General features: G+C 42.5%; 54 protein-coding genes (1 of these 54 running past the window's edge). 11 read left to right on the top strand and 43 right to left on the bottom strand.

The annotated features are described in order from the left end of the window. The 3 genes from N8M93_RS15745 to N8M93_RS15735 form a co-directional block, all read right to left on the bottom strand. On the bottom strand, positions 1-194 hold the beginning of the coding sequence (locus N8M93_RS15745; protein WP_261133425.1) for a GntR family transcriptional regulator. Its footprint begins 475 nt before the window's first position; 194 of the gene's 669 nt are visible here — the first part of the coding sequence; its start codon is at positions 192-194; its stop codon lies off the left edge, out of view. Positions 195-340: 146 nt separating this feature from the next. Continuing rightward, positions 341-982, bottom strand: a complete 642-nt coding sequence (locus tag N8M93_RS15740) for a YitT family protein (RefSeq protein ID WP_261133423.1) — start codon at positions 980-982, stop codon at positions 341-343. A gap of 130 nt (positions 983-1112) precedes the next feature. Continuing rightward, positions 1113-1580: a hypothetical protein gene (locus N8M93_RS15735; protein ID WP_261133421.1), complete on the bottom strand. Its 468-nt coding sequence runs from the start codon at positions 1578-1580 to the stop codon at positions 1113-1115. A 171-nt stretch (positions 1581-1751) separates the two neighbouring features. Here N8M93_RS15735 and N8M93_RS15730 point away from each other — a divergent pair, with 171 nt between their 5' ends. Then, positions 1752-2204, top strand: coding sequence for a CHRD domain-containing protein (locus N8M93_RS15730; protein WP_261133420.1), 453 nt, complete (start codon positions 1752-1754; stop codon positions 2202-2204). A gap of 240 nt (positions 2205-2444) precedes the next feature. Here the strand turns inward: N8M93_RS15730 and N8M93_RS15725 are convergent, their stop codons facing one another. The 7 genes from N8M93_RS15725 to N8M93_RS15695 all read right to left on the bottom strand — a co-directional run bounded on the left by N8M93_RS15725 (position 2445) and on the right by N8M93_RS15695 (position 11315). After that, the gene (locus N8M93_RS15725) at positions 2445-3677 is read right to left on the bottom strand and encodes a dicarboxylate/amino acid:cation symporter (RefSeq protein ID WP_261133418.1); all 1233 of its coding nucleotides are present in this window, start codon (positions 3675-3677) and stop codon (positions 2445-2447) included. 98 nt (positions 3678-3775) lie between these two features. After that, positions 3776-4294 carry a hypothetical protein gene (locus N8M93_RS15720; protein ID WP_314728294.1) on the bottom strand — a complete coding sequence of 173 codons (519 nt, stop codon included), beginning with the start codon at positions 4292-4294 and terminating at the stop codon, positions 3776-3778. Positions 4295-5174: 880 nt separating this feature from the next. Beyond that, positions 5175-6539, bottom strand: coding sequence for an SLC13 family permease (locus N8M93_RS15715; RefSeq protein ID WP_261133416.1), 1365 nt, complete (start codon positions 6537-6539; stop codon positions 5175-5177). A 74-nt stretch (positions 6540-6613) separates the two neighbouring features. Continuing rightward, a complete protein-coding gene (gene tcuA, locus N8M93_RS15710; protein ID WP_261133414.1) occupies positions 6614-8128 on the bottom strand; it encodes an FAD-dependent tricarballylate dehydrogenase TcuA in 1515 nt (504 codons plus the stop codon). Between the two features lie 28 nt (positions 8129-8156). Beyond that, positions 8157-9638 (bottom strand): tripartite tricarboxylate transporter permease, encoded by a 1482-nt coding sequence (locus N8M93_RS15705; RefSeq protein ID WP_396125634.1) that lies wholly within the window; start codon positions 9636-9638, stop codon positions 8157-8159. Positions 9639-9679: 41 nt separating this feature from the next. Continuing rightward, positions 9680-10129 (bottom strand): tripartite tricarboxylate transporter TctB family protein, encoded by a 450-nt coding sequence (locus N8M93_RS15700; RefSeq protein ID WP_261133413.1) that lies wholly within the window; start codon positions 10127-10129, stop codon positions 9680-9682. A 211-nt stretch (positions 10130-10340) separates the two neighbouring features. Then, on the bottom strand, positions 10341-11315 hold the full coding sequence (locus N8M93_RS15695) for a tripartite tricarboxylate transporter substrate binding protein (protein ID WP_261133412.1): 975 nt from the start codon (positions 11313-11315) through the stop codon (positions 10341-10343). Positions 11316-11552: 237 nt separating this feature from the next. On the opposite strand from N8M93_RS15695, the gene N8M93_RS15690 reads away from it, so the two are divergent. Continuing rightward, the gene (locus N8M93_RS15690; RefSeq protein ID WP_261133411.1) at positions 11553-12425 is read left to right on the top strand and encodes an AraC family transcriptional regulator; all 873 of its coding nucleotides are present in this window, start codon (positions 11553-11555) and stop codon (positions 12423-12425) included. A gap of 276 nt (positions 12426-12701) precedes the next feature. Here the strand turns inward: N8M93_RS15690 and N8M93_RS15685 are convergent, their stop codons facing one another. The 4 genes from N8M93_RS15685 to N8M93_RS15670 all read right to left on the bottom strand — a co-directional run bounded on the left by N8M93_RS15685 (position 12702) and on the right by N8M93_RS15670 (position 16389). Next, on the bottom strand, positions 12702-13103 hold the full coding sequence (locus N8M93_RS15685; RefSeq protein ID WP_261133408.1) for a PepSY domain-containing protein: 402 nt from the start codon (positions 13101-13103) through the stop codon (positions 12702-12704). A 104-nt stretch (positions 13104-13207) separates the two neighbouring features. Next, entirely contained in the window at positions 13208-13882 is a 675-nt protein-coding gene (locus N8M93_RS15680) for a response regulator (RefSeq protein WP_261133406.1), read from the bottom strand. 27 nt (positions 13883-13909) lie between these two features. Continuing rightward, positions 13910-15523 carry a sensor histidine kinase gene (locus tag N8M93_RS15675; protein ID WP_261133404.1) on the bottom strand — a complete coding sequence of 538 codons (1614 nt, stop codon included), beginning with the start codon at positions 15521-15523 and terminating at the stop codon, positions 13910-13912. A 362-nt stretch (positions 15524-15885) separates the two neighbouring features. After that, entirely contained in the window at positions 15886-16389 is a 504-nt protein-coding gene (locus tag N8M93_RS15670) for a hypothetical protein (protein ID WP_261133402.1), read from the bottom strand. A 190-nt stretch (positions 16390-16579) separates the two neighbouring features. Here N8M93_RS15670 and N8M93_RS15665 point away from each other — a divergent pair, with 190 nt between their 5' ends. Then, positions 16580-16819 (top strand): hypothetical protein, encoded by a 240-nt coding sequence (locus tag N8M93_RS15665; protein WP_261133400.1) that lies wholly within the window; start codon positions 16580-16582, stop codon positions 16817-16819. 148 nt (positions 16820-16967) lie between these two features. After that, positions 16968-17420 (top strand): nucleoside deaminase, encoded by a 453-nt coding sequence (locus tag N8M93_RS15660; protein WP_314728297.1) that lies wholly within the window; start codon positions 16968-16970, stop codon positions 17418-17420. 83 nt (positions 17421-17503) lie between these two features. On the opposite strand, the gene N8M93_RS15655 is transcribed toward N8M93_RS15660, so the two are convergent. The 14 genes from N8M93_RS15655 to N8M93_RS15585 form a co-directional block, all read right to left on the bottom strand. Continuing rightward, on the bottom strand, positions 17504-18292 hold the full coding sequence (locus N8M93_RS15655; RefSeq protein ID WP_261133397.1) for a hypothetical protein: 789 nt from the start codon (positions 18290-18292) through the stop codon (positions 17504-17506). Between the two features lie 30 nt (positions 18293-18322). Then, on the bottom strand, positions 18323-19411 hold the full coding sequence (locus N8M93_RS15650) for a low specificity L-threonine aldolase (protein WP_261133395.1): 1089 nt from the start codon (positions 19409-19411) through the stop codon (positions 18323-18325). Positions 19412-19583: 172 nt separating this feature from the next. Beyond that, the gene (locus N8M93_RS15645; RefSeq protein ID WP_261133393.1) at positions 19584-20942 is read right to left on the bottom strand and encodes a tripartite tricarboxylate transporter permease; all 1359 of its coding nucleotides are present in this window, start codon (positions 20940-20942) and stop codon (positions 19584-19586) included. A 2-nt stretch (positions 20943-20944) separates the two neighbouring features. Beyond that, positions 20945-21214, bottom strand: coding sequence for a hypothetical protein (locus tag N8M93_RS15640; protein ID WP_261133391.1), 270 nt, complete (start codon positions 21212-21214; stop codon positions 20945-20947). Between the two features lie 5 nt (positions 21215-21219). Continuing rightward, a complete protein-coding gene (locus N8M93_RS15635; protein ID WP_261133389.1) occupies positions 21220-22491 on the bottom strand; it encodes a hydroxymethylglutaryl-CoA reductase, degradative in 1272 nt (423 codons plus the stop codon). A 166-nt stretch (positions 22492-22657) separates the two neighbouring features. Then, on the bottom strand, positions 22658-24025 hold the full coding sequence (locus N8M93_RS15630; protein WP_261133387.1) for a sigma-54-dependent Fis family transcriptional regulator: 1368 nt from the start codon (positions 24023-24025) through the stop codon (positions 22658-22660). Between the two features lie 217 nt (positions 24026-24242). Next, positions 24243-25529, bottom strand: coding sequence for a Zn-dependent hydrolase (locus N8M93_RS15625; protein WP_261133384.1), 1287 nt, complete (start codon positions 25527-25529; stop codon positions 24243-24245). A gap of 198 nt (positions 25530-25727) precedes the next feature. Continuing rightward, positions 25728-26936: a M20 family metallopeptidase gene (locus N8M93_RS15620; protein WP_261133382.1), complete on the bottom strand. Its 1209-nt coding sequence runs from the start codon at positions 26934-26936 to the stop codon at positions 25728-25730. A gap of 27 nt (positions 26937-26963) precedes the next feature. Continuing rightward, positions 26964-28169, bottom strand: a complete 1206-nt coding sequence (locus tag N8M93_RS15615; protein ID WP_261133380.1) for an amidohydrolase family protein — start codon at positions 28167-28169, stop codon at positions 26964-26966. A gap of 90 nt (positions 28170-28259) precedes the next feature. Beyond that, positions 28260-29813: an AbgT family transporter gene (locus N8M93_RS15610; protein WP_261133379.1), complete on the bottom strand. Its 1554-nt coding sequence runs from the start codon at positions 29811-29813 to the stop codon at positions 28260-28262. 24 nt (positions 29814-29837) lie between these two features. After that, positions 29838-30473, bottom strand: coding sequence for a transcriptional regulator (locus tag N8M93_RS15605; protein ID WP_261133377.1), 636 nt, complete (start codon positions 30471-30473; stop codon positions 29838-29840). 327 nt (positions 30474-30800) lie between these two features. Beyond that, entirely contained in the window at positions 30801-31637 is an 837-nt protein-coding gene (locus N8M93_RS15600) for a nuclease-related domain-containing protein (RefSeq protein WP_261133376.1), read from the bottom strand. Between the two features lie 322 nt (positions 31638-31959). After that, complete coding sequence (locus tag N8M93_RS15595) at positions 31960-32103, bottom strand: hypothetical protein (protein WP_261133374.1); 144 nt, start codon at positions 32101-32103, stop codon at positions 31960-31962. Positions 32104-32258: 155 nt separating this feature from the next. Further along, the gene (locus tag N8M93_RS15585; protein ID WP_261133373.1) at positions 32259-32696 is read right to left on the bottom strand and encodes a carboxymuconolactone decarboxylase family protein; all 438 of its coding nucleotides are present in this window, start codon (positions 32694-32696) and stop codon (positions 32259-32261) included. A 628-nt stretch (positions 32697-33324) separates the two neighbouring features. Here N8M93_RS15585 and N8M93_RS15580 point away from each other — a divergent pair. The 4 genes from N8M93_RS15580 to N8M93_RS15565 all read left to right on the top strand — a co-directional run bounded on the left by N8M93_RS15580 (position 33325) and on the right by N8M93_RS15565 (position 37902). Continuing rightward, on the top strand, positions 33325-34821 hold the full coding sequence (locus N8M93_RS15580; protein ID WP_261133371.1) for a spore germination protein: 1497 nt from the start codon (positions 33325-33327) through the stop codon (positions 34819-34821). A 29-nt stretch (positions 34822-34850) separates the two neighbouring features. Beyond that, a complete protein-coding gene (locus N8M93_RS15575) occupies positions 34851-35909 on the top strand; it encodes a Ger(x)C family spore germination protein (RefSeq protein WP_261133369.1) in 1059 nt (352 codons plus the stop codon). A 3-nt stretch (positions 35910-35912) separates the two neighbouring features. Continuing rightward, on the top strand, positions 35913-37010 hold the full coding sequence (locus tag N8M93_RS15570) for a spore germination protein (RefSeq protein ID WP_261133367.1): 1098 nt from the start codon (positions 35913-35915) through the stop codon (positions 37008-37010). Between the two features lie 133 nt (positions 37011-37143). Continuing rightward, positions 37144-37902 (top strand): DUF3231 family protein, encoded by a 759-nt coding sequence (locus tag N8M93_RS15565; protein ID WP_261133364.1) that lies wholly within the window; start codon positions 37144-37146, stop codon positions 37900-37902. 713 nt (positions 37903-38615) lie between these two features. Here N8M93_RS15565 and N8M93_RS15560 read toward each other — a convergent pair. Further along, positions 38616-39533 (bottom strand): aldo/keto reductase family oxidoreductase, encoded by a 918-nt coding sequence (locus N8M93_RS15560; protein ID WP_261133362.1) that lies wholly within the window; start codon positions 39531-39533, stop codon positions 38616-38618. A gap of 162 nt (positions 39534-39695) precedes the next feature. Here N8M93_RS15560 and N8M93_RS15555 point away from each other — a divergent pair, with 162 nt between their 5' ends. Beyond that, positions 39696-40439: a class I SAM-dependent methyltransferase gene (locus N8M93_RS15555; RefSeq protein WP_261133360.1), complete on the top strand. Its 744-nt coding sequence runs from the start codon at positions 39696-39698 to the stop codon at positions 40437-40439. A gap of 23 nt (positions 40440-40462) precedes the next feature. Here N8M93_RS15555 and N8M93_RS15550 read toward each other — a convergent pair whose 3' ends face one another. The 3 genes from N8M93_RS15550 to N8M93_RS15540 all read right to left on the bottom strand — a co-directional run bounded on the left by N8M93_RS15550 (position 40463) and on the right by N8M93_RS15540 (position 44400). Beyond that, the gene (locus N8M93_RS15550; protein WP_261133358.1) at positions 40463-41623 is read right to left on the bottom strand and encodes an MFS transporter; all 1161 of its coding nucleotides are present in this window, start codon (positions 41621-41623) and stop codon (positions 40463-40465) included. Positions 41624-41714: 91 nt separating this feature from the next. Further along, the gene (locus N8M93_RS15545) at positions 41715-43646 is read right to left on the bottom strand and encodes an ABC transporter permease (RefSeq protein ID WP_261133356.1); all 1932 of its coding nucleotides are present in this window, start codon (positions 43644-43646) and stop codon (positions 41715-41717) included. After that, positions 43633-44400 (bottom strand): ABC transporter ATP-binding protein, encoded by a 768-nt coding sequence (locus tag N8M93_RS15540; RefSeq protein WP_261133354.1) that lies wholly within the window; start codon positions 44398-44400, stop codon positions 43633-43635. The genes N8M93_RS15545 and N8M93_RS15540 overlap by 14 nt, the downstream gene beginning before the upstream one ends. Before the next feature lie 184 nt (positions 44401-44584). Between N8M93_RS15540 and N8M93_RS15535 the strand changes: the two genes are divergently transcribed. Then, positions 44585-45253 carry a response regulator transcription factor gene (locus tag N8M93_RS15535; RefSeq protein ID WP_261133352.1) on the top strand — a complete coding sequence of 223 codons (669 nt, stop codon included), beginning with the start codon at positions 44585-44587 and terminating at the stop codon, positions 45251-45253. Then, positions 45253-46275 (top strand): sensor histidine kinase, encoded by a 1023-nt coding sequence (locus tag N8M93_RS15530; RefSeq protein ID WP_261133350.1) that lies wholly within the window; start codon positions 45253-45255, stop codon positions 46273-46275. Before N8M93_RS15535 ends, N8M93_RS15530 begins: the two co-directional genes overlap by 1 nt. 225 nt (positions 46276-46500) lie before the next feature. Here the strand turns inward: N8M93_RS15530 and N8M93_RS15525 are convergent, their stop codons facing one another. The 11 genes from N8M93_RS15525 to N8M93_RS15475 all read right to left on the bottom strand — a co-directional run. After that, positions 46501-47250 (bottom strand): ABC transporter permease, encoded by a 750-nt coding sequence (locus N8M93_RS15525; protein WP_261133348.1) that lies wholly within the window; start codon positions 47248-47250, stop codon positions 46501-46503. Then, the gene (locus tag N8M93_RS15520; protein ID WP_261133346.1) at positions 47247-48011 is read right to left on the bottom strand and encodes an ABC transporter ATP-binding protein; all 765 of its coding nucleotides are present in this window, start codon (positions 48009-48011) and stop codon (positions 47247-47249) included. Before N8M93_RS15520 ends, N8M93_RS15525 begins: the two co-directional genes overlap by 4 nt. 271 nt (positions 48012-48282) lie before the next feature. Next, on the bottom strand, positions 48283-48621 hold the full coding sequence (locus N8M93_RS15515; RefSeq protein ID WP_261133344.1) for a DUF1048 domain-containing protein: 339 nt from the start codon (positions 48619-48621) through the stop codon (positions 48283-48285). Further along, positions 48618-48962: a PadR family transcriptional regulator gene (locus N8M93_RS15510; RefSeq protein WP_261133342.1), complete on the bottom strand. Its 345-nt coding sequence runs from the start codon at positions 48960-48962 to the stop codon at positions 48618-48620. Before N8M93_RS15510 ends, N8M93_RS15515 begins: the two co-directional genes overlap by 4 nt. A gap of 349 nt (positions 48963-49311) precedes the next feature. Next, the gene (locus tag N8M93_RS15505; RefSeq protein WP_261133566.1) at positions 49312-49584 is read right to left on the bottom strand and encodes a DUF2277 domain-containing protein; all 273 of its coding nucleotides are present in this window, start codon (positions 49582-49584) and stop codon (positions 49312-49314) included. A gap of 173 nt (positions 49585-49757) precedes the next feature. After that, positions 49758-50345 carry a cupin domain-containing protein gene (locus N8M93_RS15500; protein WP_261133340.1) on the bottom strand — a complete coding sequence of 196 codons (588 nt, stop codon included), beginning with the start codon at positions 50343-50345 and terminating at the stop codon, positions 49758-49760. 118 nt (positions 50346-50463) lie between these two features. Further along, complete coding sequence (gene mngB, locus N8M93_RS15495) at positions 50464-53070, bottom strand: mannosylglycerate hydrolase (RefSeq protein WP_261133338.1); 2607 nt, start codon at positions 53068-53070, stop codon at positions 50464-50466. 19 nt (positions 53071-53089) lie between these two features. Beyond that, positions 53090-55054 (bottom strand): PTS 2-O-a-mannosyl-D-glycerate transporter subunit IIABC, encoded by a 1965-nt coding sequence (mngA, locus tag N8M93_RS15490; protein ID WP_261133336.1) that lies wholly within the window; start codon positions 55052-55054, stop codon positions 53090-53092. Between the two features lie 136 nt (positions 55055-55190). Continuing rightward, on the bottom strand, positions 55191-55919 hold the full coding sequence (locus tag N8M93_RS15485; protein ID WP_261133334.1) for a MurR/RpiR family transcriptional regulator: 729 nt from the start codon (positions 55917-55919) through the stop codon (positions 55191-55193). A 474-nt stretch (positions 55920-56393) separates the two neighbouring features. Next, complete coding sequence (locus N8M93_RS15480; RefSeq protein ID WP_261133332.1) at positions 56394-56777, bottom strand: Swt1 family HEPN domain-containing protein; 384 nt, start codon at positions 56775-56777, stop codon at positions 56394-56396. 7 nt (positions 56778-56784) lie between these two features. Beyond that, positions 56785-57671: HpaII family restriction endonuclease (locus N8M93_RS15475; protein ID WP_261133330.1), on the bottom strand; the 887-nt coding region annotated here is incomplete at its 5' end.

Below are 57671 nucleotides of genomic sequence, written 5' to 3'. Positions count from 1 at the left end.
CCTTCTTTAAGCAACTCAGAAACAGCTTCTCTTATAGGTGTCCTTGATGTTTCTAACGTTTCGGCAAGTGAAGTTTCCGTTAGCATTTCATGCTTTGGAATCATACCTGTCAAAATCGCATTTTTAATCTGATCATAAACAATTTCTTTTGTTGTTTTTTTCTTTTTAACCGGTTTCATTTTAAAGTTTTCCATAAAAAACCTCTCTAAATGTATAATGTATACATTGTACATAATACCGTATAATTTTCAGAAATGTCAATATTGACAGTAATCTTTCTATTCGGTAATTTTAACCAAAAGAAAAACTGCCGATAAAATCGACAGTTTTTGAAGAGAATTTAAGCAGAACGCACATCCTTCTTCGGTTTCAACGGTTCAGATAGTTTCACCACCCACCTGCTCGTTTGCAGGTATGCCCGTTGGTAGATCGGGCTCTGGATGAAGGTGATGACGAAGGTGAAAATGAAAATAGGCCCCCCAAGCAGCCATCCCAATAAGAGCACGATGCTCTCCACTATGATCCGAACACGGCTGATCGACATACCAAGTTTATCTGAGATCGATAGCATGAAGCCATCCCTTGGTCCAGCCCCGATTCTCGCTCCAGAATACATCCCGCCGCCGATCCCCATCAGCACAATACCTAAAAACAAAACGAGGACATCTGTAAAAGTTGAAGAAGATTTCGGAAAAATCTCGAGATAGAGGAACAGATCGACCAGCGGACCAACAGCCAACGCGTTCAGGAACGTCCCGATATTGATGTAGCTCTTGTCTAAGAAATAGGACACGACAACCAGGAACATACCGACAAGGACAGCCCAGGTCCCGATCGTAAGGCCGAATTTTTCAAATAACGCGATGTTTAATACATCCCATGGATGGATTCCCAAATGCTGCACCTGGATCGCTACAGAAATCCCATAACTGAAAATGATCAGCCCGAGTGTAAAAAAAGGAAATTGGACTTGGAGCTTCATAAGTTGCGCCTTCTTTCAAAATATTAAGTCTTTTCATTTTAGTGCACCACAGCACCGAATTCAATAAAAAAGCTCTACCCACTATAGTAGAACTTTTTCCCAATATTCATCGTTAACTGCATTGCATTTCTTATTCTTTCAAAAGCTGTTCCACCCTGTTTTGCATGGAGAGGATTACGGTACGTTTGTATCTCGCGCCTAGAAGGAGGACTTTGATTTGCTGATAGCGTGAAAGCTTGTGGAAGCGGGGCTCTTTTCTCAAAAAAGTACGGACGATCGCCCAGCTTTTCGGTGTCAACGGAAAATCGTCCAGAGGCTGTTTGTTCCTGATCCGCAAAAAGATCGCCTTTACTTTCGGAGGATCACTGTCATCGACAATACACGGTGCATAGACATTTCGCGTTTCATTACGCAAGTGATCATAGCGTTCGCGGCCGCTTAAAAGGGTATACGTTCCGTCAGCCCGGTTCTTTTTCACGACTAAAATATACATACAATCCCACATCAGGTTTTGCAGCTTCTTGATTTGTTCAGTAATTTTCACTGACAGATCCGGTTTGATCTTGTTCAGCGGGATATATTGTACCGTAAATTTCATCCATACCCTCTCCCTCTACCTGGGCTCATTCCTTTTATAATTATATGAAGGAATCTGGGCGGATGTGACTGTGTCCAATCTTCGACAAACATTTGGACAATCGGTACGTTCGACCATACAACCTGTCTACCCCCTGAATACGATAATATAGTTTCTCTTGCAATTCAGGAGGTGGTAAATTTGCAAAAGTATAACGTTAGGTTGAACGGTAACAATCATGTCCCTTCAGTAGATACCGAAGCTTACGGGATGGCTAAACTCGTCGCAAATGGTTCACAAACCAAAATCAAGTTCATTTTCAAGGTGGACGACATCCGTAATTTCGTACAAGCACATATCCATTTCGGCGCAATCGGGCAAAATGGTCAAGCAACTGTATTATTAAAAGGTGATGAACTGACTTCTTTTGAAGAACAAGCCAGTACAGGTATCCAGAACGGCCTTATAGCAGGCACCATTACAGATAAAAACATCATCAGCAATGATGAAGGGGTGGAAAATGTAAGTGACTTGATCCTTCTCATGGATGAAGGGCTCATGTATATCAATGTAAGTACGGACCAACATCCAGAAGGTGAAATAAGAGGACAAATCATCCCCGTCCGAAAACGACCGTCATTTTAAAGATATAGAAAGGAACCAGGGAAAAACACCTCCGCAAACAGAGGTGTTCTTTATTTTAGTATAAAAAATCAGACGATAGCTGACATCTTGAGCAAATTCGGGGTGATCTTGAACAATTTCAAGGCTATCTTGTACAATTTCATGTGTATCTTGAACAATTTCAGGGACATCTTGTACAATTTGGTACGATTTTACTACGTCAAAATCCTTTCCATCTAATTAACCTAACAACACTACATCTTAAACCGAAATTTCTTCAGTTTTATGTTTCTCTGTTTTATCAATAAGTGTTGTACCGACAAGGTCTCCAGTTACATTCAATGCCGTACAGCCCATACCGACCAGTGCATCGACAGCTGTCAATAGCGCTACGACTTCCATCGGGAGGCCCACTTGTGCAAATACGGTTGCAATCATGATGATGCCTGCACCCGGAACGCCTGCAGTACCGATGGAAGCCAACGTTCCAACAATCACAATCGCAAGCATATCCGTAAAGCTAAGGGCCGTACCCGTGTAATTCGCTGCAAAAACAGCTGAAATGGCGATGCGGATTGCCGCTCCGTCCATGTTGATCGTCGCTCCTAACGGCAGGCTGAAGCTGTAAAGGCTCTTCGATAAACCTAAATTTTCCCCCGCATCCATTGTCAAAGGGAGTGTTCCAGAACTACTCTGTGTTGCAAAAGCGGTAATGACCGGGGTACGAGCATGTCTGAAAAAGTGCAAAGGGTTCTTTTTGAAGACGAGCAGCAGAATCATATAGATCCCCACCTGCACGAACAAAGCGATATAAAGGACAAAAATCATGTTCCCCAGGGACAAAATCGTATCCAAGCCTTGCTTCCCAAGCGTTTCGGCTACAATCGCAAAAATACCGATCGGAACGTAGTGAAGAATGACGTTCAATATCTTAAACGTCGCTTCATTCAATGCTTCGACCCCTTTATATATATGCTCTCCAAGATCGGCATGATGCTCGGAATTCCTTAAAGCGGATATCGCTAACCCGAATGCCAGGGCAGTAAAAATGATTCCGAGCAAATTCATCTCATTGAATGCTTCAATGATATTCGTTGGTACGATATTCAACAAAACATTGACCACACCAGGGTCTTCTGGAACTTCCACTGATTTATCGGTTTCAAGAGACACTCCCGCTCCAGGATCGAAAAGTCCGCCGACAGCAAGGCCAACCATGATTGCTAAGGCAGACGTGAGAACATAATAAATGACTACCTTCGATCCCATCCGCCCTAGATGATCAAGGCGAGTCATATTCACTCCGACAATCAACGTGAACAATACGAGTGGAATGATCAAGAATTGCAGCAAACGAAGCAACAGCTCGCCGAATGGTGCTAGAACCGCCGTTTGTTCTCCAAAAATGATACCTGTAAAAATACCTAATATGAGTGCTACTGTGATTTTTATGATCAACGATGATTTCAAATACCCACTCATGATTCGTTTCATACTAAAAATCCTCCTCCCTATAAAATATATTAATCTTATAGTAATAGTGGGGATTAAATTTACACGACCTTCCCGGATCTGTCAATCAAGACGTGTTGTCAGTACATGCTATTCAGTTGCTCGAGGGTTTCCAGGATATGATCGACTAATGCCGGGATATCTTCAATCTGATCTTCATTGATTTTACGATTGAATCCGACCTCGATCGTATTCATGAATACAGGTTGGTCTGGACCATAAACAAAGGAAATTGTCTGAGTAAGCGGCCGCTGGCTCCAGATCGTTTGCATACCTGCTTCAATCTGGCTGCATTCAGCCTCGACGTCCTCTACCTGCTTATAAAATCGGACCAACAACGTGCAACCCGGCTTTTCACCTGAGGTTTCCAGGATTTCCGCAGCTAGATCCTGCAGAGACGCTCCTAACAAAATTTCTGCCGTGACATCTTTTTGATCCGCCAGGGTGAACTGGAGGCTGAACGCCCTCGACATCGTTGCCATCTCAAGCTTATCTTTTCGATTGCTGATCGATACTTCACCACTCACATTATCAAGGTCGTATACATAGTTTTCAAACGCAACTTTCAAATTATCGAATATCGTAGGGTCATACATCATGCTCATCTACCTTTTTTAGATTCCAATTGGTTTATTTCATCGTATCATGACTGGATTCGACTCTTAAAGAAACGATACTTCTATTAAAAGTATCGCCAAATTCTGTGGGATTTAATTCAATTTTCTTACTCACTCATAAAGAAAACTTGGAAAGCCGAGTCTTAGCGTAGCTGTGCCTTAGTTACCCTTATATTGAAGATTAAATGAAAAAAACCCCTGATTCATAAATTGAATCAGGGAGATACTTTTTACATTACCGATACGGAATTGCCTCCTTGGCCGATAAAACTTACTTTACGGCAATCGAAGGTGACGATACTCCCTGTAGAGGTGTCTTGACCAGTAACACAACACGTCTTAGGGTCAAAACACAAAAACAGTAACGTAAGTGTTGTTCCACCGAAAAAGACTGTGATCGTACGTCCTACTCTCAAATCTTTGAATATTTTACAAGAACAAAAGTCAAAGCAAGATTTAGAACAAGATTTAGAGCATTTAGAACGAGAATGTGAATGTGAATGAGAGCGGGAGCAAGAACAGGAATGCTTGGAGGAGCAACAAGAAAAAGACTGAGAACATGAACAACTCATATTCGTATTCCCTCCCTTCTATGGGGGAATACTATATTCTATTAAACTGCTACCCCAAAGGTATAGACCCATTTACTAGATTTGAAACATTTTAATAGAGTTGCACTTCTGCTCCGCTTCTGTACCAGGCACGACAATTTCCCCCTTCTCCCCCAAGGGTTCCGCGAAGGTGCCTGGCACCGAAGCGGAACCCTTGGGGCAGTTGAGGTTTGAAAGTGTGCCAGGCACCGATCAGAAGTCCTTGCGGCGCAAGGGGTTTGAGATGGTGCCTGGCACGCTTATCACGCTCATCACCAGTAGAACATCACGGAGAGCATGATGACGATGAACCATAGCAGGGCTGACGGGATGCCGACTTTGAGCAGATCCGTTTCTGAAAAATACCCGTATGAATGACTGATCAGATGGACTGGCGATTGAGTGATCAGCATGAACCCGGGGACACCGGTAAGGAAGACGGCCATCGCGACAACCAAAGGTGAGAAATCCGGAATGTCCTGACCGATCGTGATTGCAAGTGGAATCATGATCGCCAGGAACCCTAGGATATTTACAAAAATAATCCGCAATAAAGCGGTACAAATCACCAGGACGAAGACGATCAACCACGATGATTCACTCGCCAACACGCTTAAGAGATAGTCCGAAATCCACTTGATCGCACCGGTCTTGATCAGCATGCCCGACACCATCAAGGTACTTGCGAAAAACAGCATCATATCCCAATCAATCGCCTTCTTCGCTGTTTCCCAATTCCATACCCCGATCCCCGGCAGCACCGTGAGCGCAGCACTCAATAAACCGACGAGCGATATGGAAAGTCCGTGCCAGTTATGGGTCGCCCATAAAAGGATCGTCATCGCCATGATTCCCATCACTTTTTTCTCAGGAAGACTCAGTTTCCCAAGCTCGCTGATCTTATCATCCAACAATCCCATCAAATGTTTCCGGTCGATATTTTCCGGCGGAAACACATATAAGAACAATAACCATAACAGCATCACAAACAACAAAATCGGCGGCACGAAATACCCAAGCCACTTCACATAATTCAGATCAGGAGAGATTTCCGAGAAAAGTCCGAATGTATAGATCGTCGAGCTTGCTCCGGTCGCCACGACTGCACCCGAAATCGCTACTAAATAAGCGATCCCGATGAATAACGATTTCCCCAGATTTTCGACTCCGCGGATCTTTTTCAAGCTGTCCATCAAACGATCAAGAACCGAGGAAACAAGGCTTCCCTTTCCGACATTCGAAGGGATCAGCATTGACAGGACAAACATCAATATGAAAGAAAACAAGATCAATAGCCTGCCCGACCCACCTGATAATTTAAGCATCTTCAAAGACACCCTGCTTGCAAGCCCGGTACTGATGAACGCCCGTGATATGATGAATGTGGAAAAAAGCAGCCAGACGATATCCGTACTTATATAACCGAGCGTCTCTTCATAACTGAAAAAATGGAAGGAGAGAATCAAAATCAATAGAATCGAGCTGAACGCTAGCGGAAAGACCCTTCCGATCCATAGCATTTGGATGATGACCAATGTAACGGCTGCCTGCACTTTGATATCCCAATCCAAAAAAGGCAGAAAAAAGACCACATATAAAATGAGCGAAAGTAAACCGACTACTACCTTCTTATCCATGACAAACTCCTAGTTTATGTGTAAAAAAGGGTGTCCCTTAGTGTCTGACACTTTTTTTGGGACAACCCTTCCATTCATTTTGCAACTTCTGAATTTTTCTTTTTACTGTAATCTGCGGCAGCCGCTCCTGCCAATTTACCGAAAACCGCTCCCGACATCAGGCCGGATCCACCAGGGTAGTTTTCATAAAAGAGGCCTCCGACCATTTCTCCTGCTGCAAACAGTCCATCCAGCGCCCCGCCACAAACACTTAGAACTTCACCGTCCGGGCTGACATGGAGTCCCCCGAAAGAGAAGGTGATGCCGCACGTGACCGGAAACGCATAGAACGGTCCTTCTTCAATCGGGAGAGCCCAGTTCGTTTTTGGAGGTGTGACCCCGCACGTTCCTTTTCCGTCCTTTACAGTCGGATTGTACTCCCCGTCCTGCACGGCTTCATTATATTCTTGGATCGTTTTTAAAAATGATTCCTTATCCACTGGAAGCTTTTCGACTAGATCTTCAAGGCGGTCCGCCTGGTAAAAGGTCGCTTCCTCCAGGTCGTACTCTTTACGAAGCATCGGACGGACCTGCGCATCATAAATCTGATAGGCGATATGTTCCGGTTGCTTCAAGATTTCGCGACCGTATTTCGCATAGGTGTAATTCCGGAAATCAGCTCCCTCATCGACAAACCGTTGACCGTCTTTATTCAGCATGATGCTGAGCGGATAGGAGTGCTTTTTAAAAATATCGCCTGGTTTCGTGAAGTCCCCAACCTTGGGCGCATTCGCATCGGTCCCGATCGAGTGGCAGCCTGCCCAATTGCCGAACTTCTCCGCCCCGACAGCCAGCGCCATCGAAAGCCCGTCGCCGGTGTTATATTCTGTACCCCGTACAATCGCTGCCTGCCATTCATCACCAATATGGTCAGACCGCATCTGCTTACTCGCTTCGAAACTTCCACAGGCTAAAACGACGCTGGTCGTCTTGATTTCAAGGGATTGACCATCTTTCTCGACCACAATCGAGGAAATCCGTCCATCCTCTTTCTTAAGCTCTTTGGCCCGGGCTTCATACCAGATTTCAATTCCGAGTTCCTCGACACGCTTGAAGAGACTCGTCATCAAGCCGATTCCTTTGTTCTCTGTTTTGACCGGAAGACCACCCCAGAAATGATACTTCCCTTCTTTTTCAAACGATTGATTTTCATAGTTGAGCTCGAACTTGACGCCCTGCTCTTTCATCCACTTGATCGTCTCATAAGAACGGTTGACCAGCTGACCTGCCAGCTCTGGATCACTTTTGTCGTTGTTTACCCGCATCAGATCATCATAATAATCCGAGGGCGAATATTCTGGCATGACAATTCTCTCTGCTTCTTCCTCTGTCACATCAGGCATCAGTTTTAAAATATCAGCGAGATCATTGTAGGCGCATCGGATTGCACCATCTGTAAAATAGGAATTCCCGCCTCTTTTATGCTCAGGAGCACGCTCCAATACAAGCACGTTGGCATTGTTCTCCCTTGCAGAAATAGCAGCACATAACGCCGCATTTCCTGAACCGACGACGACTACATCAACATTTGTTTCAGGATGATTGGACATCCGTCTCTCCACCTCCAATTTTCCAACTCTATGAAACTTGTTTTTCCAGATTGTTTTTGTCTGCTTTTTTCTTGAAAGCCTTGATGACTAACGGGTAAAAAAGAGATAAAAGAATCAAAATGATCAAACTGATACAGATCGGATTTGAAACAAAAATACTCAAATTCCCGTCCGATGACAGTACCGCTTTCCTGAAGTTCTGCTCCATTTCAGCCCCGACAATCAATGCGAGAACAAGAGGCGCAATCGGAATATCGAACACCTTCATGAAAAGACCGAAAACACCAAAGATCAACAGCAGGAAAAAGTCGATCACATTGTAGCTGAGCGTATAGGTCCCGATGAATGCCAGCAAGACAATGATCGGATAAAGCACCTTCGCTGGTGTATCCAAAATCTTGATCAACAGGCCGACAAGTAGGATATTCACGATCACCAGGACGATATTTCCGATGAACATACTATTGACCAATGTCCAGGCAATCTCCGGCTGGTTTTCAAAAAGCAATGGCCCCGGTCTCAAGCCAAGCATGATGAGGGCGCCGAGCATGACTGCTGTCGTCCCCGATCCAGGAATCCCCATCGTCAAGAGCGGAATCAAGGCTCCCACTGATGCCGCATTGTTCGCTGACTCCGGTGCAGCCAACCCTTCAACTGCACCCTCACCGAACTCTTCCTGCTTTTTCGAAAGCTGTTTTTCAGTCGAATAACTGATCATGGATGCGATCGAACCACCTGCACCTGGAAGGACACCGACAATGAACCCGAGCGGACCACTCCGCAGGATCGGCCACTTCGATCTTTTCCACTGTTCCTTTGTAAACCAGACTTTCCCGACTTCCTTCTTTTCCTTTTTCTCCTTATCAATCGTCAGGAAGTTGTAGAGCACTTCCCCGATCGCATAAACACCAATGATGACGATCAGAAAATCGATCCCATCGCTTAAATGAGGAATGCCCATCGTAAAACGATAGACGCCCGTTTGGGTATCGATCCCGATCGTACTGAGCAGGAGTCCAAGCAACATCGCGATGAACCCTTTCACCATTTTACCGAGCGAAAGAGAAACGATGGCTGACAAGGTGAGGAGCATAAGTAAAAAATACTCCGCTGGCCCGAACTTAAGGGCAAAATCCGCTAACGGCTCAGCAAGGAAAATGAATCCGACGACCGCAATGATACCGCCGATGAAGGAAGCTACTGCAGAGATCGCCAGTGCCTGTCCCGCTTGTCCTTTTCGTGCCATCGGATAACCGTCGAATGTCGCGGCGATTGCCGATCCGTCACCTGGCGTGTTCAACAGGATCGAGCTTCGAGATCCACCATACATCGCGCCATAATAGATTGCTGCCATCAAGATGATCGCGCTGACAGGGTCCATTCCAAAGGTGATCGGGATCAAGACGGCGACCGCAGTTGCTGGTCCAAGGCCAGGCAGCATCCCTACAATCGTCCCTAAAATACCGCCGATGATCACCCACAAGATGTTGATCGGTTCCACTGAATTCATGAAACCATTCAAAAAGCTGTTAATATCCACAAAATCACCTCCTACGGTAAACTGACCCCTAGTAATTCACTGAATGCGTACCATGAAATGAAGGAAAAGCAGATCGATACGATGATGTTCGCCTTCCATTTCTTCACTCCGTTTATGAAAAACAATAACGCGCCCAGGAACAGGATCGTCGCAAATAGAAAACCGATCCGTTCAAAAATGAATGCATATCCGATTCCAAGGAGCACCGTAATGCCAATCAGTTTCGGGGTACGCCCTGCAATCAATTCCCTTATTTGAACATTTTCATGGTTCAGTTTTTTCAACTCTTGAATCGTGTAGATGATACTGAAGACCAGCATGAGCACACTCAGTCCGATCGGAAAATAAAGTGGTCCGTTCGGATTACCAAGGTTCGCTTTCGGCACGTTGAATGATGCTATCAAGAACGTGCAGCTGATCAGTAGTAAAACAGCAGGAAACGCCAGTTTGACCGCTTTCATGTATGTCCGCTCCTTTCGTTTGGAAATTCGGGTAAAGTCTAACTTGTTTATCTGTCAAAAATCAGGTGCTGACCCGCGATTCCGTGTGGAGTCAACACCCTTTTCGTCTTGGCTGTATCTATGGCGATTTCCGAAGTAAAAACATCCATTCGGCCGTATGCGCAACGAGTTGTTAAACCACAACCCGGATCGATTCTGCCTTCCGACGAGCTTACTTCACCAATCCTGAATCCGTCACGAGCTTCTCATAAAGTGAATGTTGCTCTTTCAAAAACTTCTTCGTTTCTTCGCTGTCTTTATAGAAGCCATCCCAGTTGTTATTATCCAAGAGCTTTTTCCAGTCTTCCGTCTTGACCATCTCGCTCAATTTTTCATCCCAATATGCGATTTCTTCTTCTGTCATATCCGGTGGTCCCATGATTCCACGCCAGTGCGGGAATACCATGTCCACGCCTTCCTCTTTCCAGGTCGGCACATCATCTAAATCTTCAAGTCTTTCTTCAGAAGAAACCGCAAGGATCTTCAGTTTTCCAGCAAGGTGTTGATCCTTCACCTCGGATAGAGAGGTTGTAACCGCATCAACATGTCCACCCAGGAGTGCTGTAACGACATCTCCTCCCCCTTCATATACGAGGAAATCGAGTTCTGCAGGGTCGATTCCGTATTCAGTGGCAGCTTGGACGATGGATAGGTGATCATCATTCCCCAACCCAGGTCCGACACCGATTTTTACAGAGTTTGGATCCTTTTTCAGTTGCTCCATCAGTTCTGAAGCAGACTCGTACTTGGAATTTGCCGGAACAGCAAGTGATTGCCACTCTGTCGCCAATGTCGCGATCGGTGTGAAATCCTTATAGCTCAAATCACTTTGACCGAGCAGATCATTCGTCAAGACAAGGCTTGAGTTGATCGCCAGATGATGCGAATCCTTCGCCTTCAAATACTTCCAGCCTGTCTCTCCACCACCGCCTGGCTTGTTCACGACTTTGATGTTTTTATCGACCAGGTCATTATCCTGTAACGCTTTTTGTACGGAACGGGCTGTCAAATCCCATCCTCCACCTGGCGAAGCAGGCGCAACCAATTCAAGATTCTTCGTCGGGAATTCTTTGTTCGAGCCAGAACCTCCAACAGAACAAGCTGATAAAAGCAAAAATGCGATCAATAAAACCGAGAGCTTTTTCATAACGATACACCCCTAACAAAAAATTTATTAAAGTCATCCTACCTTCTGAAACTTTCAATGTAAACGTTTTCAAAATATTGTTTTTTAAAAATTTTAAATCCTTTTTGTGCATTTTGTTCACGGACTCCAACACTTCCATTTCATGCTAAACTGAATACTAACCCTGCATAAGTGTGCACGGATTGTCGGATGGGCCGACATCAATCCTGCTACTCTATTGATGAAGGAGGTCATTGGATGGATACACTGAAAAACCTGAATGAGGCCATCGCCTATATCGAAGAAAAACTGACGGATGAAATCGACTTCAAGGAGGCTGCAAGACGGGCCTATTGCTCAGAATATCATTTTAAAAGGATGTTTTCCTTCTTATCCGGGATTACCTTATCAGAATACGTCCGCCGCAGACGCCTTACGCTTGCTGCATTCGAGCTTAAAACGCGCAACGCAAAAGTCATCGACATCGCAATGAAATATGGCTACAACTCACCCGATTCTTTTACACGCGCTTTTCAAAACCTGCATGGTATCACACCATCAGAAGCGAGGACGAATGGCCATTTGCTGAAATCCTATCCACGTATGACGCTCCAATTAACCATCAAAGGAGGTAGTGAAATGAATTATCGTATTGAAGAAAAAGATGCCTTCCGGATCATTGGCATCTATAAAAGAGTTCCACTCATTTTCAAAGGTGTCAATCCTGAGATTGCAGCGATGTGGCAAAGCCTGGACAGCGATACGATCGATATCCTGAAGAACCTTTCCAACGTGGAGCCGAAAGGACTGCTTAGTGCTTCGACGAACTTTTCCGAAGGACGAATGGAGGAAAAAGGGGAACTTGATCATTATATCGGAGCGGCGACAACCAGGGATTGTCCCGAAAACCTGACCGCTTTGGAAGTTCCAGCTTCAACTTGGGCAGTCTTCGAATCCATCGGCCCGTTTCCGGATACGCTGCAGGAAATATGGGGGCGCATCTATGCGGAATGGTTCCCTTCGTCGAACTATGAACAAACAGAAGGACCAGAAATATTGTGGAATGAGAATAAAGACGTCTCCTCACCGACTTTCAAGAGTGAGATTTGGATCCCTGTGAAGAAAAAGTAAGGGGAGAGTATAGGAAAATTAGTGCTAACGGACATGAGAGACGTTATTTATGACAAATTGGCTTGATCCAGAATGTTAACGGACATGAGGGCTCTTATTTGTGACAAATCCCCCAGATTCAGGGTGATTTCAGTCAAATAACGTCTCTGGTGTCCGTTAGCTTTTTGAATAAGGCATTTTTTCCTAAAGTAACGGCCCTGGTGTCCGTTACATTTTTATGTAATGTAAATTCACAAAAAAAGAGCTCAGCATCAAGCTCTTAAGAGTTTAACGAACTTATTTTATCTCAATATCTTCACCATCAAAGTCGTTTATTCTTGCATCCAGAACCTCACCATTCCGTGCATTTATATATACTTCCGCATAACGATTATTCGGAATGTCTATGCTCACCACATATCTTTTTTCATCAAATACACTTTTCTGGCTTAGGACTTCAGCTTTCATTTGATTTTGATGTAACATCTTTTCAGTATAAGGAGAGACTGTATCCTTTGCTATTCGGGATGCCTCTTCCGGAGAGATTAAAGGCACGGTCAAAAGTTTATATCCCTCAAAAATCGCTAAGGTTACAATTAAGACAAAAACTAATTTTCGATTCAGCAGTTTTCTTCTTATCGCCAAAATAAATAATAAACCAATACCAATAAAGAGTGTGAACAAAATCCAGTAAAACAAAACGAGTAACTTACACCTCACTGACACTTAATAAGATTATAGTCTCTGTGTTATTACCACATAAAAAGGTGCCCTCTCAGCACCTTTACGTTCTGCTAATCTATTCATCTAGTATAATACCTTCGTTCCGGTCGGCCGACGATTCCATAGACCTGCTCGACCGTGGCTTGTTCGATTCCGACGAGATACTCAAGGTACCTTCGCGCAGTGGTCCGGGATGCGCCCATGACCTCCCCCGCTTTTTCTGACGTGATCCCTTCCTTGTTGGTTTCAAGCAGTTTTTTCACTTTTTTCAACGTCATCCTATCGATTCCAGGCGGAAGGTCCGATTTCTCTGGCTCTTTCCCACCACCTTGTCCAAAAACGCGATCGAGCAGATCCTGATCCACTTCCGAAGTCGACTCAAGCACCGCTTTCTTCTTTTTATACGTAACAACCGCCTCTTTAAAACGCTCCATTGTAATCGGTTTGATCAAGTAGTGTTGTACCCCATAGCGGATCGCTTTTTCCAGGAACGCTTTCTCTTTTGCCGCTGTAATCATCATGATATCGACATCCGGATGTTCCTCTCTGATTTTATGCAACAGATCGGTCCCGAGCTGATCCGGCATATACACATCGAGAAGCAGCAGATCCACCTGTTTGTCTTCTAATAACTGCAACGTTTCCTTCGCATTCAACGCTTTTCCGATCAACTTCATTTCATCCACCGCAGCCAGATACTCCTCGTGGATCTGAGCAACACGGTAATCATCCTCTGCAATCACGACATTGAACATGAACCTTTCACCCTCCCAAACTATGATCTATAACGTATTCGTCTTTTCTATCGTTTTCGGTAATATCACGGTGAAAACCGTACCTCCCTCATGGTTGTTCGTCCATTCGATCATACCGTCGAGCAGAACTACTTCATCTTTCACGTTTGCAAGACCATACCCCCGATTTTTCCCTTTAGCGGAAAACCCTTTTCGGAAGATCTCTCCTTCTGCATCCTCCTTGATCCCTATGCCGCTATCCGCGATTTCAAAAATGATGTCATTCCCGATGTCTGTCACGAAAAACGAAACCTCTTTCGTCGGGGAATCGGCTACCGCTTCAAATGCGTTGTCGATCAGATTCCCGAGTATGACGATCAAGGGGGAAAATCCGATATGGGCAGGTAGAGGCTGCATAGCACTTTCTACATCGATTTTAAAATCGATTTTTTTCTCGGATGCCTTCGCCAGTTTTCCAAGCAGAATCGCCTGGATCTTGTCGTCCTTGATATTCGTTAAAAGAACTTCTTTATGCTGTTCCTGAATTTGAGCTTCTTCCTGGATCAATTCAATCGCTTCCGTATGTTTGCCGAGCTGGATCATACCGAGAATGACATACAGCTTGTTCGTGAATTCATGGGCCTGTGCCCGCAGATCTTCTGAATATTGCCTGACTTCGGATAAGGCATCGACCATTTTCTTGATTTCAGTCTTGTCTCTGAAACTGGCAACAATCCCGACCTGCTCTCCATCTTCTATAATCGGCTGGGTATTGACGATGATGATTTTATCATTATAATAGAGTTCTTTATTACTGATGGTTTCCTTTGACGCCAACACCTCCATCATGTTTGATGAAGAGATGATCGATGCCACAGATTCACCTTCCACAGATTCACTGATATCCAAAAGCTCACGTGCCGAATGGTTCATCATCGTGATCGTTCCATGCTCATCGGTAGAAAGGATTCCTTCTTTCACAGATTGGAGAATGGCATTACGCTCCCGATACAAGGCTCCGATTTCATAGGGTTCAAGACCATGTGTATCTTTGCGGATGCTTTTCGCGAGAAAGAAACTGCCAGCAATACCGACGATGAATGCAACGCCAGAAACGAGCAACATCTTTTGGATATCAGAGGCGATTTTGCTTTGAATGATATCCATATGAAAAATGACAGTAACGGTACCTTCGACTTTCTTATAGTCCCCGTAATCGATCATGATCGGTGCAATCCCTTTCAATACCTCAACCCCGTCACTGTCAGTCCGGGTGATATAATTACTTCCGAAAACAAGGGAGCGGTAACGATCTGAACGAGGCGAAGAATGATTCGTGATGATATCCCCCGCATAACCGGTGAGCTCACCTTCCCGGTTTTCAATCCGTATTGCGGAAGCATCAACCTGATCCCGAATCCGTTCCACAATCGGGTTCGTAACATCGAATGGACCGCCGTGCTCGATGGAATCCTGAATCGTCCCCATAAACGATAAGGTCTGCGCAGTCTGAAGCGCAATCCGCTCCGCCTGTTCCACATCTTCCTCCATTTCCAGGTAACCGACAATGAAGGATAACAGACCGATCACCAATAATAACAGGAAGATGATCAGACCGAGGATTTTGATTTGAAGGGAAACATTCAGTAGTCTCTGCAGCATGGTGAACTCCTTGGATGACACACGTATTTACTGAATATTCTATCTCATCGAATGCTAAATCGCTAGAGGACTGTGTCGTTTTCTTGCCCTCACTCTACAAAACTCGCAATTTCCGAGGAAATGTACCAAAGATAACCACCGTAATTATGACATCAATCGAGCGCAGACAGACTATAGTCCGCTTTCCAATTTCGACACAAGACTTCTGTACCAGGCACGACAATTTCCCCCTTCTCCCCCAACGGTTCTGAGAAAGTGCCTGGCACCGAAGCGGAACCCTTGGGACAGTTGAAGTTTGAAACGGTGCCAGGCACTTTCTATTCAGCTTATTGCAAAATAAAAAAGCCAATGTTGGTTGGCTTTTAGGCATTTATACTCTTTTCCACTTGCGGAGGTCTTGCATTCCTTACCAGTTTTCCTCCATCGTAAAACTTTCCATATTCTCTGAGTATCTCTCGGACTTCTGTGACTGAAGGAATCGTTCCATCTGTCGGATAAGATAAGTAATAGGTTTTTGTGTTCTTTCGATGGATCACCCAACCGAAAAACTTCATTGCAAATCCATGTGTACGTTTATTACGAAACGCGGGCATCGACTTTCCATCCCAGACCGTCAGTGTCTGTCCGTACCCCTTTCGACCCTTCATTTCCCCATTCAATTCTGCATACAAAAGACCTGGAGTTTTCTTCATCTGGTTCATGACCATCAACGTCAACACTTGATTGATGATCAGCTGAATGAAATTCAACCCTTCGCCTCTTGTCAGTGAAATAAAGGCTTTTTCAGGGAGCTTCTCTGGTTTCTCTCCAAGCATCAATACACCAAAACCCTGACCCTTCATCGAACGCCACTTCTTTTTACTCATAATCTCCCCCTGTGAATAAAGAACTATTTGAAAATATATTCTTCACCTCACGAAAAATTCCTTTATTTACCTAATCACGTTCGCATTTTTCGAAAGAATAGCGCTTTCACCATGTTAACGATGAAACACAAGGTATATAATAAACAAGGGGATAAATGGTAGGTTTCGTTTTGAATATGGGGGTGACACTTTGAATAAAAACACAAGCCTTTTCTGTGCGATTTTCGTTGTGGCAATTGTCGTCTATCATCGGATCCTCGTTTTAGTAGAGACCTATTTCGTTCCGCTATGGTTCACTGATCCGACAGCTCCACAACTACTGATCATGTTCCTGATCGTCCTTTTACTATTGGTCGCGTCCCTCATCACCGCCAATAAACTACATAAAGTCATTCAAATGTTTATTCTTCGGATAACGACAAAACGTTAACAGCAGCATATATTGGTGTATTGCTGACCGCGCAGAACAACCCGTTTATTTTTCATATAGACAATTCTCTTCTTAATCCATTCTGAATATAAATAATGATGAAATTCTCATAAAACAAGAGGTGTTCATAGTGGCAAATATTCTTTTTATGAAAGAAGCACTCCAGCTTGCTCATGAAAATGTTTTAAAAAACAACGGAGGACCTTTTGGTGCTCTAATTGTCAAGGACGGAAAAGTGATCGGTAAAGGTGTAAATGAAGTGACATCGTCCAATGATCCTACCGCCCACGCAGAAATACAAGCGATACGGAATGCTTGTGCTCATTTAAACCAATTTCAATTAAACGATTGTGAGATCTATACAAGTTGTGAACCTTGCCCGATGTGTATTGGTGCAATCTATTGGGCGAGGCCGAAAGCTGTGTATTATGCATGTACGAAAGAAGATGCTGCCCAAATAGGATTTGATGACCAATTCATCTATGAAGAAATCGCTTTGCCTATTAATATACGAAAAATGAAAATGGAACAATTGGTAGTGGATCAACACGATATACCATTTCAAGAATGGGGAAGATCGAACAATAAAATAGAGTATTAAACTAAAATAAGGCCCAAGTCCTTTTTCTGGACCTGAACCTTTACGAACAGAGAGCGCAAATTTACACAAACCAATCTTCAGCTTCATCGATCAATTTGTTCACACGTCTCTAAAATCGCTTCCGTCTCTTCAATCAGCAAGATGATATCTTCCCAGGAGCCTTCTGTATTGAGTTCCTGGGCATGCGCCAGATTGTTCCGAAGCCCTTCTAATCTTTTAAAATAATCTTTCCCTTTGGTTTTGGAAGGGAATTTCAGTTGCTGCCTTAATTCCACCTCATTCAAGATGATATCCCGTTTATCACAAATCTGTAAGCAATCGCTCAAGCCAATCGCTTCATTTTTCACGCTTCTTATCGTATATAAACGCTCAGCCTCTTGAATCCGATCCATACTCAAATGCCGCTTCCAATCGTTTTGCGGCAGATAATGATTGATCACTCTCAAAAGGTGCATCTCAAGCAACGTGATGATGCCGAACAACAGCATCCTGATCGGCGGCTTTTGAAGGTCTGCTTTGGTTACGAGACGCGTCACCCTGTTCTCTTCCAACACAAAGATCCGCTCGGTTTCTTTGAATAGAAAGAGGATTTTGATCAAAGGAGTCGAGTCTGAAACGATCTCTTTTGGCGAAAAAGGCGTCATATAATTCCGGCATAAACCCTCTTGCAAGTCTCCCCGCTTCACGTAACCAATGACACGTCCGTCCTCTTCGACCCCAAGCACATCATAATCCTTTTCTTCCATCTGCGCCTTGATCATTTGTGCATCATCATGAGGCTGACAAATATCAAAAACCTCAGATATATGATTCACATGGATATCTTTTTCATATAGCAAACGAAGCTCATGATACGGACTCAACTTCTTCAAGCAAGTTCCCTCCTTTGATGCAAAATCGGATTAACGCGCCAGTCTTTCATCCAACAGCTGAAACACGCTTCTCAATTGGTCTTTCGGTACGTATTCATATTGATCACCGATGCTGACTTCATAATAACATGAAGTCTCACTCGTCTCTCTCAAGTTGCTGGTCAACCCGATTCCCGTCGTTTCATAGAGATCGACAAGGATAGATTCGATCTTTTCTTTCGACACGTGAAAATGAACGTGGAACATATTCGAGACAGGTTCATAAGGCTTTGTCTCAACAGCATGGCACTGATTGAACAAACTGGCAAGTTCTTTCGCTTCTTCATGATACTGCCCCATTTTACCGATCCGTTCCTCAAAATAATGGTCCGCACTGATTATGTATGGATAAAGGCTGATCAAATCACCGCCATGTCTCCTCTTCCACACTTTCGATTTTTCCGTAAAAGCTTCATCCCCTGCAAGGATCGCTCCCGCTACCCCGCCGATTCCTTTATAAAACGAAACATAGACACTATCAAAAAGAGCACATATATCGTCCGCGGTCTTCTGATAGTATGGAAGAATCTCAAACAGCCTCGCCCCATCCAGATGCAACCGGATGCCATTTTCACGACAATGCGCGGAAATGGCTTCTAGCGTTTCATAGTCCGGCAGCTGACCGCCAATTTCACGCTGCGGCAATTCAAGCAACAAACACGAGATCTCTTCTTCCATGTTCACTACATCTTCCAGGTCAATAATCCTGTTTTCATCTGCTAATAAAATCGGTTCGATATGATGCAGCTCTTTCAAGCCGTCTTCTTCATGGATTTCCAGGTGACACAACGGATGATAGGCGACTTTTTTCAGCCCTTTTTCATCACACCAGATCCTAAGAGCGATCTGCTGGGCCATCGTACCGCTTGGGAAGAACACAGCACGCTCTTTACCAAGGTATTCGGCCATCTTTTCTTCGAAGTCTTCAATGAACGTCCCTTTACCATACATATCGCTATCCGTATCGCTGTCCACATCGTCCAAAGCTTCTTTCAGCACCTGGATGTTGCGGCTTCCATGACCGGCAACCTGATATTCTGCTCTTTTGAAAGCTTCTGCTAAAGGAATGTGTTCAGACATTGCAATTCCTCCTTTCACTAGTACCTCTATTTTCCATTTTACATGAAAAATCGCAAATATGGAGTAAAACACCGAATGTTCTACAACACATTTGCGACATAACTCGTCTGGAGGATTACTATAGTCCGCTTTGTTTTTTCGACGTTTATAATTAAAAAGAACTGATAATTATTCATCCGCCAACTATTTTGCTAACAATCCAAGGAGCAGAATATAATACCATAAACTGGACCCCATAATTAATTCCCCATCTATGAAGTACACCTGCAACTAAACCGACTAATAAGACACCGGCAATATTAATCCATCCAGCATCCATGAATGCCAGCATTAAAACCAATCCAAAAAATAACCCTAACATAGCTTCGTGTGGTACCCTTTTAAAAACAAATTCACATATCTGCTGAGAATATTTTATGGTTACATAGAATGTTAATAACAAAGCTATAACAGCACCGATGAGCGTTGCCCAGACAAAGTCTGATGTAGACAACAAGTGATGCAAATTGTTTTCTAATGTCAATACTGGTGGTGCATTAAACAAGGCATTAGCCGGCCCGATTGCCATTGGAGATAAAGGAACACCTAAAGCGATTAAAGGAATCAGAGTACCGGATATATAAGCAGCGTTAGTTAAACCATCCATACTTGAAATTGCCCTCGAAGCCTTCTTGATGGGGTCTTTTATTCGACTTGACAAAGTCTCCCCTAAAAATATGGTCATTCCGACTGGACTCATAAAAAATGTCATACTACCAAGTAGTGCAGCAAAAGAGCTTGTTCCAACTTCCTTTTTATCAAGGATTTTAAATGGGTTTGGCATACCTTTTTCAATTTTTGTCTTATAGAGTTTAATTTGTTTAACCCCAAACCGATTAAGATTCTCTCTTTTCTCCTTATTCAAAAGTTCAAATAATATTAAAATAACTGGACCAATGGTTATACCAAGAAAAAAAGAAATGAATACTGTCGTACCTTCTGGAACAGCTCCTACTCCCCAGTACAAGTGACGTAAGCCTTGAATCAGAAGAGCAAATGGGACAATAATCGCTAATGCCAGCCATCTATTTTTACACATCAAAGCTAAAAAGACGGCTCCAGCAAAAAATATCGGACTGGCATATTGTGTGATGACATCTGCCAAAGGAACCAGAGCTTTTGCCAAAATCAAGCTGACAGGTACAGCTACTAAAGTACCGATTACCGAGCCTGATGCCATTTTACGAATACTTAAATCTGGCACTCCATGTCTTTTTAAAATCATTGCATGTTCAACCATGGGAGCTGCCATTACACCCCCGGGAATTCCTGCTACAGCAACAGGTATAGAATCAGTCAATTTTTTTGCAACAATCGAGGCTATGAAAAACGAAAGGATAACGACTGGATGAAAACCTGATAATACAAGAACAAGTGTTACAGGTGCTAATACAGCAGTTTCGTCTGTACCAGGAGCTATCCCGATAATGGTATAAATTGTAGCACCTAATGCAGCTGCAACGATCATTTGTAAAATTAAAGTAACATCCATAACTACTCCTCCCTATCTTCGTATTTAAAGGCTCGTTTAGGTTTGATGATAAAACTGCAGACAATGAATCCTAATAGCGCTCCGACCAAACCGAAAATCAATGGCTTTGGGGGATCCGCCGGGGCGATTAAGTAACCTCCAAGGGTTGTGACACTACAGATGATAAGAGATAATACAAGGTCTTTGATGCTCACTAAATCTTCCCAAACTTCAACATTTTGCTCTTTCGTTTCTATTTTAGGCTGATTCGTATTCGTCTCTAATTCGGCCATCTTTTTCACTCCTTTTTCTTTAAATTAAATTGTTCTAGTATCTGCTGTGCCCGATCTAGTTTGATATCCCCTTCTTTCACAAGCTGGCCAGCTATCATATCAACTTGTGAACCGTCTGCTCCAGCCATCATAGCAATATTTTTAGCATGCAATTTCATATGCCCTTTTTGTATCCCATCCGTTGCAAGTGCTTTTAACGCTGTAAAATTTTGCGCTAATCCTACAGATGCAATGATTTCTGCCAGTTGCGTTGATTTAGTCACATCCATCAATTTTAAATTTGCTTTTGCTTTAGGGTGGATTGAAGTTGCACCTCCAATAATACCGACAGCCATTGGCAGTTCCAAAGTCCCTACCAAATCACCATTCTTATCCTTCTCCCAAGTAGATAATGAAGTATATTGGCCAAAGCGAGCTGCATAAGCATGAGCCCCAGCTTCAACCGCTCTGGTATCATTACCTGTAGCGAGTATGACTGAACTTATTCCATTCATGATTCCCTTATTATGAGTGGCAGCTCTGTACGGATCCTGTGCCGCAAAATGATAGGCACTGATGATACGGTCAATTACCCCTTCACCAATCAAATCCTCTTTCCTTATTACACATCTTGCTCTTGCCAAGCGCTTATCAGCTAGATTGGATACAATTTTCAACAATCCTTTTCCACCTGTTATTCGTTCTAGTTCAGGCGAAATGCTTTCCGCCATCGTATTGACAGCATTAGCTCCCATAGCATCAAGAGTATTCACAACCAAGTGGACGACTAGCATGTTTTGATAACCTTTATCAAAAATTCTAACTTCCAGGTCGCATGGGCCTCCACCCAGCTTATCGAGAGTAGGATCTTGTTTTCTTGCAAGCTCTAATAAGGCAGCTTTATTTTCCAATATTTTCATTTTAGCTCCATACAAATCAGAGATCCCGATCAATTGTATTTGAGAAAACATTTTTGGCTCAGAGGTAGTAGCTTTAAATCCTCCTGTATTCCTTGATAATTTGGCTCCATGGCTTGCAGCAGCTATAACTGATGATTCTTCCACTGCCATAGGAACCAATACATCCTTTCCATTTACTTTGAAATTTACAGCAACACCGAGTGGTACCTCCATAACACCTACTGTATTTTCAATTAATTGATCAGAAAGATCTGCTCCAAGTGATCCAAAGTTTTCAAATAATACTGTTTGATCAGAAAATAATCCAGCTTGATCCTTCATCCATTCTTGCCGTTCTTTCAATTCCATCTGGTAAAACTTACTTATCTCAGAATTCATGTTTGCACCTCCTCCTTTATATAAAGCAAGAAACGTGCCAACTTTTCAGCCTTGAAATACTGTGTTTTTTTCTATTTTTCTGATAAATCGTTTCGATTTAATACAAATTGAAAGCGTTTTCTCGTTTCTTTTCGAAATATTCGTTTCGTAAGGAAACAAATTAAGGTTAAAAAATCCCATACTCATTTATTTTTTTATAAAATTTTTTCCGACTTAACCCTAATAATTTTATTGCATCTGATCGGTGCCCTTTTGTTTTGATCAATGCTTCTCTTATCGCCTGTTCTTCAATTTGCTCAAATTGTTTATACAGCAGGATGTTGTCTGTTTCCATATTGTTAGTCATTTGGTTAGAACTATTTAAATAATCGGGTAGCAAGTCCAAAGTAATTCTTCCGCTTTTTTCACACATTATGACGGCATATTCAATCACATTTTTTAATTCCCGAATATTTCCGGGCCATTGATAGGATTTAAATACATGTTGGACTTCAGCTGAAAAAGAAAGCTGTTTTTTATGCTCATTGCAGAATTCTTTTAAGAATTGTATAGCTAACGGTAAAATGTCAGTTTGACGCTCTTTTAAAGGAGGGAGATCAATAGGAAAAACATTTAGTCTATAATAAAGGTCCTCCCTAAACTTCCTTTTTTCCACAAGGTCTTTTAGGTTTGCATTTGTGGCGGCTATGATACGTACATCAATTCTTATTGAAGAGGTACCCCCGATTTTTTCAATAACTCTTTCTTGGAGAACACGGAGTAATTTTGCTTGAAGACTGGGAGGCATCTCACCGATTTCATCTAAAAATATTGTCCCAGTATTAGCTAGTTCAAATTTTCCAATCTTTCCTCCTTTTTTTGAACCGGTAAAAGCACCTTCTTCATATCCGAAAAATTCACTTTCCAATAGAGATTCAGGTATAGCAGCACAGTTTACTTTAATGAATGGTTTTCCAAATCTAGAACTGATATTATAGATTGAATTTGCAACCACTTCCTTACCAGTCCCACTCTCGCCTGTAATAAGAACGGTAGTATCCGTTCTTGCCACCTTGTTTATCTTTTCCATAACCATCTGTATTTTTTGATCACTGCCTACGAGTCCATTAAATAACTTCCTCTCTTTATGGCTCATCAATTCTTCTTCTAGATATTTGGTATATCCTTTTAATCTTTCTAATTCTGTTGTTAGCTCTGTTACTTCCGTTACATCTCTGAACACCGATACTGCTCCAGAGATTTCACCATCAATCTTGATAGGGATAATATTTGCCACCACTCTTATACTGGTTGTATCAACAAGAAATTCAGAATTGATGACAGGAGTTCCTGTTTCCAAAACCTTTATAATCCTTGCATTGGGCTGACTTTCTTTTAATGGTTTATTGTGAATGCTATCAACGGATATACCAAGAATTTCGTAATAGGATTTATTTGCATAAAGTACTCTCGTTTCTGAGTCTATAATAATTACACCTTCATGCATGTGATCAAGGACAAGCTTATATTCCATTGTCGGTTGATTCCTCAACATACTAAAACCTCCTTCTATCATAATATTCATTCTATGATTAGCTCGAAATTCCTATATAGGTCTTTGGGGTTGTTAATTAGTTCCTATAAAACGACTTATTATTGTACAAAAAATAATCCTCCATCAAATATGGCGTAAAACACCGAATGTTCTACAACACATTTGCGACATAACTCGTCTGGAGGATTACTATAGTCCGCTTTGTTTTTTCGACACGTTATTCTGGTAGTTCATCCATACTTCGTTCAAGGAATGTCTTCAGTACATGTACACCCTGGACGCAATCGTTCAGAGAAGACCATTCTGCTGGGTTGTGGCTGACTCCATCCTGACTCCTTACAAAAAGCATCGCAGCTGGGATGTGTCTTCCTACGATCATCGCATCATGGCCAGCTCCGCTTGGTAAAAAGTATGGTTGGATTCCATTCGCTTCTACCGCATTACTGAAAAAATCCTGTAAATCTTTTCGTATCGGGACCGGTTGCTTCCTTATCATTTCTTTCCAGGTTACGTCCACCCCGGTTTGCCCAGAAATCACCTCGGCAGCTTCCAGGATCTGAATTATGAGCTGATCTCTTGTCTCTTCATGAATATCCCGGGCATCCACGTATAACTTCACCTGTCCAGGAATGACATTGACGCCGTTCGGATGGACCTCAAGCTTGCCAATTGTTGCGACAGCCGATTCACTGATCGTCCCCGGAAGTTCCTGGACTTTTCCGATAAAAGCACTGGCAGCAGCAAGCGCGTCCCTTCGGTCATTCATTGGTGTGTTCCCAGCATGGCCTGCTTCTCCATCAAAAGTGAGTTCCAGCCAGACCGGGCCGGCGATTCCTGTTACGATTCCAACCGGCAGATCATTTTTCTCGAGGCGTTTTCCCTGCTCAATATGGACTTCGACGAACATGGCGACGTCTTCTGCATTTCGCTTCGCCACTGCAATGGTTTCGATGGATAACCCGTCCTTTTCGAGAACGTGTTCAAATGACAAACCATCTTTATCCGTCATTGTCCGCTGACGTTCAAGATCCAGTTCTCCAACAAAGGCTGTACTCCCGGTCAATCCGCCGTTGAACCGGGATCCTTCCTCATCTGAAAAAATGACGACTTCAAACGGACGCTCAGGTACATAACCTGTTTCCTGCCAGGCTTGTGCTACTTCAAGGGCGGAAAGTACCCCGAGCGGACCGTCAAAATGACCACCATTCGGCACGCTGTCAACATGGGAACCCGATAATATGGCAGGAAGATCGCGGCTCCCCTCTTTTCTCCCAAATACATTTCCTGCTCCATCTTCTTTGACGGTGAGACCCGCTTCAGTCATCCACTTTTTCACGAGTTCCTTCGCCTGTCGCTCTTCTGCAGAAAAACCGAGACGATACGAACCGTTCTCTGAAGTACGGCCAATTTCAGAAAGTTCCGCCAGACGATTTGCAAGCCGTTCTCCATTTACGCCTGAATGATCCAAGCTAGAATCGTAGTTTGATAGCAGTCGTTGTAACATGTCAGCCTCCTCTATAAAGTCGTGCATCGGTATAATCACAACATGATTCCGGATAATCACGACAACATCTCAAATTATTGCGAAAAAACTCCAAATGATCGGGACAACAAATTAGAAAATCACAACAAAAACAGCGTTTATCGTGACAAATCGAAAAGAGGAGGTCCAAACACCATGGACCGGTCCTCCTCTTCAACTCTATTTCACTTTCACTTCTTGGCTTGGTTGTGCTGTTCCTTGCTTCAGATAAGTTAGGGTCGCTGCTCCGAGTGTGTTTGCGGCGACAAGCAATGCACGCTCATCGATCTTGAACTTCGGATGGTGATGCGGATAGGTCACATCCCAGTCCACATCTTGTGCTCCTGTAAAGAAGAACGTTCCTTTTACTTGCTGGAGATAATATGCGAAATCTTCCCCACCCATTTCCGGCGGCACTTCTTTTACCTCCGTCACACCAGGTACAGATTGTGCAAGCTGTGCCACGAATTCCGTTTCCTCAGGATGGTTTTCCGTTGCCGGATATCCTCTATAGAAGTTATACGTATAGTCTGCATCCGATGTGATACACGTTCCTTTTACGACTCTCTCAATCTCATTTTCGAGGAGATCGCGTACATCTTCGTTAAACGTTCTAACTGTCCCAGTGAGTTTCACCGTATCCGCGATGACATTGAAGGCATTGATCGCTTCAAACGCTCCGACCGATACGACAGCAGATTCAAGCGGATCGACCCTTCGGCTGACGAGTTGTTGCAGGTTCGTCACCGCCTGGGCCCCGATCACGACTGCATCTTTTGTTCGGTGAGGCTGAGCGCCATGCCCGCCTTTCCCCTGGATCGTGACAGTAAAACGATCTGCCGCTGCCATGATCGGACCTGAACGGTAACCGATCTCACCGACAGGACTTGTTGCCCAGAGGTGAGTTCCGAAAATGACATCCACGCCTTCAAGACAGCCATCTTCGATCATCGAGATCGCACCGCCTGGCTGCAATTCTTCAGCATGTTGGTGGATGAAGACGACTGTACCTTCAAGTTCATCTTGCATGCTGTTCAATGCCTTGGCCAGACCGAGCAAGGTTGCCGTATGTCCATCATGTCCGCATGCATGCATGACACCATCCACATTCGACTTGTAAGGCAGATCGTTTTCTTCCTGGATCGGAAGCGCATCGAAGTCTGCTCGAAGTGCGACTGTTTTGCCAGGTTTGGCGCCTTTCAGTTTAGCAACGACCCCTCTGCCGCCGACTCCTGTCCGAACTTCATGGCCTAGTTTTTCATGGTACGCGGCAATAAATTTCGGTGTTTCTACTTCCTCAAAAGAGAGCTCAGGATTTTGATGCAAGTGACGGCGGATATCTACCATCTCTTCATATTGCTCTTCCAACTTTGCAAATAATTTTTCCATCTTTTACTCATCCCTTCTCAAATGAAATTAAACCTTATGAGGTGTCTTTTCTCGATTGGCAACCACGCATTTTCCTTCTTTAAACACATACGCTACGTTTCGTACAATCGATATGTCCTCTAGTGGATTGCCTTTCACAAACAATAGGTCAGCTGCCTTCCTTTCCTCGACAGATCCTGTTCTTTGTAAAATATTCATCGCATCAGCTGCGATGATGGTCGCAGAGCGGAGTGCGTCTTCTACCTCCATCCCATATTCGACCATCAGTTCAAGCTCTTTCAGAAAGTCTCCATGCTGATTGAACGGAGTTCCTGCATCGGTCCCGGCTGCAATTTTCACACCAGCCCTGTATGCCTGGATGAAGCTGTTTTTATGGACATCCATGACGACTTTCGTTTTATCGATGGCATGTTGAGGGATCCCGCCTTCCAACCCATTTTCAGCAATGTAAAATGGCGCTGACAGGGTCGGTACGAGGTATGTACCAGACTCGAGCATCATCCCGATCAATTCTTCATCAAGGTAGATCCCATGTTCCACAGTCGTAATCCCCGCACGGATTGCATTCTTGATGCCTTCCCTCCCTTGCGCATGTGCTGCTGTCGTTTTCCCGGCTTTTGAGGCTTCGTTACAGGCACACCGTAATTCGTCCTCATCAAGCTGGGTCGCACCAGGATCGACTCCTGGCGTCATCACACCGCCGGTAGCCATCAGCTTCAACAGGTCGGCTCCTGCTTTCAGCTGGGTTCTGGCTGCCTTGCGGATCTCATCGACTCCATCCGCTTCTATCGCCATATTATGGCCATGTCCACCAGTCATGACGATCGGTTTACCGGATGCTACGACCCGAGGACCTTCGATGAACCCGTTTTCGATTGCATTACGAAGCGCAATGTCAATATTGTGTTGAGAACCGACATTGCGGACTGTCGTCACCCCCGCATCCAACTGTCTACGCGCATTACGGACAGCCCGGAACGAACCATCTGCCTCCGAATTTCCGGACAGGTCACGGAATGGATCCGGATTCCCATCCATCGTCAGGTGTACATGACAATCCATCAATCCAGGCAGACAGGTCAATCCTTCCCCATCGATCACTTGATCCGCATCGATTCCATTTGCCTCCTGGCCGATCGCTATGATTTCTGTTTCATCGAAAACGATCGTCGTCTTATCAGCATGCAGTTCATATCCATCAAACAGTTGAAAGTTCCTTATTTTTGTTTTCACCAGTACCCCTCCTTTTCCTTTTTTAATACTCCATATAAAAATCAGGGTAGGAAGGACCCCACCTCTGGAATCCTCCCTGTTTTAAAGTGATCAGTTTTTCAAATGGATGTACTCCCCTGGTCCGATCGGCAATCCCAGGAAGTACCATACGGCAAACAAGATCGTCCAGAAAATCGTGAATCCGATCGAGTATGGGAGAAGGACAGACATGAGTGTTCCGACCCCCATCTTCGGATCGTATTTCTTCGCAAAGGTGAGGAGGATCGCGAAGTAAGCAAGCATCGGCGTGATTGTATTCGTAATCGAGTCTCCGATACGATAGGCCAGCTGTGTAAACGCTGGACTATAACCGAGGAGCATGAACATCGGTACGAAAACCGGTCCAAGCAATGCCCATTTTGCTGAAGAACTGGCGATCAGCAGGTTGACGACCGCACAGAACAGGATGAAGGCGATCAGCATCGGCAGCCCGGTAAGTCCCGTACTTTGTAAGAAAGCCGCTCCTTTGATTGCAATGATCGATCCAAGGTTGCTCCAGTTGAAATACGTGATCATTTGTGCTGCGATAAAGGCAAGGACGATATAATATCCCATGCCTGACATCGCTTTTGTCAGATGCTCGGCGACATCTTTATCCGACTTGATGACTTTCGACCCGATTCCGAAAAAGAGTGCAGGAATGAAGAAGAAAAACAGCATAAGCGGCACAAGCCCTTCCATGAACGGCGACTCTTCCACGAGCGAACCGGTCTCTGCATTCCGTAAAAGTGCATTCTCCGGAATCGTCATGAACGCCATGATGGCGAGGAATAGAACAACAGAAACACCAGCCCAGCGCAAACCACGTTTTTCTTCTTTCGTAAGTTCCGTTTTCGTATCAACCTGTGCCTCCAACGTATATTCGCCAAGACGAGGTTCAACGATTTTGGAACAGACGAATACGGCGACTGGCAATAAGACGAATGTCGATGCAAACAAGAAGTAATAGTTCATCGCAGGACTTGCATCATAATTCGGGTCGATGATCTGTGCACTTGAAATCGTAAAACCAGCGACTAACGCATCGAGCATGTTCAGGATCAGGTTGGCACTGAAACCACCTGATACCGCTGCATAACCTAACGCAAGGCCAGCAATCGGATGTCTTCCCAATGTCATGAACACGAGGGCTGCAATCGGCGGCAGGACGATCAGTGCAGCATCTGCAGCAGCATTTCCGAGCATCCCGATCAAGACGATGATCGGCAGGATCAGAATTTTCGGTGATGCAAGGACGACCCTTCTCATGAACGCTGAAACAAGACCTGTCGATTCAGCAAGTCCGACCCCCAGCATGACCACGAGTACAAGACCGAGTGGCGGGAACGACATGAAGTTATTGACCATTTCGGTAAGGATCTTCACAATACCTTTTCCATCAAGCAGGTTCACTGCCGTAATCGTTTCTTTCGTAGCAGGGTTCACTGCACTCCATTTCAACTTCCCAGCAATAAAGGATGAGACTAAAATAAGACCTGTAAAAATCGCAAACAACGTAAGTACGTCTGGCAGTTTGTTCCCGTATTTTTCAATCCAATCCAGGAACCTGTTGAAAAAACTTCTTTTTTTGACTTCCCCCTGTTTTCCGAGCTCTAGCATGCTCATTGTTACCCCTCCTAGTTTATGTTGCTATGTTTTTTTATCCAGATAGTTATAGATTGTGAATTTCGAAACCCCAAGCAGTGAGGCGACATTCTGGATCGATCCCTTTATGCGGAACAATCCCATTTCATCAAGCAGATAGATGAATTCCATGCGTTCGGACTTGCCCATCATCTGGATCGGCTTTCCGATTTTCCCCACTGCTTTTTCAATCATTTGGTTTTCAAATTGTGAGATGGATAGTTCCGATGATTCCTCATCTTTCTTAGAAGAGGTGATTTCAGCCAACAAGTTTTCTGCGATGGAATAGTGGGTGATATCGAGGTTGATGCTAAGGCAACCTAGTATCTGGCCATCATCATTCCTGATGTACACAGAACTGGACTTCACCCGCTTCCCCCTCACATCATCGTCTACATAGTTTAAGAGACTATCTGTGTCCTTCCCGACTTTCCGGAGGAGATTCAGTCCGAAACTCGTAATCGTAGAACCAACCTGCCTCCCAGTTACATGACCGTTGAAGATCGCAACCACCGAGGCAGAGACATTTGTCAGGTCATGGACGACCACCTCACAATGGCTCCCGAATGTTTTCGCAATGCCTTCAGCGATGGGTATATACCGCTTGAAGACAGGATGAAGATCTGTTGCTATTTGATTCATTTTCAAACCCCCAGAGATCTGATTCTTCTTTCTCTGTATAATCGTGTACTTTTCTTAGCAATGTCCTGTTGGGAACTCCCGAAAGAAGTATCCCATTTTCTTACTGCCCACCTTCCTTTAATAGGTTAAAGTTTTTTGAATATTGCAACCAATTGTACAGAGGTACGACAGAATTTTCAACAAAAAATTTGAATTTTTAAAAATTTTTTAATAAAACTATTGGAAAGAATGTATGTAATTGTAAAAAGAGAAAGCAATAAGGAGGTTTACAGTAGTAAAAAAAGCGCTATCCTTTTGGATAACGCTCCTGATGATGTATCTATAAAACTAAATTTTTTGTCGCTTTTGGTGCTCAAAGCAATAAATTTTCCCATTGAACCTTTTATTAGATAAACAAAAGGTTCTTACTTTTTCCGAGACCGGTTTATCACATACTGTACATTTTTCTTTCATGTTTTTTCTTATATCTTCTGATTTTACTTTCGCAGTTTTTAATGATTGCACATGTTCATTTCTAGCTGTTTGGTCACTAATATTGGCTTCAGCAATTGTAGCATAAATCTTGCTTATGTCGTTTTCCGTGAGCAATGGTTCTTCATGTTGTATTTTGAGCACGGACACTTTCCTGTGTATGTAATCAAATAATTCAACATCATAAACTAACAGCTCATCAGAGGCGATTTTCCTTAAATTCAAGTTATCAATCTTAAACGTAGAGCGCTTTGTAAAAGATACCATCGATATGAATAAGTGATGGTAATCTTCTTCTATGTAGTTCTTTAATGCTTCGATGTGCCCGTAATTTTGAATGAATGGGTTCATCAACTTAAACTTGCCATTCACGGACCACGTTTTCCTATCTTCACCTCCATAAACAGTACCTTGATAGTTTTTCGTTTCAATTACGAAGATACCATAAGGCGAAATGACAACATGGTCGATTTGTGAATACCCTGATTTCGCTTTTGGATTCTTAACATGAATATCACTTAAATACTTATGATCCTTTGGAAGCTGATCCAGCTGAATATCGATTTTATATTCTCCTAACTCGCCTTTTCGTCCAGCAATCTCCTCCGAATCCTTCTTTTTGGTTTGAATGGGTGCTGAACTTTTCAAGTGTTTTTCATCATTATTTTTAAAGATCTTCGAGAATAGTTTCATCATGATCACCTAACGTACATTTTATTTTTAGTACATATTCTATATTGTTTGTATCGGCAATCACGTTCTCAACTTAATCAATACAACCTCACTTTTCTAATAACGGGTTCACTTGTGAGGTGCAAAACCCAAAAACGCAGACCAAACCACAGGCAAAACCACGTATGAGTCATTTAATGATTCAAAGTATAAATCACATCAAAAAGGCTCAGAGGAAATTTCTCTAAGCTCATTCTTTTATATGACTTATTCAATAAAAGCCCCCTGTTGGGGAGTAACTATGATTTTACTAAATCTTTAATGTAGCCTCGATATTCCTCCGTTAATCCTCCGGTAAATTATCTAAATCAAAATACTTAACTTCCATAGACCCCGTTTTATCAATATTAATGTCCCCTTGTACATCATTGGTTACATACCACTGTTTCCGAGTACGATTTATCACCATTTCCAGCAGTTTCTTCAAGACTTTCTCCTAACTCCATTAACCCTTGGTAAACCCCAATCACCATCTGTTCTATGTTGTAATAATAACTCATTGTTCTCATTTAATATTAGAACAACCGAACCTGTTAGAATAAAAGGTCTATGCCATAAATGCTCGTTGAGAATAATTATTTTTTAAGTCGCTGTATTCCCCATTGCAATAGAAATTCTATTCCAACTATTAATTTGATTGATTATTAGTACAAGGTCCACATATTCTTTTTCACTGAAGTGTTTACATATACGATTGTATAATTCATCAGGTACACGCTTATTCGGAATCAATGTCACATGTTCAGTCAACTCTAGAGCTACTTTTTCTGCATCTGTGTAAAATGTACACTCTCTCCATGCACTAATACAATATAAACGTTGTTCAGTTTCGCCCATTTTTCGAGCGTCTGCTGTATGCATGTTGATACAAAATGCACAACCGTTAATTTGAGAAGCACGAATTTTAATAAGTTCACGAAGTTTACGTTCTATCCCCGTAGATTTAGTATACTTCTCCATATCCATCATAATTTTCATAGCATCGGGGGCTACATCATAATAAGCAACTCTTTGACTCATAAGGCAGTACTCCTTTGTTTTTATTTAACTCAATTATATCCCGACGAGGATATTTTTTTATTATCCACTTTTGTTTCAATAAGTAAAACCAGATATTCGGATGGACGTTTCAAATTTCTTCAAGGTTTGCCAGCCAATTTTTCCTTGGCCAAGTAATCCCTTTACACGGATGCGTATAGGCTGTTTCTAGCCATAGGATCATGGGGTTGTTGTTTTTTCTGGTCAGACAGCGAATTTATTTTTGCTTTGATCCGGCATATTCATTCAAACAATTGGCTCCAGTAAAAATCGGAAGTCCGTTAAAAGTTCAAAAATGGGGACGAATATTGTCGGGAATATCGAGCGAAATCTTAGTTTTAACCGGTATTTGCGTCTGGGCATCTTCGTGCTTCGATAACAATTCCAGAATTACAAGGGCACTGAATGACATCATCAACAGAAACCAATATTTCTGCTGATCAAACCACCTGGATCAGGTGCCGGATTTTTTTGATGTTTTTTAATCCCTATTTCTTGTGTCCAAATCACATGAGTGTCCATCGAACAAAAATACATGAAAACATCAGAAATTGCCCAAACTAGCCAAGAATAATACTTGATTGTTTTCATATGGGGAGGTGATGGTTCCTTGCGGGATTTCATTAAACAAAAAAACAATTCAATACATGATTTGATTGATAAGGTTTCTAAATATGATGATTTTCACCAATTTGCCACTAAAACCACCAATGGCATTACATTATATTTTTCCTATTATAAGAGCCTAATTGATGAAAAAAAAATGCATCATCATCTCCTTCCATATATTCAGTCTGCAGAAAAGGAACCTAAAGTACTAACGGATGTAATGAATGTCATACCTATAGAAGATCGAGAAATCACTTCTGATGCTAAAGCATTCATAAACAAACTTACAAGAGGCTATATATTCATTCATTTAACGAAAACTCCTGAGAAAGGTATTTTGGTTAATCTTTCGAATAGAACGAAAGGTTCTAGAGATTTTAATGATACTGAAAATGAATATAGTGTCATCGGACCAAAGGTGGGCTTTGTCGAAGATCTTGATACAAACCTCAGCCTATTAAGAAGGCAAATTACATCCGACGACCTTGTTTTTGAAGAAATTACTAAAGGATCTCTTTCAAACACTCGGGTTATGATTGGATATATTGATGGAATTACAAATCCACAGCACATTCAGACCATGAGACAACGTATCGAGGATTTAGATATAGATATTACATTCGATAGTTCAATTCTAGATCAGATTATTTCTGATAACGCAAATACACCTTTTCCGCTATTCATGTCTACAGAACGTTTGGATCGTACAACTTATATGCTTTTACTTGGACAAGTAATCGTTATTAGTGACGGTTCACCTTATGTTATCGCAGGACCTACCAGTATATTTAACTTTTTCATATCAGCAGAGGATTATTACTCACCGTGGTTAGTAGGGTCTTTCTTTCGATTCATACGATTTATAGGTGTCCTCTTTTCAATTTTGGCAACACCAATTTATGTCGCAGTATTAACGCACCATTATGAAATCATTCCGGAAGATCTGTTGACTCCGTTAATCATGTCAAGGGCAAATGTCCCGTTTCCTCCTTTACTGGAGGCTTTATTTTTAGAAATTACAATAGAACTCTTGAGAGAGGCAGGAGCCAGACTTCCGACAAAAGTAGGCCAAACTCTGGGAATTGTTGGAGGTATTGTACTTGGGCAAGCTGCTGTCCAAGCTGCACTTACAAGTAACATTTTATTAATCATCGTAGCTCTTTCAGCACTTGCTTCTTTTACTACTCCTATTTTCAAGATGTCTAATACGATTCGGATATTAAGATTCCCACTTATTCTCTTAGCTGCAATTTGGGGAGGTTTTGGGGTAGCCCTGGGTCTTACTTTTATCCTGTGCCATCTAATAAGGTTGAAATCTCTTGGCACACCCTATTTGGCACCTGTATACCCATTCAGGTACAGAGATTTAAACGATAGTTTTATTCGGTCTTCTTTAAGCGTCACGACTAAACGCTTTACCTTCTTTAAACCTCTGAAGTTGCATAGGTACAATGTCAAAAAGCATAAAGACATCGAGGATGACTATAATAACGAATAACTTATTTCCCTATCAAGAGGTTGTGGGCCATGATGAAATTTTTAAAAATCCTATGTGTCCTGTTGTTAATAGCAGGATGCTCCAGGAATAAAATAGTCGAGGATTTAAAACTGATTGAATCATTAGGCTATGATCTTGAAGATGATAAAATAAAAGGGAGCGCCTCTTACCATGTTCATTATGATGTACCAGCCGGAGCACCAGTAAAGCTTCTTACCGCAGAATCCGAAACTGCAAATGGAATATTTACGACGTTTACGCAACAAGTACCGCACCCTGTTGAAATTGGAAAAACAAGAACAATATTGATGGGTGAACCTTTTGCAAAAGAAGGCATTCAAGATTTAATTGGTACGCTTGTCAGAAATCCAATCATAGCAAGCAATGCAAAAATGGCAATATCCGAGCAGGATGCTGCTGAAGTCCTTAATCTTACTATGAGATTAACCCCCTTTTATCTCTCTGAGGTAATTGAACAAAATATAACATATGGGAATACGCCGCAAATGAACCTTCATACAACATTAAATCAATATTTTGGTACTGGACAAGATGTTTACTTGCCGGTCTTAACCATTGATGAATCTGAAAAGATAATGGTAAATGGTTTAGGAATTTTCAAGGGTGACAAATTGGCAATGCGCCTGCAGGATAGAGAAACGTTCCTCTTTAAGATCATTAAAAATAAAAATATTAGTGGTACTTATGAATTCATCAGTGAACAGAAAGAGAAAATCTCTTTAAAAATTATGTATGGAAAACGAAAAATCCACCTTAAAAATACTCGTCAAAAGCCAAAGGTGAAAATTACACTTGATTTGTTTGCTCTTATTAAAGATCACCCAGAGTCCCTTGATCTTACCAAAAAGGAAGATGTAGATAAATTATCTACACTGATCGAAAAAGAATTAACCATAAAAATTGAAAAGTTATTGGAAGAGTTTAAAGAGGAACAAGTAGATCCTATGGGATTTGGAGATTTAGTTAGAAGTGAAAAGCGGGATTGGACGCAAGATAGGTTTAATGATCAATACCCAAATTTAGAATTTGAAATTGAAACAAAGATGAACTTTCTCGGGAGTGGGTAGACAATGGAGCAAAAAAGTAAAGAAAAATATTTAGTATCTACTTTTTTTGTTTTCTTTTTGATTCACTCCTCTCAAACAGGAATTGGTCTTCTGAGCTTTCAGAATACGATTTTTGAAAACGCTGGGCATGATGCATGGATCTCGGTTATTATCACAGGTCTAAGCCTTCATATTATATTATGGATGATACTACAAATGGTTCGTAACCCCACAAAAGACTTGTTAAAAATCCATCAAATTCTGTTTGGTGATAAAATCGGGAATTTTTTATCGGTTATTGTTATTGGATACTTTTTTCTTTTGGCTCTTACCGTATTTCGTACTTATATAGAAGCTATACATGTATGGGTATTCCCAATGATCAAAACCTGGGAGCTTGGCATAGGGTTAGCATGTCTGATCATTTACATCATCACTGGAGGATTCCGAACATTAACGGGAATAAGCTTCCTGGGAGTGATTCTACCTTCTCTTCTTCTCGTAACGTTATATTTTCCTTTACAATATGCTAATTTTAGAAACCTGATGCCGGTTTTGAACCATTCAATTCTTGAAATAGCCCAATCCTCTAAAGCATCTTCCCTGATATATATTGGATTTGAAACCTTGTTGATTTACTTCCCATTTATTAAGTATCCTTCTAAATCTGCAAAATGGGCACACGGAGCATTAGCCTATACAACCTTCCTATATCTTCTGGTTACATTGTTAACCTTCGTTTATTTTAGCCAGGGTCAACTTAAGCATATATTATGGCCGACATTAGTAATGACTAAGATTGTTGAAATGCCTTTTATCATGCGGTTTGAATTTATTTTTATCTTTACCTGGCTTTTGGTTATACTTCCAGCCGTCTGTATTCCTATCTGGTGTTGTACGAGGATCCTAAAGAAAATTACGAAAATCAAACCAAGGAAATCATTATATACGATCATGTCATTAATATTGCTTAGCAGCATCTTGATTGATGACCGTTTGAAAGTAGATGCGCTAGGGAAATTCGCCTCAGAGACAGGTTTCTATTTCATATATAGCTACATACCACTTTTATTCATCATTTTTTCCATACGTAAAAGCAAATTCAAAAGCTCTGAGTATTAAGTTCAATGAAAATCTATAAATATCTGCTTTGAAGAATCTGGTTTTGAACGCTGGCGGAACTATGGGTTGTAGTGAATAATCAAGAATTTTATTGACAAACTAAAAAAGAAATTGGATCTTCAGGAGGGATAAAATGAATGTAAATGAATTAGGTTTCCTTTGGTACTTACAATCAAGTTCAAACATGATCAATTTATTATTAAAATATCTTAGTGAAACTTCTGAGGATACTGATTTAAGAAATATTTTAAATGAAATATATGAAATCTCTACATATCAAGAACAAGAGGCTACTCAATTATTGTCTGAGGAAGGTTATAAAGATACACCGTTCTTCAGGGGAGATGATATTTATAGTTCAACAACAAAGCTGTTTTCAGACCAATTAATTATAGAAATCTTAAAGCATATAACGAGTAATGGATTGCGAGCGCTCGCTGTTCAATATGCTGAATTAACAGATTATAAAGTTAAAAATTTTTATAAAAAACTACTAAATGATGTAATTCAATTAGATTTTTCTTTATTAAAATTGCTTAATGATAAAGATTTATTACAAAATAATTCCTTCTCTTACAAAAAAGCAGATGAAAGGGATGGGAAACTATTCAAAGTTGCATCAACTCAGCAACGGCCACTTAATGCGGTAGAATTGGCAAATATGTTCAGTTCCCTTCAATGTAATAATGTAGGAGTTGCCCTTTGTTCAGGTTTTTCTGAAGTCGTAGAGGATAGGGACACAAAGAAATTTATACTAGAAGGGAAAAAGCTAGCATTTTATCAATCAGCCTCTTTATCCGATATCTATAGAGAAAATGGAATTCCAACAACAACTGGACTAGAGGCTCACGTTAATAAAGTAAAGGAATCACCCAGTGGTATCCAGTTATAAAGAGGATCATATAGATTCTTTAAAGGAACTGATCAAGATGATTGAAAACTACTCAGAGAAAGGCCTGAAGTTATTAATAAGGAAAAATTGGTTTAATGAACCACCTGTATCTAATTGGTCACATAAATAGAAACGTGGCAGGTACTATTCAAGAAATGGAAGCTTCTCGGCACATAGGCCAGATACACGAAATTCATCAGCGACACCCACTGCGTCATCCCCCCAAGTGAGCAGACGTCCAGCCAAGATCATCATTTGTATTTCTTTCAAGCTAAAAAAGCATAGCATCGCACTTCCTGGATTTGGATAGTATTTAAACGGAAAGTATTAAAATTTATAAATATACGATCCAATTTCAATCGGATTATACTTATGATTTTAATAGTTACTCATCGATCCTCCCCCTTTCATTACTATCATTCTATTACAATCAGTCGAGGTCCTTTATCAGTTTTGATAGTGTCTCTCCTCTAACGGACACAGGAGACCTTATTCGGGTCAAAACCAGGCCATTTTGTAATCTAACGGACATGAGAGACGCTATTTTGCCAAAAGAGCCTGTTTTTTCAACTGATTTAGGTAAATAAGAGCGCTGGTGTCCGTTACGTCCCTGAAATTGTGTGGATTTCCACAAATAACGTCTCTGGTGTCCGTTAGATGTTCGGTTCATCTAAAAAAACAACCCCACATCAGGATGTGTGGGGTTCAAAACTTTACGGCAAATTATTCCCTGCTGTACGATAAAGCTCGTACCATTCTTCTCGTGTCAATTCGATATGAGAAGCTTTTGCGATATCCGCCATGCGTTGCGGATTCATACTACCGACAACCGGCTGAATTTTGGCTGGGTGACGTAGGATCCATGTTATCGCGATCGCAGAATCGGTCACACTGTATTTTTCAGCAAGCTCCTGCAGTTTTGCATTCACTTCCGGGTAGTCCTCATTCCCGACGAACGGTCCTTCGATCATCCCGTATTGGAACGGAGACCATGCCTGGATCGTCATATTGTTCAAACGGCTGTACTCCAGTATGCCACCCTCCCGCATGACTGCACCTTCATTTTGCATATTCACATTGATTCCTGCATCGATCATCGGCGTATGCATGAGGCTGAATTGCATCTGGTTAATGATCAGATCTTGATCCAGAGATCTTTTTAAAAGTTCAATCTGCATCGAATTGTGGTTACTGACACCGAAATGCTGGACCTTCCCGCTTTCCTTCAGCTCATTGAACGCTTCCGCTACTTCCTCTGGCTCCATCAGGGCGTCCGGTCGGTGAAGCAGGAAGATATCGATGTAATCTGTTTTCAAACGCTTCAGGCTGCCTTCCACTGAACTAAGGATATGCTCTTTCGAATAATCATAAAACCCTTTACGAATCGCGCATTTCGTCTGGAGTATCATCTTTTCACGGACAGAAGGATTCATGCCGATTGCATCTGCAAAAACGGACTCCGATTCCCCGCCACCATAAATATCAGCATGGTCGAATAGCTCGATGCCATGCTCCATCGCATTTTCAATCACATGTCTCGCATCATCTTTAGAAAGTGAACTCATCCGCATACAGCCTAATGAAACCTCGCCAACTTCCAGACCACTGTTCCCTAACTTGATTTTCTTCAAAAAGAACACCTCTTTAGCGTAGTAATGTGTCTATTCTAACACTATGATTCCGCTGACTGCTATCACTCTGCTTTTAACCAGTAAAGCCAATGACAGCCAAGCCCTACGAATCTATGATAAACTCGAATTAACCAATTCATGACTTCGAGGAGGCGAAACGGAATGTCCAAACCGAGCTATGCCGTCGCGAATAAAGCGGATTATGGAATCGAAGGGATCCGAGAGGTCAAGATCATGTGGGTGCTCGGCAGCATCCTATTGATCGCGGCGATTTTTCTTTTTCAATTAGATGGTCTCGTATGGACAATTGTATCATTCATCTTTCTTGCCATCACCATTATCAGCTATGGAGAGTCGACCTGGATGACATTAAGCAGCAAAAAAGGACAAGGCCGTGTTGTCAACGATATGTTCGGTAAGTTGAATTTGAAAAAAGACGATATGGTCCTGGATGTTGGATGTGGCAGAGGTTTCCTGATGAATTCATTAGCGAAGCAAGTATCTGGAGGGAAAGTCATCGGTATCGACACTTGGAGTGATAAGCGGAACCGAAATGCACCTGAAACCACCTTACAAAACGCAAAGACAGAAGGTGTCAAAGACCGGGTGGAGATCCAAACCGCAGATGCACGTAACCTCCCATTTGAAGACGAAACATTCGACGCGGTCGCTTCAAGCCTTACGATCCATACGATACCTGATCCAGACCACAGACAAAAAGCCCTAGAAGAAATCGCCCGTGTCCTAAAACCAGGTGGCCTAGTGGCGATCATGGATTTCATGTATGTCGAGGAATACCCAGCAATCCTGGCAAAGGCTGGCTTGACAGATGTAGAGAAATCACAATTTTATTTCTCCATGTTCCCGCCAGTCATCATCGTATCTGGAAAGAAAAAAGCAGAGTAAAAGCTCCGGTTAAGGAGCTTTTTCTAATTGGACACGATTGTTTTTTCTTTATGTCCCATTCCCTGCCATCCAATGACCGTGATCGCGGCCCCAACCACGATAAACGCGATGAAGTAAGGTGAAATGAAATCGCGGACCGCACCGGCAGTAAGTGAACTTGCGATAACGCCTAGCGAAAAAACAGCAGACAGAATGCCAAAGGCGGTGCCATGTTTTGTTTTATCGATTTTCTCAGTGATCAAGGTTGTGATGGCTGGGAACAAGATCCCCAATCCGATTCCGAGGACGAACAACACTTGCCCGAGGCTAAGGGGAGTGAATGGAACCACCATCTGATAAAAGCACGCGGCCAACACGATCATGCCGAACCCCGTGCGCAGCAACGCGGAAATCCGGTTGATCCACGTCATACAGACGATGACGAGCGTACCGACCCCGATATAGCTGAACAACTTTCCGGCATCACTCGTCGACATCCCTTTTTCCACCACTAAAAACGGCAGCTCATATCCGAGAGTCCCTTGCGCGTACATCAACGAAAAAGCGACGAAATAGATCATCAGCAGATGCCGATCCAGCTTCAGTCCTCCGCTGTCAGCCAGCTCTTTTTTATGAACGATGACCGGTTCGAATTCCCTGACGTACAATAGTGCGATGAGGGCAGTGATAAGGATACATCCACCGATAAGGAAATAGGTACCCTGATAATTGACGATTTCCACCAGATACCCACCGATCGTTGGTGAAAGAATATGTGCAATCGTCATCAGCAGCCCGTTGAACGCCATATACTTTCCCTGTTGATGACTGTTCTTCGCATAGCCGGACAACAGCGCAAAACAAGCCGGAGTCATGAACGCAAGGACAAGCCCATTGAACAAACGTAACACCAATAACACGTCAGGATTCGCTGCAACGCCGTGTGCCATCATTAATAAGCCCGATAAAAACAACGGCACGACAATGAACTTCTTCTTCCCGAAGAAATCGATCAAAGGACCTGCAATCAAGTTCCCACACATGTTCGCGAAGGAAGACATACTCATCATTATACTCACAAAGAAGCTCGTCGCCCCAAGCGCAATTGCATAAGGCGTGAAAATCGGATACTGGATATGTAAGCTCAACGACACCAGGAAAAGCACCGTGAAAATCGCAGCCATGCCTCTTCTTCTCTCGTCCATAAAATCGCCTCCACCATAAGTGTATGAACGAAATCGAAAAAGAGACATGCTGAGTTTGACTGGTTCCTTTTTAGATGATTACTAAAAGGAGTTAATATTTCATCTTATTTACGATGTTGTTGTACGTAGATACGGTTAAGAAATAATAGCTGATAAAAATCACAACAAACGCAACCATTGCGGTGATGATTGGTACTATGAGACTAGCTCCAATCAGATTGGATAAGAAATTGCTGATGAATTTCATGATGACACTGCTATGGATGATGCCGATTGTAAGCGGCAGTCCAAAAACAAATAACATCTGCTTTCGAATCGTTTTCAGAATGTCCTTTTGGCTCACCCCGATCTTCCTTAAGATTTCGTAGTTGCCTTTGGTTTCATTCGCATCCGTCAGCTGTCTGAAGTAAATGGTGCTCCCCGTCGCTGCCAAAAAGACAAGGCCCAGGAATCCAAAGATGAATAAGTTCAGTGCATTCCCTTCCTTCCCTTCTTTATACTCGGTATAGAAAGAAGCATTAACTTGAAAATCATCCTTAATCATCGCATTCAGTTTATTGGACGTTGCTCTTGCAGTGATTTCATCTTCCACCTCATAAGCTTTATAAAACGTCGGTGATTTCTTTTCAGCGATCCCATTGAATAATTCATCACTGATGATCACAAAGAAATCCGGATAATCAAATGGCAGAATACTCCCTTCTACCATACTGACCAGTTCCAGGTTATTTATATCGTGGAGCTGCAAGGATATGTTTTTTCCTTTAAAGTCGGAAGAAGTATACTTGGTCAGCCTCGGCTTAATGACCACTGCTTCATTCTTTGTCACTTGTATGTTTTCATCGCGACCCAATGCTTGTGCCGCTGTATTGAATGTCGTTTCAGAAATCAGTTTGATCGGATTCAATTCATAATCCATCGAAAACGACGGCTCTCCAGTTGCTTGTAACACCGGTATGTCGATTTGTGCTTGGATCGGGTGCTCTTGATCTGAAGCGATGATCTCCTTGATCTCAGCATCCACTTTCTCCCCTTTTGACTCGTGGGTGAAGCTGAATGGGACATCCTCCCTCGAACTTTTTTCATTCCCATAATACCCGCTGTATGTTGCAGCAAAGAAACTGATGGTCGCAGCACTCAACAGAGCAATGGTCGTAAATGTACGTGCATTCCCTTTGATCCGGAACAATAGTTGGGAAACTTGAATCAGATTCGTCCCTCTGTAATATCTTCCCCGATTTTTTTGAGCGAGCTTCAATAAGTAGATGGTGACCGAACGGAAAAACAGATGCGTGCCGATCACCAGTGCAATGAAAGCAACACCGTAATTTTTCAACAGATACCCGCCTGTCAATTCAGAAGGAAATTCCCTCAGGATCAGCCCATAACTTAGTGCAAGCAGGATCACCCCGATGATGGCCGATACAAAGGAACTTTCCGGCGCCTTCTCCCCTTTTTTCTCAGCATGGAACAATTCAATCAGTTTGAAGCGATAGATGAGGCGATATCCCTGGATGGACGTAAATAAGATGATGATCATAAACACCATACACGTTTGCAGAATCGCTGGAAGTGAGATGCTGAAGTCGATCTCCACGGTTGATCCCATGAGCTTGATCAAAATCATCGAAAACAACTTGGAAAGAAAGGTGCCGAGTATTATTCCAATGACGAGCGCAAACAGACCCATCAGAAGATTCTCGTAAAATAACATTCTCCCAATCGTTTGCTTTCTCAATCCGAGCATCGAGTAGAGCCCGACTTCCCGTTTCCTTCTTCTCATAAAGAACGCATTTGAATATAAAACAAAAATAGCAATAAACAAAATCAGGATTGCAGAGGAAACCATGAACATAAAATCCATTGCTTCCGACAGTTCTATACTGTCCTGGATCTTCTCACTGAACTGCAAGGATACGAACGTATAATAGATGATGATGCTGAAGATCAAAGAAACGAAGTAAATCACGTAATTGTTCAAATTTCCTTTAATATTTTTCTTAGCGAGACTAACTAATGTCATGCGACCCACCTCCGAGTGCGGATAAGACATCCAGCACTTTGTCAAAGAATTCTTTGCGGGTCGATTGTCCTTTAACAAGCTCTGTAAACAGTTTACCATCCTGGATGAAGAGAACGCGCTGGCTGTAGCTAGCGGCATATGCATCATGCGTAACCATCAGAATTGTCGCTTGATCTTGCTCACTTAACGATTTCAGGCTTTCCAGCAAATCGGTCGCTGATTTCGAATCGAGCGCCCCTGTTGGTTCATCGGCAAGAATCAAACTTGGCTTTGTCACGATTGCCCGTGAGGCTGCTGTACGCTGCTTCTGTCCTCCGGAGATTTGGTACGGATATTTCTCTAGAATCGGACGAATCCCAAATGTATCCGCAACCTTTTCAACCCTGCTTTCAAGCTCTTTTACATTCATTTTCGCCAGCGCTAACGGAAGAATGATGTTTTCTTTTATCGTCAAGGTATCCAGCAAGTTGTAATCTTGAAAAATAAACCCTAGTTTATCCCTTCTAAAAGCGGACAGCTGCTTCTCTCCCAAATTCGTGATTTTCTCTCCATCTATGGTGATCTCTCCAGATGTGGGTTGATCGATGGTCGCAAGAACATTCAGTAAAGTAGATTTCCCCGCACCAGACGGTCCCATAATACTGACAAATTCCCCTTGACGGACCTTTAGATCGATATTGTCCAGTGCAGTGAAGACATTGCCTTTCCCACCATATATTTTTTTGATGTGTGTGGCCTCTATAATCGTTTTCATTTCATTCTCCTCCATTACAGTTGAGCATTCGCTGTTATGATTACATTGTATAGTAAGGTGTCATGATTCAAACTTACAGTAAAGACGGTAATCCTTACATTTTTGTCACCATGATGCAGCCCTTCGTATTTTCAGATAAGATATAACCAACAAGTCTCAGTTTTAGGCAGGTAGGAGGTACGAGATGAAAATCATGATTGTGGAAGATGAACCGACTGTGCGACGACTTTTATCCGAATCGATTCGAAAATGGAACTTTGAAGTTGTGATGCTGGATAAATTCAATCATGTATTGGACGATTATCTTAATGAGCAACCCCATATCATCCTGTTGGATATTAATCTACCAACCTATGATGGTTTTTATTGGTGCAATAGAATCAGAGAAGTATCCAAGGTGCCGATCATCTTCATTTCATCGAGACATACACCGATGGATATGGTGATGGCCATGAATATGGGTGGAGATGATTTCATCCAGAAGCCATTTGATTTCGATGTCCTGATGGCGAAGATCAATGCCCTTCTACGCCGTTCCTACTCCTACCTTGAAACAGAACCGAATGTGATTGAACATGATGGGGTCGTTTTGAATCTGAACGATTGGGATGTCCATTATGCTGAACGAACAGCAGAATTGACCAAGACAGAATTTACAATCCTGAAGCAATTAATGCAGCATAAAGGGACGGTCGTCACCAGAACGAAGATCATGCGCAATTTATGGAAAGACGAAAGTTTCGTCGACAACAATACGCTGACGGTGAACATCACTCGTTTACGGAAGAAGCTCGCGGACCTCGGGAAGGATGATTTTATTATGACAAAAAAGGGAGAAGGTTACATCATCTAATGAGCTTCCTCGACTATTTGAAAGACAAACGCTACTTCTTTTGCTTTTATTTTCTCATCATAGCCTTTGTTACGTTGATGATGTTTCTAAGCCAAGAAAAAGGCGAATGGACGAACATCATCTATACAAACGTCAGCTGCCTTCTATTTCTAGTGCTCTATATTGTGATCGGTTATCTTTACCGGAGGAAATTTTACAATGCTCTGAAGCAGAACTGTGAAACTGATCAAATGGAACTGTTAGTGATGCCGGATCCCCAGAATAACGCACAGAAGATTTCCCTTGAGCTTTTGGACCAGTTGCATAAAGATTACAATCGACAGCTTCAAAGATTATATGACGAAAAGCGGGACCAGCAGGAATTCATCCTTTCCTGGATACATGAAATTAAACTCCCGATCGCCGCTTCCCGTCTTCTCATTGAAAACAGTGATGATCTGGCGAAGGATGTCCTTGTGGATTGGTTTGAGGACGAACTTGACAAGATCGATGATGATGTAGAACAAGCGCTTTACTATTCAAGGATCGATTCGTTCTCCAAAGACTACTTCATTACCGAAATCGAAGTGAATAGTGTCGTGAAAAAGAGCATTAAAAAATATGCGAAACCATTCATCAATAAACATATCGAATTTCAAATGGATGAACAAATATTGAGCGTACATAGCGATAGCAAATGGCTGGGATTCGTCATTGACCAAATCATTGTAAATGCACTGAAATACACAAACGAAGGCGGGATGATCGCCGTTTCCTTTGAAGAAGACCAACAGGAAAGAAGACTTTTGATTGAAGATGATGGGATGGGGATCAAGCCGGAGGACCTCCAACGGGTCTTTGAAAAGGGATTTACCGGATCAATTGGAAGAAACCATACGAAATCGACGGGAATGGGATTATATCTTGCAGAACAGCTTGCAAACAAACTTGGCCATTCCTTGTCGATTGACTCGGTAGAAGGACAATACACCAAGTTGATCATCCATTTCCCTAAAATTCGAAACTACTATCATTTTCCGTGAATAAGTCATTTTAAAAAAGACAACTTTCGATATTGTTACCTAAATTCCTATGTATTGTGATGTGAATTCGGGTCCGTTTGCAATCAAAATCCTCAAAGGAATTCAGTAGGAGGGGGTGACTAACCCCCGACCTCTACAGCAGATAGTGCTCTTTCGCAGGCGGAGAAATTAAAAAGAATAGTTCAATGTCATTAACTTAAGGAACGATAACCGATAATGGCGTACTTACTTTACCTGGCGTTTAAATTCATTACTGGCGAAGAAGTAAGCGATGGCCATGATGCCGACGCACCAGGCAAGCGCGGTCCAGATATCGTTGCCAACAGTTCCTTCATACAAAAGGGCACGAATCGCATTCACGATTGAAGTCACAGGCTGATTCTCGGCGAAGGCACGGACAATTTTAGGCATGGTTTCGGTGGGGACAAAAGCCGAACTGATAAACGGCAGGAAAATCAGCGGGTACGAGTAGGCAGTTGCCCCTTCCATAGACCCCGCTGTCAATCCGGGAATGACCGCCAGCCATGTCAATGCTAGCGTAAACAACCCGAGGATCCCAGCAACTACGATCCAATCCAGAATATCAGCGCTGGAACGGAAACCTATCAAGAACGCGACTAGGATAACCACCACGACAGTAAGCGTATTGGAAAAAAGTGAAGTCAATACGTGAGCCCACAATACCGACGAGCGCTTGATGGGCATCGTAACGAAACGCGCCATCAACCCGCTCTTTACATCCGTAAACAGCCGCAAGGAAGTGTAAGCGACGCCGGATGCGATAGTTATCAGCAAGATTCCCGGCAATAAATAATTGACATAGTTGTCCGTTCCTGTCTCTATGGCACCGCCAAATACGTAGACAAACAGCAGAAGCAGCATAATCGGCGTAATCGCCACCGTGATAATCGTATCCGGACTCCGAATGATGTTGCGCATTAAACGCCCAAGTAATACCACTGTTTTACTTTTCATTTCATCTCCTCCTTTTTGCCGATGATTGCGAGGAAAATTTCCTCCAATGTCGGCTGCTTCTCGATGTACTCCATTTTTGCTGGCGGGAACATCTCCTTAAGTTCGGTAAGGGTACCGGTTGTGATGATTTTTCCCCCATGCAGGATGGCGATACGGTCGGCAAGTTGTTCGGCTTCCTCCAAGTGCTGGGTTGTCAGCAAGATGGTCGTTCCGCCGCCGGCAAGCTCCTTGATAGTATGCCAAACTTCAATCCTCGCTTCGGGGTCAAGTCCTGTCGTCGGTTCATCGAGAAAAATGACTGCTGGCGTCCCGATTAGACTCATGGCGATGTCAAGCCGGCGCTTCATCCCGCCAGAATACATGTCGGCACGGCGGTTGGCAGCATCGTTCAAGCTGAATCTTGCTAGCAGATTGTCAGCCACTTGAGCGGGATTCGAAACTCCCCGTAACCTGGCGATCATCATCAGGTTTTCCCGTCCGGTGAGCATACCGTCTAAAGCAGCGAACTGCCCTGTAAGGCTGATGCTCTGGCGGACATGATCCGGTTGACGTTGGACGTTAAAACCGCAAATACCTGCTTCGCCGCCATCGGGCTTCATCAGCGTCGAGAGGATGTTGACCGTCGTAGTCTTACCTGCACCATTTGAGCCCAGCAGTGCGAAAATTTCGCCACGCTTCACCTCAAAATCCACCCCCTTTAAAACTTCCTGGTTTTTAAAAGATTTCTTTAACCCCTTTACAGAAATCACAGCATTGCTCATCCTTTTTTCCTCCTTATAGTAAATAAAGCTACATTACCTATATCCTTCTACTTAGTATTACTTATAATCTGTATTACTTAGTACCGAGCGAAAAATAGAACTGAATAGTGATGGTGGCAATTCACATTTGTAACCAGCTATTCAGACGGTATGATCTATTGATTTTGTTTTTCCCTGATCGCGTCATGATACTATGATGCAATCTGAACAAAATTTTCGGGTTTGCGCCGTTAGTGTCGGTGCTATACGAAAATACACTAGAATTTCGTCGTTAACCACGACCAATCCTATCGTTCAACTTCGTGCGATATTTGTCTTTCCAAGATTTTTCGTCCTTCACTAGTTCGTCACAGAAATCGGCCACGTCCTCACCCGTGAGGTCAGTGACTTTCTTGCCTTCCGCTGCACCTTGCTCGAAGAGGTCGAGAATACCGTTAAAGATACGGCTCACATCCCTCCAGTCAGAGGGGCCACCGGTGGTCCACATATACTTTTGGATTGCTTTGTAAGCATTGTAGTACTCACTTGGAAGTGCCTTCGCACGCGCCTCCATCGCTCGCCATTCCCGCTTGTCATCCAGACTTCCGATAATTTTTTCAAAAATACTCATTTTACCTCTCCCCTTTTGATATTTTTAGATTTGAGTTCGTTAACTTTGCTTGAGACGAATTCCCATTTTCTCCAAAACGTTTCTAGATGCTCTTGACCTGCTGCGTTGAGTGTGTAAAATTTTCTCGGCGGTCCCATCGTGGATGGCTTTTTCTCGATGTCCACCAGATTGTTTTTCTCAAGCCGCATGGTAATCGTGTAAACAGTGCCTTCAACCACCTCAGTGAAACCAAGTTCTCGTAGCTGTTGCGTGATTTCATAGCCGTAAGTTTCGCCACGGCTGATGATCTCAAGTACACAACCCTCAAGCACCCCTTTCATCATTTCTCTGAAATTATCCATATTTTCCTCCATTAGTAATTCGGCTATATTTTTCAGTACTCTGTATTACAGGAATTTTGTTTACTGGTATTTAGTATTACTCACTACCAGTATATAGTATTACATATTAGTGTCGTTTGTCAATAATTTTTCGTCAATAAAAAAACATGTGGTTTCGTTCCACATGCTTTTTCATGTTTTTTTAATTTTTTGGCTATGTATATAATATTGTTGATTTTTAACCAAAATTAAGGGAACTTCCATTTTTAGAAGTTCCCTTGTGTTTATTTCATTTAAGCACCCGATTGTAGGATAACTTATTATAGGAAAGCAGCCCTTAATCTTTAACTCTTTCCTATTCTTTATTCCTCTAACTTGTACCAAACCTTTTAGCTGTTCTGACACGAGCACGCTCAGCTTCAACCTCACGATTGCGAGGTTCTGCACTGGTTTGTAGAGTGTCTAATAAATTCTTAGTAATCCTTGCTACTTCATTGACTGCGTTATTAAACGTATCCTCGTTCGCTTTTGATGGCTTGTTATAGCCCGATATCTTTCTTACGTACTGAATAGCTGCTGCATGAATCTCTTCATCGGTTGCTGGTGGGTCGAAATTAAATAGTGTTCTAATGTTTCGGCACATAAAATTCTCCTTTATGTTTTCTTTTCCTACATTCCATTCCACAAGGGATCCTCACTGTCCTTTTCTTATTTAAAAAGGAACTCTATTTTTTACTTTAACATATTTTTCTAATTTCCTTTGTTATTCTCATACAAAAAACGCAAACCAGCAAGAAACATTAGTTTGAACGACCCTCAATATTGCGGATACTGCCGGTACTGCTGACCATAACCGGGATGACTCTGCTGCGGCCGATTGCAATCCTTGTACGGACCGATATAGGTCGATGGCTTGACTGGATGGGTAACCTGCTTCCATTGGTTTTCATCCATACAATACGTATGCGCCATGATGTTCGCTGGCGTGAAGTGTAAGATATCCGAGCCTAGAATGACCTCTGGAGTCGGTGCATTGAATATCGCTAAAAGATGCGTGTCATCCACCAGGGCAACTTCATAATGCCACCAGCCATGGGGAACATTCGCCACTTGACCCGGTCTAATCCGATAATTTTGGATTCGTTTCGTATATGGATTGAGCATCGATACAGCAGCAGCTCCCGAAATACAATAGACGAGCTCTGCGGCGTTTTGATGATAATGTGGTTCGACGACATTGTTTGTACTCATGAAAATGTCCAGCAACGACACGTTTTCCAATGTATTCAGCTGCTTGATCCCCAAGATGTTAATGAAGTTCCGGTTATCTTTCTTGAACAAAGGACTGGTATTCACATCAAAAGCATACTGAGCCCTAGGAGACGTGTAATCAAGATAAGCCATAGATTTTTCTTCCCCTCAATTTACTCGAAAAACTCTATAGGCATGGTATTCACCCAGTGGTCAACTCGTGTATGTAAAAAGACCGCATATGATAGTGAAATCACTTGCGGTCTTGGAGTTATTTGATTTTGATAGATTGTACCTGATTGGGTTTAAGTTCTACTGTTATTGCATTATCATTCAGCCTAAGTTCTTGTATCAGTTCTTCATTCAGATTGACGAGTGCCGCTTCTTCGACCCCATCAATCTGGTAATCTGTTTCGATTTCTCCCTCTGTTGCATTGAACATCCGCATCACCAGCGAATCTTCGTCCTCTGCTTTTTTCAACGTGCTGAGTACAGCTTTCGGCTCTTCTTCCTGAAGCAATGTATAACTCAACGGTGTCCGATTTTCCGAGGCATTCAGCTTCATCGCGTTATAAGGGATCTTGTTATATGCTACAAGCGGTGTCAGATATTCTTTCGCTGCTCTTCCTACATTCGCTTCAAGCGTCGTCCCTTCATGCGAGAAGATCGCAAACTCGAGTTTCAATTTCCCTAGCATTTGCGAGTCAGGCGTCGGCATTTTGATCCCTGATGGTCGGCCTGGTCGTCGGATCATTTCTGCTTTTCCAATATATCCGATACTTCGGAACAGCGTGATCGCGATCGTACCATAGTCTTCCCCGACAATTTCGTATTCTCGGATACTATTCGTCAACACGCTTACCCCGTAGTCGTTGTTCGAGAGCCCGACATAACTCAACATCGGATAGATCGGGTCCGGACGTTCACTCCAGTTCTCCTCTTCCCAAACATCCATCGCCTCATCATACACCGGTCGTTTGATAGACCCGAACTGATTGTCTGATACTGAAAAAGAAGATTGCAAGCCTGTTGGAACATACGCGCGCAGCCGGTGATCCTTCGCCTGGTTGTCCAGCTCACAGGAAATCTCGATTCGTGGCTTGTCATTCGGCACTGTTATGCGGAACGATACATCCACCTTACTATCGAGCGCTCCACGTTTTCTGCTTTCCAGATCTTCTGGAACGTCGAAGGAATAGTCGATTGCAATCGTTCCCTCATACGCATTTTTCGCGATTTCCACCCTCGCATCTACAGAATCAGAATAGATAAGCTCTTCATCCGGCAGTGGTGAATAATCATACTCGTCCCCGTCGTCTCCTCCATTTTCAAGAAGAAGCACTTGATCGAAATGCTGCTCCGTCCGTTTATCCAGCACTTTCAACGTGCCATTTGGATTGACGGAAATCGTGAAGTAATCAGTATCGACAACATCTTTCTGTTCAATCGTGTTTGTCATCTCACGCTCTTCGTTTATGACAAACAGGGTGCGGTAGCCCATCGCCGGAACATTGCCCTTCCACTGGATCGTATACTTCATGAATGTTTCATAGTTTCCGTAGTGGACGATCTGACGGTCTATGAGCCCTGGATCGATTTCTTCCGAATGGACCACTTCAAATTCTTGCTCTTCGCCATGTTCATCGACTAATCGGAAAGCGCCGTTCTTCGTGATCACGTCTGTCGTCATCACTTCTTCCCGTTCATATGGAAGTAGATTGAATACCGTCAATCGGTCGTCTTCCTGGTCTGTTTCCATCGCATCAACGATCTTCCGCTTATAAAATTCAATCAACTGATCGGTCTTTTCTTCCGCCAGGAACAACCGGTTCGCGATTTCCTGATGGACTTTATCCGAGCAACAGCAGCCGATGCTGTCATGCGCATGGTTCTTCATGATCTCTTTCCAGATCAGCTCGATCAAACCATGGTGGTACTCAAACCCGAGCTTATAAGCGATGGCCGCTAGCGGCTCTAAGATATTCGTAATTTTATTCTCAACCCGAGTGTTGGCCGCTTTAATGTCCGCCCGTGTTGAAAAGATGCTCCGATGGACACGCATGTATTTGCCATCGAGGAATTCCCCTTCGATTTCAGGCAGATCCTCAGCCTCGATCGCGTCGAACACATTTTCAAATTTGCTTAAAAAGAAGTCACGGTCCGGGTAGAGCTTTTTCAATTTTTCCATGACCGGATAGATGTTCTGCTGGATCGGCATCTGATCATGCCCATTCGGGACAAGCAGATGGTCGGAAGTCGCGCCTTTATCAAGGACACCAAAATACTTGTCCATCCGCTCTTTCAACGCTTCCTCCTCTTCAGGCAGATACTTCCCGATCGCATACCCGAGCGGTAAGAGCTGAACGAGGACTTTCGATCCGTCATCCGATTTCCAGTAAAATTCAGTCCGATCGGTTCCGTGACGTTCAGACGTCCCGCGCCAGAACATGCTGCGTTCAATACCAAAACCATTCAGGATCTGGGGCATCTGAGCCGACTGTCCGAACGAATCGGGAAGATAGCCGATCATCATCGGATCCCCGAATTCCTTGCTGTCTTTGAGCCCATACAACAGATTACGGACGATCGATTCGCCGCCGACCACCATTTCATCCGTCTGGGTATACCATGGACCGACAATCAGCTTCCCTTCCTGGACGAGCTTTTTCACCCGCTCTTTATTTTCAGGTTTTACGGCAAAATAATCTTCTAAAATGGACGTCTGGCCATCTAACACATAGTACGGATAATCCGGGTCATTCTCCAGACGTTCCATGATTTCTTCCATATTGTTCACGAGCAGGATCCGTGATTCTTCGGTTGAAAAATACCATTCACGATCCCAGTGCATATGAGGCACGATGTGGACTTGTTTCAATGTGAAAACCTACCTCTGTTTATGAATTTGCGATTGCTTGCATTTGTGCTTCTTCACGTTCTTCTTTCGTATCTGGCTGTTTCTTCAATTTATTTTTCCGTGTGATGATCAATAGCACCATCGAGATGAAGGCACCGAGCAATGCTGCACCTAACCAGATACCAGCGGCTACAACCAGGGCTGGACCTTCTAGGAGTGCGAGCGAGAAGATGCCTGCTCCAGGTACGTTCAAACCAATATCGAAGAAAGCGACAATCCCACCTGTCACAGCGGAACCTGCGATCAGGGATGGTATGACACGGAGCGGATCATTGATCATGAACGGAATCGCACCTTCTGTGATTCCTGCTAGACCTAGGAGCCATGTTTGCTTCCCGACCTGCTGCTCCGGTTCTGTGAAATATTTCTTTCCAAAGATTGTCGCTCCTGTAACACCAAATGCAGAAACCATTTTGACCGATGCAAACGCGGCATATGGCATGATGTTTCCGCTCGCCATCGCACCGATACAGAACGTGTAAGCGGCTTTGTTCACCGGTCCGCCGAGGTCGAAGGACACCATCGCTCCGATGATTGCGCCGAGCAGGATCGCATTCGCGCCAGACATGCCTTCAAGCCAGTTGATCAAACCACTGTTCAGTGCTGCGAGCGGTTCGCCGACGACAAACAGCATGATGGCACCGACGGACAATGTTCCTAACACCGGATAAAGCCAAAAGCTGACAAAGCCAGAGAACGTTCCGGACGTCTGGACGTTCTTTTTCAAAAACTTGATGATATAACCAGCAAGGAACCCACCGAGCATACCGCCGAGGAATCCGCTTCCGATCAAGTTCGCACAAACCCCGGCTGCAAAACCAGGTCCGAGCGCCGGTTTATCACCGATCGAATACGCCATGTAAGCGGACAGAATCGGCACCATCAACGTTCCGAGCAACGTTCCGCCTAACTCTCTGAACAACCAGAGCCATGAGCCTTCTGTTTCATAGAGTTCCTGCAGACCGAATGCCTGCGAAATGAGGACCGCAAAAGCCAGCGTCATCCCACCGGCGACGATGACCGGGATGATGTAGGAAATACCCGTCAAGATCGAATCTTTGATTTCAACTTTGAACGGTTTGTTTTCAGGTTCTTCTTCATAAGAGTCATCGATTTCTTCTTGTCGGGCGTTATTGACGCCTGCATTTTCCGCTTTTTCAATCGCTTGCTTCAAAATGCCCTCTGCATTTTTAAGAGGAGCCGCAACAGACGTTGTAACCCGCGGCAAGCCAGCAAAACGCTCCTGGTTTTTCACCGCAACATCCGCTGCAAAAATGACTGCATCCGCTTTACGGATCTGCGCTTTCGAGTGTGCGTCTTCAATGCCGTTCGCGCCTTGTTTTTCAACGACAACCTTCACACCCAGCTCGTTCCCGACACGAATGAGCGATTCTGCCGCCATGTACGTATGGGCGATGCCTGCTGGACAAGCCGTTACCGCAAGGATCGTTCGTTCGAAGGAATCAGACGTCGCAGTCTTTTCCTCTTCCTTCTGATCCAACGCCTGATAAAGCTCTTCGCTCGTTGAGGCATTCAGCAAACCAGCCATATAAGACGGGTCTGCGAGTCTCGTTGTAAATTCGGATAGTAAGGACAGATGAGTTGAACCTGCTTCACGATCCGGTATCGCTAGTAAAATCACCAATTGGACTTTGTTGTTTTCATCAATGCTCTCCCAATCTTCCAATGGAGTCGGGAGTGTTGCTACGGCAAAAGCCGCTTCTTTTACAGCATCAGACTTTCCATGCGGAATCGCGAGCCCGCCTTCAAAACCTGTCGGGGATTGCGTTTCACGTTCCATCACAGCCTGGTAGAATGCTTCTTCTGAGTTCAGTTTTCCGGCTTCACCCAACTGTCGGACCAAGTACCGGATCACTTCATCTTTCGTGTTGAAAGATTGACCTGTACTGATCAACTCGGGTGACGTCAATGTTTGTAATCGCACTGTGTTGCTCTCCCTTCTTCGATAAGGTCAGTAAATTGAGTTCATGGTAGCACATAGAAAGGAAGCGCTTTAATTTCTTCATATTATTACACAAACAAACAAAAAGAAAACGGTTACATGTGTATTTATACACACATTACACGTTTTCCCATAACTCGTTCGATAACAGTTGCAACACCATCATCACCGGTGTTTTATCAGATATGTTGTAGTTTTCGAGCATCTTTTTTGGAGAATAGAAAAATAATTTGTAGTCAGCTTTCTCTTGGAGCGGGTTTCGGGTAAAGTGGGTCAAAGATATGACAGTTACCCCTTTTTCCCTTGCGAGCTCTGCCATTTCGATCATCTGATCTGTCTCACCGGAAATGCTGATCAAGAACAGCACGTCCTGTTTACCTGCATGGTTGATCGCATAAACCGCATCATGACGGTGTAAAAAATAATCCGCCGTCTGCCCGCCGATTTTCAGATGGGTGGTGAGCACTTCACAGAATGGCAGGTTGTCCCCTACCCCGAAAATGTAGATGTTTCGGGATTGGAGGATCTGTTTCGTCACCTGACGGATCAACTCATGATCGATAAGCTCCAGCGTCCGGTTCATGTTGTATTGGATGGTCCCCTCTTCCGCTTCACTCATCAATCGCAATTCATCTTTCAGTTCATTCTTCAACTGAGAAAAACCATCATACCCAAGCTTCTTCGTTAACCGGGTGATCGTGTTCGGAACAGTGAACAACTCCTTCGCCAACGCCTGAATCGACATCTCAATCACCTGATCCCGATGATTCAACATAAACTCAATGATCTGATCATCCGTATCATTTAGTTTGTATTCATATTTGTGAGCTCGATCCTCTAAATTCACCTATACCCCACCACCTTCAAATGCACAGTAAATCTTAGTAAGTTTTATTTTAACATGAGAAATCTTCACTGATATGTCTTCTTATTATGGACAATAAACGATTTAATAAAAAAAGATGGATCAAAAAAACCTAATTAAAAAGCAGGTATTGGCCTGCTTTTTATAAAGAAAAAGATTTATCTATATTTACGATAAAATCACAACTAAAGGCATGTATATTATGCTATAATCCGATATCTTTTAAGTAAGCTTAGGACTTCGGGATAACATACTTCGATAATTTAATCCCTTTATTTACTTCTGTCATATATGATTGTTTCAGGCCTGAAGCATATATAATATCTCTAACACTATAATTATTCCTTAATATAATTTCACCATATTTAACTACAAAGAAATGAATATTTGCTACTTGATAACCAGTAGGTGTGTTATTATACATTGTCTTTAGAATTTTCCCTAAATCATTTACCGTCATCTTCTCACCCTTTTTAATTCATCTAATACTTGTAAGTATACAATATGTAATTTTTCTTGTTCTAAAGAAGTTAGTAAAGTACAATGAGCAATCTTATTTCTAATTAAATTAAGCTGTTTTAGTTCATGTATTAACTTTTCAGATAAATCAAAATATAAGTTATTAAAGAAACTTATAAAACTCAATAGTTCATGGAAATGTAATTTTATAAACTCTTTTTTTGTTATCGTTAATTTATATTTTTTTATTTTGTTTTCCCAGTTATGACCCAATCTTCTATTTAATTCTGTTACAACATATTTTCTTAATAAATTCTCAAGCATATAAAGTTCTTTATAGGCTATTTGCATTTGTGAAATATTTACTTTATTTAAACTCATTTTGTACCTACTTAAATCTTATTTGTAAATTTAAATCTATAAATACTTGTTTATGTTTTTTGTAAAGGTAACCATATTTATGTCTTGAACTGCTAGGAGATTCAAGTTTTGTGCTTTTTAGAAGATAATCTTGAAATTCATTTCTATTATAAATATGGTAACAAACAACTTCACCATCTTCTCTTACTACTATGTAACCTCCTGTTGCATCATACTTACCTGTCCAAAAAGTTGAGGGAGTCATTCCTAAAGCTACATCAGTTAAAAAATTTTTAAATTTATATTCATAAAAAACATGATTATATTTATTATTATATTGTAAAGGGTTATTTGTTTTTACTATTTCTAGCAGTTCTTCTAACTTACTACTTTCACCATTAAAGTAGTTTAATAGTACAAAAGATAAAATTTCAGGTAACTTTGAATCTATTAATTGCAAATTAAGTTTAAACATTTCCCCTTTCATATCAACATATTGAAGATCACAGCCAATTTCCTTTAACTTTGATAATCTATCTTTAATTTTAGATCTGCTACTAATATTATTTATGTCTTCTATTTTTTCATCATCTAAGTTTCCAATAACTTTATAAGTAATATTTGTGCTATCCTTATTTGCATTTAATAAAGTTGACGCACTGCCAAGTTTTGATTTAACACTAAAACCTAAAACTGGTTGTAACCCAGTCTGCATATCATGTACTTTTATCTTTATATCACTCTTATCACTAGATTTAGCTTTTAATGTTTTACAATATATGTTATCCATAAATTGTTCTATTTCATGATTAGAAAACGAACCTCGACTAGTTTTTATAATAGATAGTAAATGCTCGGACATCTTTTTAAATTCAGATATCGAAACCTTAAAAACTTCTTTACATTCTTCAGCGT

Source organism: Bacillus sp. Marseille-Q3570 (assembly GCF_946151055.1).
Classification (GTDB): Bacteria; Bacillota; Bacilli; order Bacillales; family Fictibacillaceae; genus Pseudalkalibacillus.
This window is presented reverse-complemented; position numbering and strand designations above follow the sequence as displayed.

Bases quoted from the DNA above. Each gene is read 5' to 3' on its own strand.
- N8M93_RS15610 (WP_261133379.1), bottom strand. From the start codon at position 29,813: ATGAGCATGCTAGAGCTCGGAAAACAGGGGGAAGTCAAAAAAAGAAGT.
- N8M93_RS15555 (WP_261133360.1), top strand. From the start codon at position 39,696: ATGTCCAAACCGAGCTATGCCGTCGCGAATAAAGCGGATTATGGAATC.
- N8M93_RS15625 (WP_261133384.1), bottom strand. From the start codon at position 25,529: ATGTTACAACGACTGCTATCAAACTACGATTCTAGCTTGGATCATTCA.
- N8M93_RS15605 (WP_261133377.1), bottom strand. From the start codon at position 30,473: ATGAATCAAATAGCAACAGATCTTCATCCTGTCTTCAAGCGGTATATA.
- N8M93_RS15540 (WP_261133354.1), bottom strand. From the start codon at position 44,400: ATGAAAACGATTATAGAGGCCACACACATCAAAAAAATATATGGTGGG.
- N8M93_RS15670 (WP_261133402.1), bottom strand. From the start codon at position 16,389: ATGAGTAAAAAGAAGTGGCGTTCGATGAAGGGTCAGGGTTTTGGTGTA.
- N8M93_RS15535 (WP_261133352.1), top strand. From the start codon at position 44,585: ATGAAAATCATGATTGTGGAAGATGAACCGACTGTGCGACGACTTTTA.
- N8M93_RS15620 (WP_261133382.1), bottom strand. From the start codon at position 26,936: ATGGAAAAATTATTTGCAAAGTTGGAAGAGCAATATGAAGAGATGGTA.
- N8M93_RS15525 (WP_261133348.1), bottom strand. From the start codon at position 47,250: ATGAAAAGTAAAACAGTGGTATTACTTGGGCGTTTAATGCGCAACATC.
- N8M93_RS15660 (WP_314728297.1), top strand. From the start codon at position 16,968: ATGAAAGAAGCACTCCAGCTTGCTCATGAAAATGTTTTAAAAAACAAC.
- N8M93_RS15530 (WP_261133350.1), top strand. From the start codon at position 45,253: ATGAGCTTCCTCGACTATTTGAAAGACAAACGCTACTTCTTTTGCTTT.
- N8M93_RS15500 (WP_261133340.1), bottom strand. From the start codon at position 50,345: ATGGCTTATCTTGATTACACGTCTCCTAGGGCTCAGTATGCTTTTGAT.
- N8M93_RS15650 (WP_261133395.1), bottom strand. From the start codon at position 19,411: ATGTCTGAACACATTCCTTTAGCAGAAGCTTTCAAAAGAGCAGAATAT.
- N8M93_RS15550 (WP_261133358.1), bottom strand. From the start codon at position 41,623: ATGGACGAGAGAAGAAGAGGCATGGCTGCGATTTTCACGGTGCTTTTC.
- N8M93_RS15715 (WP_261133416.1), bottom strand. From the start codon at position 6,539: ATGGATAAGAAGGTAGTAGTCGGTTTACTTTCGCTCATTTTATATGTG.
- N8M93_RS15565 (WP_261133364.1), top strand. From the start codon at position 37,144: ATGAATGTAAATGAATTAGGTTTCCTTTGGTACTTACAATCAAGTTCA.
- N8M93_RS15585 (WP_261133373.1), bottom strand. From the start codon at position 32,696: ATGAGTCAAAGAGTTGCTTATTATGATGTAGCCCCCGATGCTATGAAA.
- N8M93_RS15600 (WP_261133376.1), bottom strand. From the start codon at position 31,637: ATGAAACTATTCTCGAAGATCTTTAAAAATAATGATGAAAAACACTTG.
- N8M93_RS15645 (WP_261133393.1), bottom strand. From the start codon at position 20,942: ATGGATGTTACTTTAATTTTACAAATGATCGTTGCAGCTGCATTAGGT.
- N8M93_RS15515 (WP_261133344.1), bottom strand. From the start codon at position 48,621: ATGAGTATTTTTGAAAAAATTATCGGAAGTCTGGATGACAAGCGGGAA.
- N8M93_RS15630 (WP_261133387.1), bottom strand. From the start codon at position 24,025: ATGTTGAGGAATCAACCGACAATGGAATATAAGCTTGTCCTTGATCAC.
- N8M93_RS15680 (WP_261133406.1), bottom strand. From the start codon at position 13,882: ATGTTCAATGTCGTGATTGCAGAGGATGATTACCGTGTTGCTCAGATC.
- N8M93_RS15635 (WP_261133389.1), bottom strand. From the start codon at position 22,491: ATGAATTCTGAGATAAGTAAGTTTTACCAGATGGAATTGAAAGAACGG.
- N8M93_RS15570 (WP_261133367.1), top strand. From the start codon at position 35,913: ATGGAGCAAAAAAGTAAAGAAAAATATTTAGTATCTACTTTTTTTGTT.
- N8M93_RS15545 (WP_261133356.1), bottom strand. From the start codon at position 43,646: ATGACATTAGTTAGTCTCGCTAAGAAAAATATTAAAGGAAATTTGAAC.
- N8M93_RS15705 (WP_396125634.1), bottom strand. From the start codon at position 9,638: ATGAATTCAGTGGAACCGATCAACATCTTGTGGGTGATCATCGGCGGT.
- tcuA (WP_261133414.1), bottom strand. From the start codon at position 8,128: ATGTCCAATCATCCTGAAACAAATGTTGATGTAGTCGTCGTCGGTTCA.
- N8M93_RS15640 (WP_261133391.1), bottom strand. From the start codon at position 21,214: ATGGCCGAATTAGAGACGAATACGAATCAGCCTAAAATAGAAACGAAA.
- N8M93_RS15735 (WP_261133421.1), bottom strand. From the start codon at position 1,580: ATGAAATTTACGGTACAATATATCCCGCTGAACAAGATCAAACCGGAT.
- N8M93_RS15695 (WP_261133412.1), bottom strand. From the start codon at position 11,315: ATGAAAAAGCTCTCGGTTTTATTGATCGCATTTTTGCTTTTATCAGCT.
- N8M93_RS15740 (WP_261133423.1), bottom strand. From the start codon at position 982: ATGAAGCTCCAAGTCCAATTTCCTTTTTTTACACTCGGGCTGATCATT.
- N8M93_RS15520 (WP_261133346.1), bottom strand. From the start codon at position 48,011: ATGAGCAATGCTGTGATTTCTGTAAAGGGGTTAAAGAAATCTTTTAAA.
- N8M93_RS15720 (WP_314728294.1), bottom strand. From the start codon at position 4,294: ATGATGTATGACCCTACGATATTCGATAATTTGAAAGTTGCGTTTGAA.
- N8M93_RS15510 (WP_261133342.1), bottom strand. From the start codon at position 48,962: ATGGATAATTTCAGAGAAATGATGAAAGGGGTGCTTGAGGGTTGTGTA.
- N8M93_RS15725 (WP_261133418.1), bottom strand. From the start codon at position 3,677: ATGAAACGAATCATGAGTGGGTATTTGAAATCATCGTTGATCATAAAA.
- N8M93_RS15700 (WP_261133413.1), bottom strand. From the start codon at position 10,129: ATGAAAGCGGTCAAACTGGCGTTTCCTGCTGTTTTACTACTGATCAGC.
- N8M93_RS15675 (WP_261133404.1), bottom strand. From the start codon at position 15,523: ATGCTGCAGAGACTACTGAATGTTTCCCTTCAAATCAAAATCCTCGGT.
- N8M93_RS15505 (WP_261133566.1), bottom strand. From the start codon at position 49,584: ATGTGCCGAAACATTAGAACACTATTTAATTTCGACCCACCAGCAACC.
- N8M93_RS15690 (WP_261133411.1), top strand. From the start codon at position 11,553: ATGGATACACTGAAAAACCTGAATGAGGCCATCGCCTATATCGAAGAA.
- N8M93_RS15575 (WP_261133369.1), top strand. From the start codon at position 34,851: ATGATGAAATTTTTAAAAATCCTATGTGTCCTGTTGTTAATAGCAGGA.
- N8M93_RS15480 (WP_261133332.1), bottom strand. From the start codon at position 56,777: ATGAGTTTAAATAAAGTAAATATTTCACAAATGCAAATAGCCTATAAA.